Annotated in this window: 47 protein-coding genes (2 of these 47 cut by a window edge); 5 read left to right on the top strand and 42 right to left on the bottom strand. The window is 54.8% G+C overall.

The genetic code is table 11. The annotated features are described in order from the left end of the window. Window positions 1-1,008, top strand: partial view of a hypothetical protein gene (locus NUH87_RS31100; RefSeq protein WP_338524092.1) — the 3' portion only. 132 nt of this gene lie to the left of the window's left edge; only the last 1,008 of its 1,140 coding nucleotides appear in the window; its start codon lies beyond the left edge, outside the window; the stop codon is at window positions 1,006-1,008. Window positions 1,009-1,112: 104 nt separating this feature from the next. On the opposite strand, the gene NUH87_RS31095 is transcribed toward NUH87_RS31100, so the two are convergent. From NUH87_RS31095 to NUH87_RS30945, 31 genes are all read right to left on the bottom strand, one after another. Next, on the bottom strand, window positions 1,113-1,730 hold the full coding sequence (locus NUH87_RS31095) for a hypothetical protein (RefSeq protein ID WP_338524091.1): 618 nt from the start codon (window positions 1,728-1,730) through the stop codon (window positions 1,113-1,115). A 111-nt stretch (window positions 1,731-1,841) separates the two neighbouring features. Then, window positions 1,842-2,912: an EscU/YscU/HrcU family type III secretion system export apparatus switch protein gene (locus NUH87_RS31090; protein ID WP_338524090.1), complete on the bottom strand. Its 1,071-nt coding sequence runs from the start codon at window positions 2,910-2,912 to the stop codon at window positions 1,842-1,844. 4 nt (window positions 2,913-2,916) lie between these two features. Continuing rightward, entirely contained in the window at window positions 2,917-3,675 is a 759-nt protein-coding gene (sctT, locus tag NUH87_RS31085) for a type III secretion system export apparatus subunit SctT (protein WP_338524089.1), read from the bottom strand. Between the two features lie 54 nt (window positions 3,676-3,729). Further along, window positions 3,730-3,987: a type III secretion system export apparatus subunit SctS gene (gene sctS / locus NUH87_RS31080; protein WP_338524088.1), complete on the bottom strand. Its 258-nt coding sequence runs from the start codon at window positions 3,985-3,987 to the stop codon at window positions 3,730-3,732. A 19-nt stretch (window positions 3,988-4,006) separates the two neighbouring features. Beyond that, window positions 4,007-4,687 carry an EscR/YscR/HrcR family type III secretion system export apparatus protein gene (locus NUH87_RS31075; RefSeq protein ID WP_338524087.1) on the bottom strand — a complete coding sequence of 227 codons (681 nt, stop codon included), beginning with the start codon at window positions 4,685-4,687 and terminating at the stop codon, window positions 4,007-4,009. Window positions 4,688-4,773: 86 nt separating this feature from the next. Then, window positions 4,774-5,685 (bottom strand): FliM/FliN family flagellar motor switch protein, encoded by a 912-nt coding sequence (locus tag NUH87_RS31070; protein WP_338524086.1) that lies wholly within the window; start codon window positions 5,683-5,685, stop codon window positions 4,774-4,776. Window positions 5,686-6,084: 399 nt separating this feature from the next. Beyond that, window positions 6,085-10,788 (bottom strand): hypothetical protein, encoded by a 4,704-nt coding sequence (locus NUH87_RS31065; RefSeq protein ID WP_338524085.1) that lies wholly within the window; start codon window positions 10,786-10,788, stop codon window positions 6,085-6,087. Further along, window positions 10,785-11,252: a hypothetical protein gene (locus tag NUH87_RS31060; protein ID WP_338524084.1), complete on the bottom strand. Its 468-nt coding sequence runs from the start codon at window positions 11,250-11,252 to the stop codon at window positions 10,785-10,787. The genes NUH87_RS31065 and NUH87_RS31060 overlap by 4 nt, the downstream gene beginning before the upstream one ends. Beyond that, window positions 11,230-12,537, bottom strand: a complete 1,308-nt coding sequence (sctN, locus tag NUH87_RS31055) for a type III secretion system ATPase SctN (RefSeq protein WP_338524083.1) — start codon at window positions 12,535-12,537, stop codon at window positions 11,230-11,232. Before sctN ends, NUH87_RS31060 begins: the two co-directional genes overlap by 23 nt. Next, window positions 12,534-12,959 (bottom strand): hypothetical protein, encoded by a 426-nt coding sequence (locus NUH87_RS31050; RefSeq protein WP_338524082.1) that lies wholly within the window; start codon window positions 12,957-12,959, stop codon window positions 12,534-12,536. Before NUH87_RS31050 ends, sctN begins: the two co-directional genes overlap by 4 nt. A gap of 19 nt (window positions 12,960-12,978) precedes the next feature. Continuing rightward, on the bottom strand, window positions 12,979-14,997 hold the full coding sequence (locus NUH87_RS31045) for an EscV/YscV/HrcV family type III secretion system export apparatus protein (protein WP_338524081.1): 2,019 nt from the start codon (window positions 14,995-14,997) through the stop codon (window positions 12,979-12,981). 3 nt (window positions 14,998-15,000) lie between these two features. Beyond that, on the bottom strand, window positions 15,001-15,330 hold the full coding sequence (locus NUH87_RS31040; RefSeq protein ID WP_338524080.1) for a hypothetical protein: 330 nt from the start codon (window positions 15,328-15,330) through the stop codon (window positions 15,001-15,003). Then, window positions 15,317-16,420: a type III secretion system gatekeeper subunit SctW gene (gene sctW, locus NUH87_RS31035; RefSeq protein WP_338524079.1), complete on the bottom strand. Its 1,104-nt coding sequence runs from the start codon at window positions 16,418-16,420 to the stop codon at window positions 15,317-15,319. Before sctW ends, NUH87_RS31040 begins: the two co-directional genes overlap by 14 nt. Then, window positions 16,410-18,110 (bottom strand): type III secretion system outer membrane ring subunit SctC, encoded by a 1,701-nt coding sequence (gene sctC / locus NUH87_RS31030; protein ID WP_338524078.1) that lies wholly within the window; start codon window positions 18,108-18,110, stop codon window positions 16,410-16,412. The genes sctW and sctC overlap by 11 nt, the downstream gene beginning before the upstream one ends. Further along, the gene (locus NUH87_RS31025) at window positions 18,107-18,409 is read right to left on the bottom strand and encodes a hypothetical protein (RefSeq protein ID WP_338524077.1); all 303 of its coding nucleotides are present in this window, start codon (window positions 18,407-18,409) and stop codon (window positions 18,107-18,109) included. The genes sctC and NUH87_RS31025 overlap by 4 nt, the downstream gene beginning before the upstream one ends. A gap of 2 nt (window positions 18,410-18,411) precedes the next feature. Next, on the bottom strand, window positions 18,412-19,128 hold the full coding sequence (locus NUH87_RS31020) for a helix-turn-helix domain-containing protein (RefSeq protein WP_338524076.1): 717 nt from the start codon (window positions 19,126-19,128) through the stop codon (window positions 18,412-18,414). 31 nt (window positions 19,129-19,159) lie between these two features. After that, on the bottom strand, window positions 19,160-19,558 hold the full coding sequence (locus NUH87_RS31015) for a hypothetical protein (protein WP_338524075.1): 399 nt from the start codon (window positions 19,556-19,558) through the stop codon (window positions 19,160-19,162). A gap of 147 nt (window positions 19,559-19,705) precedes the next feature. Next, window positions 19,706-20,209: a hypothetical protein gene (locus tag NUH87_RS31010; RefSeq protein ID WP_338524074.1), complete on the bottom strand. Its 504-nt coding sequence runs from the start codon at window positions 20,207-20,209 to the stop codon at window positions 19,706-19,708. Between the two features lie 38 nt (window positions 20,210-20,247). Continuing rightward, window positions 20,248-20,934 carry a hypothetical protein gene (locus tag NUH87_RS31005; RefSeq protein ID WP_338524073.1) on the bottom strand — a complete coding sequence of 229 codons (687 nt, stop codon included), beginning with the start codon at window positions 20,932-20,934 and terminating at the stop codon, window positions 20,248-20,250. After that, window positions 20,879-21,463, bottom strand: a complete 585-nt coding sequence (locus NUH87_RS31000; RefSeq protein WP_338524072.1) for a hypothetical protein — start codon at window positions 21,461-21,463, stop codon at window positions 20,879-20,881. The genes NUH87_RS31005 and NUH87_RS31000 overlap by 56 nt, the downstream gene beginning before the upstream one ends. Window positions 21,464-21,505: 42 nt before the next feature. Next, entirely contained in the window at window positions 21,506-22,276 is a 771-nt protein-coding gene (gene sctJ, locus NUH87_RS30995; RefSeq protein ID WP_338524071.1) for a type III secretion system inner membrane ring lipoprotein SctJ, read from the bottom strand. Continuing rightward, window positions 22,273-22,566 (bottom strand): type III secretion system inner rod subunit SctI, encoded by a 294-nt coding sequence (sctI, locus tag NUH87_RS30990; RefSeq protein WP_338524070.1) that lies wholly within the window; start codon window positions 22,564-22,566, stop codon window positions 22,273-22,275. Before sctI ends, sctJ begins: the two co-directional genes overlap by 4 nt. Window positions 22,567-22,714: 148 nt before the next feature. Beyond that, window positions 22,715-23,722, bottom strand: coding sequence for a hypothetical protein (locus NUH87_RS30985; RefSeq protein ID WP_338524069.1), 1,008 nt, complete (start codon window positions 23,720-23,722; stop codon window positions 22,715-22,717). A 67-nt stretch (window positions 23,723-23,789) separates the two neighbouring features. Beyond that, a complete protein-coding gene (locus tag NUH87_RS30980) occupies window positions 23,790-24,032 on the bottom strand; it encodes a hypothetical protein (protein ID WP_338524068.1) in 243 nt (80 codons plus the stop codon). 74 nt (window positions 24,033-24,106) lie between these two features. Then, complete coding sequence (locus tag NUH87_RS30975; RefSeq protein ID WP_338524067.1) at window positions 24,107-25,339, bottom strand: PrgH/EprH family type III secretion apparatus protein; 1,233 nt, start codon at window positions 25,337-25,339, stop codon at window positions 24,107-24,109. A gap of 47 nt (window positions 25,340-25,386) precedes the next feature. After that, complete coding sequence (locus NUH87_RS30970) at window positions 25,387-25,944, bottom strand: lytic transglycosylase domain-containing protein (protein ID WP_338524066.1); 558 nt, start codon at window positions 25,942-25,944, stop codon at window positions 25,387-25,389. A 210-nt stretch (window positions 25,945-26,154) separates the two neighbouring features. After that, window positions 26,155-28,119 carry a S8 family serine peptidase gene (locus tag NUH87_RS30965; protein WP_338524065.1) on the bottom strand — a complete coding sequence of 655 codons (1,965 nt, stop codon included), beginning with the start codon at window positions 28,117-28,119 and terminating at the stop codon, window positions 26,155-26,157. After that, window positions 28,119-30,089 carry a S8 family serine peptidase gene (locus NUH87_RS30960; RefSeq protein WP_338524064.1) on the bottom strand — a complete coding sequence of 657 codons (1,971 nt, stop codon included), beginning with the start codon at window positions 30,087-30,089 and terminating at the stop codon, window positions 28,119-28,121. The genes NUH87_RS30965 and NUH87_RS30960 overlap by 1 nt, the downstream gene beginning before the upstream one ends. Before the next feature lie 449 nt (window positions 30,090-30,538). Continuing rightward, on the bottom strand, window positions 30,539-32,884 hold the full coding sequence (locus NUH87_RS30955; protein WP_338524063.1) for an autotransporter outer membrane beta-barrel domain-containing protein: 2,346 nt from the start codon (window positions 32,882-32,884) through the stop codon (window positions 30,539-30,541). A gap of 175 nt (window positions 32,885-33,059) precedes the next feature. Then, entirely contained in the window at window positions 33,060-35,228 is a 2,169-nt protein-coding gene (locus NUH87_RS30950) for an autotransporter outer membrane beta-barrel domain-containing protein (RefSeq protein WP_338524062.1), read from the bottom strand. A gap of 152 nt (window positions 35,229-35,380) precedes the next feature. Then, on the bottom strand, window positions 35,381-37,231 hold the full coding sequence (locus NUH87_RS30945) for an ABC transporter ATP-binding protein (RefSeq protein WP_338524061.1): 1,851 nt from the start codon (window positions 37,229-37,231) through the stop codon (window positions 35,381-35,383). Window positions 37,232-37,411: 180 nt separating this feature from the next. Here NUH87_RS30945 and NUH87_RS30940 point away from each other — a divergent pair, with 180 nt between their 5' ends. Then, complete coding sequence (locus tag NUH87_RS30940) at window positions 37,412-38,344, top strand: hypothetical protein (RefSeq protein WP_338524060.1); 933 nt, start codon at window positions 37,412-37,414, stop codon at window positions 38,342-38,344. 64 nt (window positions 38,345-38,408) lie between these two features. On the opposite strand, the gene NUH87_RS30935 is transcribed toward NUH87_RS30940, so the two are convergent. From NUH87_RS30935 to NUH87_RS30900, 8 genes are all read right to left on the bottom strand, one after another. Further along, window positions 38,409-39,692, bottom strand: a complete 1,284-nt coding sequence (locus NUH87_RS30935; protein WP_338524059.1) for an NAD(P)/FAD-dependent oxidoreductase — start codon at window positions 39,690-39,692, stop codon at window positions 38,409-38,411. Between the two features lie 94 nt (window positions 39,693-39,786). Continuing rightward, window positions 39,787-41,004, bottom strand: coding sequence for a hypothetical protein (locus NUH87_RS30930; RefSeq protein ID WP_338524058.1), 1,218 nt, complete (start codon window positions 41,002-41,004; stop codon window positions 39,787-39,789). Window positions 41,005-41,018: 14 nt separating this feature from the next. Next, window positions 41,019-41,702 (bottom strand): hypothetical protein, encoded by a 684-nt coding sequence (locus NUH87_RS30925; protein WP_338524057.1) that lies wholly within the window; start codon window positions 41,700-41,702, stop codon window positions 41,019-41,021. Window positions 41,703-41,816: 114 nt separating this feature from the next. Further along, window positions 41,817-42,773, bottom strand: coding sequence for a hypothetical protein (locus NUH87_RS30920; protein ID WP_338524056.1), 957 nt, complete (start codon window positions 42,771-42,773; stop codon window positions 41,817-41,819). 98 nt (window positions 42,774-42,871) lie between these two features. Beyond that, on the bottom strand, window positions 42,872-44,149 hold the full coding sequence (gene sctE / locus NUH87_RS30915; protein WP_338524055.1) for a type III secretion system translocon subunit SctE: 1,278 nt from the start codon (window positions 44,147-44,149) through the stop codon (window positions 42,872-42,874). An 11-nt stretch (window positions 44,150-44,160) separates the two neighbouring features. Then, entirely contained in the window at window positions 44,161-44,655 is a 495-nt protein-coding gene (sicA, locus tag NUH87_RS30910) for a type III secretion system translocator chaperone SicA (protein WP_338524054.1), read from the bottom strand. A gap of 246 nt (window positions 44,656-44,901) precedes the next feature. Beyond that, window positions 44,902-45,903, bottom strand: a complete 1,002-nt coding sequence (locus tag NUH87_RS30905; RefSeq protein ID WP_338524053.1) for a hypothetical protein — start codon at window positions 45,901-45,903, stop codon at window positions 44,902-44,904. 388 nt (window positions 45,904-46,291) lie between these two features. Then, window positions 46,292-49,294 (bottom strand): hypothetical protein, encoded by a 3,003-nt coding sequence (locus NUH87_RS30900; protein ID WP_338524052.1) that lies wholly within the window; start codon window positions 49,292-49,294, stop codon window positions 46,292-46,294. A 411-nt stretch (window positions 49,295-49,705) separates the two neighbouring features. Between NUH87_RS30900 and NUH87_RS30895 the strand changes: the two genes are divergently transcribed. Further along, window positions 49,706-50,374: a hypothetical protein gene (locus NUH87_RS30895; RefSeq protein ID WP_338524051.1), complete on the top strand. Its 669-nt coding sequence runs from the start codon at window positions 49,706-49,708 to the stop codon at window positions 50,372-50,374. A gap of 659 nt (window positions 50,375-51,033) precedes the next feature. On the opposite strand, the gene NUH87_RS30890 is transcribed toward NUH87_RS30895, so the two are convergent. Beyond that, a complete protein-coding gene (locus tag NUH87_RS30890) occupies window positions 51,034-52,158 on the bottom strand; it encodes a hypothetical protein (RefSeq protein WP_338524050.1) in 1,125 nt (374 codons plus the stop codon). A 238-nt stretch (window positions 52,159-52,396) separates the two neighbouring features. On the opposite strand from NUH87_RS30890, the gene NUH87_RS30885 reads away from it, so the two are divergent. Next, window positions 52,397-53,044 carry a response regulator transcription factor gene (locus NUH87_RS30885; protein WP_338524049.1) on the top strand — a complete coding sequence of 216 codons (648 nt, stop codon included), beginning with the start codon at window positions 52,397-52,399 and terminating at the stop codon, window positions 53,042-53,044. Window positions 53,045-53,134: 90 nt separating this feature from the next. Here the strand turns inward: NUH87_RS30885 and NUH87_RS30880 are convergent, their stop codons facing one another. Beyond that, window positions 53,135-56,371, bottom strand: coding sequence for a transporter substrate-binding domain-containing protein (locus tag NUH87_RS30880; protein WP_338524048.1), 3,237 nt, complete (start codon window positions 56,369-56,371; stop codon window positions 53,135-53,137). A gap of 505 nt (window positions 56,372-56,876) precedes the next feature. On the opposite strand from NUH87_RS30880, the gene NUH87_RS30875 reads away from it, so the two are divergent. Beyond that, window positions 56,877-57,077 (top strand): DUF1127 domain-containing protein, encoded by a 201-nt coding sequence (locus NUH87_RS30875; protein WP_338524047.1) that lies wholly within the window; start codon window positions 56,877-56,879, stop codon window positions 57,075-57,077. A gap of 147 nt (window positions 57,078-57,224) precedes the next feature. Here NUH87_RS30875 and NUH87_RS30870 read toward each other — a convergent pair whose 3' ends face one another. Next, window positions 57,225-57,671 carry the 3' portion of a hypothetical protein gene (locus NUH87_RS30870; RefSeq protein ID WP_338524046.1) on the bottom strand. The gene runs 600 nt beyond the window's last position, so the window shows 447 of its 1,047 coding nt (coding positions 601-1,047); the start codon falls outside the window, past its right edge; it ends in the stop codon at window positions 57,225-57,227.

The raw sequence follows: 57,671 nt of genomic DNA, 5'->3' as shown, positions 1-57,671 counted from the left end.
GAAGAGCCCTACATCTCGCCCACCGTCATGATGGCGCTAGGGGTCGGTGGCCTATTCGCTGCGGGGTTTGCCGCCTATCGCTATTTAAGCCCCTTGCCTCCCGTAAGGCCTAGGGGAAACCGCCATTATGCAGCGAGCAGCGGCGCAAAGAAGAAGACTCCCAAAACAACCCAGCCCCTCACCCCTAGTAAAAAAAACCGCTTAGTAACATCAGAGGATCAACTTATTAAGCGGACGCATGTTCAATGGAAAGTAATACCTTTGAGTGACAAAAAATATATCATCCAACATGTAACAGATCGATACCTGAGCTTGGAAGTCACACCTTGGAGCAAGGACAGACTTTCCCAACTGTATGAATTTAACCGCCTGCTAAAAATGAATACACCAGGAGAAACGCTTGAGCAATTCATATCCAATCACACCATAGATTTTGAGACTGTAAAGAAAGCAACGGAAGACTCGAATCCAGAGCCGAAACTGCTGCTTAATCTAACGCCTCTATGGACTCCTGAACAAGTCGAAATTGCCGAGCAGGACATCACAGCCATACAACTACCGAATACACCTTCTGCTACTACAGAAAATACGCCCTCGACCCAGGGGACTACTTCCAAGAGAAAGCATCAATCCACCGTGCCAACGAGCAGCCCTGCCCGTACCTCTGCGCGCCCAGAGAAACCACAACGTAAAATATTCATGACGCCTCTTTTTAATGAGCAATACAAACTGTTTACCCGTGGTGATCAAGCGCGCTCTGATCGTCTCGACAAGTTCTTAGCTGATGCGCGATTTCGCTCTATGCCGGGAGGGCACGCCCATCGTGTCGGGGAGTGGTTGAGCGTAGACTTTAATCCTGAAAAGGAAAAAGGAAGAGGAAAGTGGCGTATTCTCTACAAGCTTGACTCAGGGAAAGTTTCTATTTATGGAGTTGTAGATTACCACGACAACAAAATGGTTTACTGGGGCGCAAGAATGAGGGCGTCGCAAAGGCCCTTAGCAACATGAACAATAAGTCTTTCACCTAAGCACTCTAATATCTACAACTCAAGCAAGCGCCAGAATAAATCCTGACGCTTGCCTACGACTAGGAGTAACAAACAACAGCTTAACTATTTTACTTTACTCTCCAAAGCTATAAATTGCTTATGCCTTTTGATATGACCTTCGTACCCGCCATATGTTTTTTGCTGTGACTCAAACCACTTAAGTTCTTCTTTCAGCCTATTTATCGAATCTTCCTTTCTATTTTTCTCCTGTTCGGAAGTGGTTTTTTTTGCAACAGTAGCTCTAGGGTTTCGGTTATTACTTATTTCAGCACTCATGGAGCCAGTGGGTTTCCTTGCTACCTCAGTCTTGATTCCCATCCAATTCTCACCCTCTGCCATTTGCACAGAGGTTTTTACTCCCGTAGCGATGGTAGTATTTCCTTTTTTGCCTATAGCCCCGGCTGCGGGCCTCGCTGTTACCGCAGTGCTGATCTGCAGCTCATTTTTTTTAGTATTTCCCCGACTCCCCACAAGGCTAGTATTAAACGTTCTGCTCGCATGGTAGTATGCCTGAGCTTTTCTCACATTTCTCGGTGTCCTACAGCAAAAAAGGTTAAGAATCCCCTTGAAAGCACTCCTGAAAATATTACTTCCGGACTTCTTACTTCCGACCTTCTCAGCAGAAGAGGATTCAATATAACCAACCTGACCAACATCACATCTATTGCCAATTGTAGTCATTACGCCTCGCCACCTGATCACAGATAAACAAAATCCCCTATATTTTAGATATATCAGAGAAATTTTTCTTATAAAAAATGCTGTTTGCGAGTAGCTTTTACTTTGTCAATCTTAACTATCACCCCTGATCGTTTGATCCTCCAACGCTTCAGCCTGCCCAGCCCGTTCGACCTCTGCCAGCCAGGCCAAAATGCGCAATACCTCCTCGATCCATTGCGGGTTAACAAAGTCATAACGGCGCACGTGTTTGTACATCGCCCGGGCCAGAGGAATATCGCGTACCACGGGCGTACCGACTTTTTCCGCATAGGCGACCACGGCCTTGGCCACGGCGTTGGTCGCCACCAGTGAAACAAAGGGGCATTCGTTGATATCCGGTGCATAGAAGATCCCAATCGCAATATGGGTGGGGTTCGCCAGGACGAAGTTGGAGTTGGCCACATCGGACTTTTGCTGTGCGCTCAGTAACTCGCGGGCCAGTTTTTGGCGCTGCGATTTGATCTCGGGCTTGCCTTCGGTGTCCTTGCGTTCGCGCTTGACCTCTTGCTTGGTCATCTTCAAGTCGCGGTTGACCAGAAAAAACTCAACCAGTGCGTCGAGCAATACCACGACGATGCTGAACAACAGGTAGAACAGCACCAGGTAGAGCACCAAGCTGCTGAAGGTCTGGATAAAACCTGGAATATCCGCCCGCACCAGCGAGAACAAGCGCTGTTTGAAGACCTGCCAAAAGGTCCACCCGCCCATGGCGAAGGTCGTGAAATAAAGCAACGCCTTAAACGCATCCTTGAGGGTGCGCAGGGAAAACAGCTTTTTGAAACCCTGAATAGGATTGAGTGGGGAAAGGCTGGGTTTGAGTACTTCGCTCGCCAGCGAGAAGCGGGTTTGCAATAAGGTCGCCAGCGGGACGATCAGTAGCGTGACCCCGACCAGGCAGGCCGCAATCCCTGCGAAACTGATAAACACGCGCTTGACGACTTCATTCAACGGAACATCGTAGGCATGGCTGGAGAGGTAATCGAGCAAGCCAAAGATCGCCAACAGATCGACCGAAAGGTAAACGAAGCCCGCCACCACGAAGGTACTGACCAGGGTGGTGAGGTCCGCGCTCTTGTAGATCTGACCTTTTTTCGCTGAATCACGTTTCTTTTTATCGGTGGGCTGTTCCGTTTTCGCTTCCATGGCTTCAGCTCCCGACCAAGCGCAAGCTTGAGTCGAAGTCGACCAGGCGCATGAGTTCGCCGGGCAGGACCGGGCCGAAATACACCAGCATGACCAGGATCGCGATCAGGCTCTTGATCGTCAGCGAAATCGAGAAGGCATTCAATTGCGGGGCAAAACGCGACAATACCCCCAGGCTGACTTCGGCGAGAAACATCGAAACGATCGCCGGCCCGGCAAGAATGACGCCCTTCGCTACAGCCTGTTGCATCACCCCCACCAGGCTGAGGATCGCCTCACGACTGAGCACAAACACCTGCCCCACCGCCAATATCCGATAGCTCTCGGCCAGTAGCTGCATCAGCCCGAGCATCCCACCGCCCAGCAGGAATGCCGCGCACCAGAAGAAGGTGATGAAGCTCGAGAGCGGCGACGCTTCGGAACCCACTGCCGGGTTCAGCGTGTCGCCCATGGTCGCGCCGCGCTGGTTATCGATCAGTTCGCCAATGATATAGGCGACCCAAAACGGGAATGCCAGGGGAATGCCGATGGTCAGGCCGATCAGGAACTCATTGAAGATCAGCATCGCAATCCCCATCCGCGGAGCATCAGGTATCGCCGGCATGATCAAAGGCGCCAGGCCGATGACGATCAGCAGGATCAGGGTATTTTTCGTGAACATGCCGCCGAGCATGTCGCGACTGAAAAACGGCAGGAGGTACACCGCCGCACTGACCCGCGCGACACCGATCGCCAGCACCAATATGAAGTTGTCGAGTTGCACGTCAGCGCCCGCTCGCCAGTGGGCGCCATCGCCCCATGTCGCTACGGCGCGGTTTCATGACACAAACGCCATGCGCAGCAGTTCGTTGGTAAACACCAACAGATGCGCGGCCAGCCAGCCACGCATCAAATAGAGCACCAGGCAGACGGCCAGTAATTTGATGCCGAATGGCAGTGTCTGCTCTTGCATGTGGGTCACGGCCTGGACAATCGCCACCAACAGGCCGACAACAGTCGCCACCAGGATCGGTCCGGCGGAAAGAATCAGGATCAGGTACAGGGCCTGGTTACCCGCGAACACAAGGTTTTCCATGTCGACTCCCGACCTGCCGCTACGTCCAAAGATCCACGTATTGCAGAATCAAACCTTGTGAAAGCTTGGTCCAACCATCCACGGCCACGAATAGGATCAACTTGATGGGCAGTGACACCGTGACCGGACTCATCATCATCATGCCGAGTGAAAGCAGGATGTTGGAAATGACCATGTCGACCACGATAAAAGGCAGATAGACATAGAAGCCGATTTCGAAAGCGCTTTTGATTTCACTCAAGGCATAAGCGGGCAACAGGGCGAAAATCGACACCTCGCCCTCCACTTCCGCATCACCGATACCCGCGCTGCCCGGTTGGCGATGCTCGATTTGCTTGAGGTAGACGTCGTTGAAGAAGCCTGCCAGTTCTGGATCGGTATGTTTGCTCAGGTAGGTCTTGTAGCTGCCCAGGCCATGATTCAGGAAATTGTTGATCGACTCTGCATTGTTGAAGTCGGTTTGCTGCTCCTGACTGTAGGAGTAAGCCTCATTGACAATGGGCATCATGATAAACGCGGTCATCATCAAGGCCACGGCCTGAATCGTCAGGTTCGACGGAACCTGTTGCAGGCCGATGGCATTACGCACCAGCGAGAACACGATCGAGAACTTGATGAAACAGGTTCCCGCCGCGATCAGAAAAGGTAACAGGGTGGCGAACGCCAACGTAGCGATCAGGCCAATATCGTTCTGCAGCATGTGACTCAACTACTCCTGCCCAAGGGGCAAACATTCCTAAACATCAATGCAGCACGTCGATATAGCCGCTCGCTCATTGGGGGGTATCAGTCGCGACTGCGAAAATGCACGCGGGTCAGCTCGACACCGATGTGCTCACCGAGCGCGACCAGCTCACCCTCGGCCAGTGGCTGTTTACCGGCACGGATGCGTATGCGCTTCGCGGTGTCGGGGGGCAGCTCGAGGACATCGCCCTCATGCAGTGCGCAGAGTTCGGAAAGGGAGTACTCACGCTCGGCGAGGATGAACTCGATTTCGACGGGCAACTGGTCCGGTGCGAGGGAAACGAACTCGTCCAGTGGCGATTCAAGGTCGTACTCGGAGTCGAATGGGCGGGTCATGACAAATGCATCTCCATTGAAGTGGGCATGAAAAATGGGACGTCCAGGAATGCCGGCAGTACTTTGCCGCTGGGTAATCAACAGCACATCGCCTACGGCCAGGGCCACCAGCTCAGTTGAAGTCAAGGTCGATCGCCCCAGACAAAATGCTAACGGCCAGTGCACTCGCGTGCCCAAGGCTGTCAGCGCCTGCGGATCGGGCTCAGGGGGGGAGACTACGGAAAACAGGTCCGGCACGAAAAAATCCGAGTCCCCCATCGGTAAACGGTAAACCGGTGCAGTGAGCACACTTCCCAGCTGTAGACCCTCCACGTTGGCGTTATGCAAATAGGGATTGTCCGAGGCGTGTGAGCAGTATTCCGTTATGAGTTGGCGTAGCAGATCCGCATCGAAAAGATCAGCCGGCAAGCCGGCGTCCACGTCCAGCAGGGCATCGACCACTTGCTGCGTATCCAGATAGCCATGCTGCGACTGTGCACCGTCGATCCAGCGCAACACCGCGTATTGACGTTCCGGGCGCAAATGACTGACCGCGACCTGGGCACGCCATTGCACGGGAATGTTGCGAGCCATTCTGGCAATGAGCGGATCAACCCGCTTCAACGGTAATGTATTCAACACTCATCCTCCGCACGTTCCTCATAGGATCCTTGTTGCTGCTGGCGACCCTGCCCGCTGCGCTCGTCGCTGCTACGGGGTTGCTCAGGAGTAAAAGCCAACCCGGCAAGACTCTCTGTCAATTGTTGTTGCACTCGGCTGCTGGAGGGCGTCAAAACAGGCTGAATGCCCTCCTGAACGGAGGCCAGGCTGACTTGCACGCAATGCCCCTCCCCCAGCTGTTAAAGCGATAAGTCAGCACGCTCTTGCTGCTCGCCCCGCCTATGGGCGGTGTTTGGGAGGCCCCTGTGGCCTCCGTCGATTCGCGCACAGGCAAGTGGGCAGTCATCGGCATGCGTGCAGGCTTGGGTTCCCGATACTGCACTTGGGGCGTGCCTGGGCTTGCCCATTGCTCGCGTACTACTTGAGGGGGCTGTGTATCAGTGTCTCCGCATCCGCTGGGATCGGTTTTTTTTCGCTCGGTATCCACGGGCTGACGGGTAACAGCAAGGGGGCTTTCACCTTCGTGGCCAGCAGCAAGTCAAGTGAACCATGCTGCTCTGGCCAGTGCGTAGCAGACTTGACTGAATAATCAAGCTGTCCCTCGGCACCTGTGCTGGGCAGGGCGACCTTGCGCGTGTTTTCTGGAGGCGACGGCAGCCAATCAGCGGTTGAGAGGGGCTTGTCCGGCAGGGGGTTATTGCTCTGAGCCTGCTCAGTGCCATGCATCAATTGCGGATTTCGAGTTTTAAATTCCGGAGCAGGCCGGACCGATGGCCCAGGAAGCGTCACGGTCCGCAACCACGCATCGCTGAAACGCCGCCATATCGAGGACGGCCTTGAGTCGGGTGATTCGACTGCCCCCTGCTCCGCGCCCTCAGGTGCCGCTACCCACTCGCGCCGAGGCTGAACCGTTCTGCTGGATTGCACGGTAGGAGGTGCAATTGCCACGTCAACGACGGTGTGCACAACCAAGTCCTTCTGCTCAGTCTGTAACTGTTGCGAGCTCTGCCCCGGCACTTCACCAGTAGGGCTCGCCGTCGCGTTGGTCGACGCCCTAGGTACGAGGGACGACACCCCCACAATGGCGTCAATGGCTGGCTCGCCACGCGGCCGCACCTCAAGACTGACGGCTGGCTTCAATCTTTCGGGCGTTACCCGCTCATCGTCGCCAGCTCGAACATCGACCTGCTTCACGGACGGCAAGATTGCCTCGGGCCGTTCCCGGGTACCGGCATCATAGGACTGCACGGCAGGTGGCAGAATCGGACGCTCACCAGGAGCCGTTCTCAACGGAAAAACAGCGCTTTGTGGTTGCGTCTTGACAATGACCTCGTCAACGACGGTATGCACAATCGGACCCGCCTGCCGAGGCTTGTGCCGCTCACCGCTCGGCGGTGCGTTGAGCTGAGTTCGCGGCAGGGGCTCTTTATCCGATCCGGGTTCACTTGAACTCTCACCCCTGACAGAGGGTGTTTCAAACACAGACTTCGTCATTCGGCCAGGCTGTAACTGTTGCAAGCTCTGCCTCGGCACCGCATCACTGGGGCCCTCCGGCGCTTTGGCCGACGCCCTCGGGACGAGAGATGACATCCCCACGATGGGCTTGAGGGGAGCAAGCGACATCGTCTCGGCAACATTGATGGCGGCCGGCTCGCCTCGCTGCGGCCGCTCAAGACTGACAGCCGGCTTCAATCTTTCGGGCGTTACCCACTCACCTTCGCCAGCTCGACCATCGACCCGCTCTACGGATGGTAAGGTTGCCTTGGCCCCTCCCCGGGTACCTGCATCATAGGACTGCACGACAGGTGGCAGGATCGGACGCTTACCAGCAACAAGAAGTTGAGGCTGAGATGTCGAAGACTCCAGCGGTCGTTCCATTGTCACGGGCTCGATATCGAGTGATCGCGCCCGTGGTTTCGGCTCCTCTGTATCCGCTTGTTCAGGGCTCACAGCCATGATTGCTGCTTGCTCACCAAGAGCCGGTCTCAACGGAAAGGCAGCGTTTTGCACAATCGGACCCGCCTGCCGAGGCTTGTGCCGCTCACTGCTCGGCGGTGCGTTGAGCTGAGTTCGCGGCAGGGGCTCTTTTTCCAATCCAGGTTCACTTGACCTCTCACCCGTGACAGAGGGCGTTTCAAACACTGACTTCGTCATTCGGCCAGGCTGTAACTGTTGCAAGCGCTGCCTCGGCGCCGCACCAGTGGGGTCCTCCGGAGCTTTGGTCGCGAGAGATGACATCCCCACGATGGTTTTTTTGGGGGGAGCGAGCAACATCGTTTCGGCAACGTCGATAGCCGGCTCGCCGCGCTGCGGCCGCTCAAGACTGACGGCTGGATTCAATCTTTCGGGCGTTACCCACTCATCGTCGCCAGTTGGAGCATCGACCTGCTTCACGGACGGCAAGATTGCCTTGGGCCGTTCCCGGGTACCCGCATCATAGGACTGCATGGCAGGAAGCAGAATCGGACGCTCACCAGCAACAAGAGGAGGTACTGAGGCAGGCCTGGCCTCACTGTGCCGTGGCCCAGTGTTGTGGTCATTCCCATCCCCCTGTTCATCCAACCCTTGGGGGACCGCATTGATTGCTGCTCGCTCACCAGGAGCCGTTCTCAACGGAAAGGCAGCGTTTTGCACAATCGGACCCGACTGCCGAGGTTTGTGCCGCTCACTGCTCGGAGGTGCGTTGAGCTGAGTTCGCGGCAGGGGCTCTTTATTCAATCCGGGTTCACGTGGCCTCTCTCCGGTGACAGATGGCGTTTCAAACACAGACTTCGTGATTCGGCCAGGCTGTAACTGTTGCAAGCGCTGCCCCGGCACAGCACCAGTTCGGCCCTCCGGCGCTTTGGCCGCGAGAGATGCCCCCCCCACGATGGGCTTGAGGGGAGTGAGCAACATCGTCTCGGCAACATCGATGGCCGGCTCGCCACGCTGCGGCAGCTCAAGACTGACAGCCGAACTCAATCTTTCAGGCGTTCCCCGCTCACCTTCGCCAGCTCGAGCATCGACCTGCTTCACGGACGGCAAGATTGCCTTGGGTCGTTCCCGGGTACCCGCATCATAAGACTGCACGACAGGTGGCAGAATCGGACGCTTACCAGCAACAAGAGGTTGAGATGCCGAAGACTCCAACGGTCGTTCCATTGTCACCGGCTCGATATCGAGTGATCGCGCCCGTGGCTTCGCTTGCCGGCTCGAATCGATCGGCACTGTCTTCGGCTCGTCTGTATCCGCTTGTTCAGTGCTCACAGCCATGATTGCTGCTTGCTCACCAAGAGCCGGTCTCAACGGAAAAACAGCGCTTTGTGGTTGCGTCTTGACAATGACCTCGTCAACGACGGTATGCACAATCGGACCCGCCTGCCGAGGCTTGTGCCGCTCACTGCTCGGCGGTGCGTTGAGCTGAGTTCGCGGCAGGGGCTCTTTTTCCAATCCGGGTTCACTTGACCTCTCACCCGTGACAGAGGGTGTTTCAAACACAGACTTCGTCATTCGGCCAGGCTGTAACTGCTGCAAGCTCCGCCTCGGCACCGCATCACTGGGGCCCTCCGGCGCTTTGGCCGACGCCCTCGGGACGAGAGATGACATCCCCACAATGGGCTTGAGGGGAGCAAGCAACATCGTCTCGGCAACATTGATGGCGGCCGGCTCGCCTCGCTGCGGCCGCTCAAGACTGACAGCCGAACTCAATCTTTCAGGCGTTCCCCGCTCACCTTCGCCAGCTCGACCATCGACCGGCTCTACGGACGGCAAGGTTGCCTTGGGCCGTTCCCGGGTACCCGCATCATAGGACTGCACGACAGGTGGCAGAATCGGACGCTTACCAGCATCAAGAGACTGAAACAGAGATGTCGAAGACTCCAGCAGCCGCTCCATTGGAGTCGCGTTTTTAGCCGGTGCCACGAACAGGGGGCGAGAAGACACATCCACGACCGGTTTCCCGCCCTTCGGTCTAGCGGGTAGCATCGCCTCGGCTGTGTTAGTCGAAACCTCAGGCTCTTGCGGCGGTACTGCAGAAGGGGTTAGCAGTGCCAATCGCTCAGGCGTTGCCAACACGCCACTGAGTGGGTCCTCCTGCCGGTCCGGATCATCGATTACCCTTGCCTGCTGTTCAGCCACGACAACCGAAGCACACGGTTTCGAGGTGATTTCTACTCTGCGACCAGTCGCCTCCGGCAGTGGATCTCGAGAAAGCTCGATCTCCACGGGCCCAATCGCGTTTATCGATACGGTAGGCACCGCTGATGTATAGGGGAAATCCTCAGGCAAAAAAGATGGTTCCGACGAGGAGAGGCCGCTGTCGACGTCTTGCGTTACGTGCTCGACATCATGCTTGGGTTGCACGAGCGCGACGCAGGCAGGCTCCGAGGATGTCGCCGGCAATAGCCTGTCAGGAGCCGGTCGCGCCGACGGTCTATCCGGCAAAATGCCCCTAAAGCCCTCGACAAGCGGAGCCCGAGCCAGCGTCTGCAACGTGTTGAAAAGTTCAGCTGGGAATGCATCCGCGTCAGAAGCCGGCTCAGGCTGACGACGCTGCCGAGGAAGTACGGCCGATACCTGCTCTTCAGCCACCACAACCGGTGCACGCGGCCTCGAGATCGCTTGCTCCCCGCTGGGGCTTTCCACCCTGCGACCAGTCGCCTCCGAGCGTGGACCTTGATAAGAATCGATCTCCATGGGGCCAATCGCGTTTATCGATACGGAAGGCAGCGCTGATGTATGGGGGAGTGTCGGTGGCACCGACTCGGATAGACCGCTGTCGACATCTTCCGTTACGTGCTCGACATCATGCTGGGGTTGTGCGAGCACCACGCAGGCGCGCTCATACGATGGAGCAAAGCCGACAGAAGCAGCCAGAACCCCTTCCACAACGGGTCCGTGGTCATCCTCGTCCCAAGCGCTTTTTGATACGCCCTCCTCCCCATCATCGCGCTTGGGCAAGCCGCCGAGGGCTGCGCTCAACGTCCAGTCGGAACGGTACGCTACCGGCTCTTGCTGCACCCCAGGCACAACGAAGGGGCAGTTATCGCGAGGTTCGTCCCGATACATCTCAAAACGTTCGTGTAAAGGCTCGCCTTCCACGAACAGCGGTTTCTCGACAGCGCTTGAAAAATCAATATTCATGAGTGCAATTGTTTGCATGCCACACTGTTCTCGATAGCCTTGCGCGTCAGGCGCAACCGGTGGGTTTTCTGTTGCCGACGCAAGTGCTGCTCAACCTTTTCCCACTTCTGTTCCTTTGCCTGTAAAGCGTCCAGCACTTGCTGCAACTCGTGCGCGTGCCGTTGTACGTCGCTCTCCTGCTCCTCCAAGCCCTCGCGTTCCATACGTTGTGCGGCGAGCTTGCTCAGGAGCACGGCCTCTTTTCGCTTGCGCTCAAAAAACGCGGCGCGATCGAGTGTCAACCCGACCTCGGCATGCATGCGCGCAATCGCTTCGCGGTACTCGCCCATTCGCTCATCGCAAGCGGCCAGGGCGGCCTGCAGTTCCTCAATCTGCCCCTGCGCCTGACGCAGCTCGCGCTCGGTACGAGCCTGCCGTTGCTCACCCAACAGGCGCAGCTGTTTAATCAGTGGCAGATAATTCACTGAGTGCTCCTTGCGTCTCGGCGAAAAGGCTGCACTCACGCATGTCCTGGCGAAGGAAGTCTTCGATCTCGTCCTTCTGCTCGATCAGTCGGTCGGTATCCGTGCTCTCGCCAAACCGGTACTCACCCAGATCGAGCACCAGGCGCAGCTCTTCGAGCCGCCCCAATTTGCCGCGCAAGGATTGCGCGGCCCCCAGATGATCGTCATCGACGACTTGCCGGAATACCCGGCTGGCACTGCCCAGCACATCGATCGCGGGGAAATGTCCACGGCCCGCCAACGCGCGTGACAGGTAGATATGCCCATCCAGAATCGAGCGAATCTCATCGCCAATGGGATCACTGTCTTCTTCATCCTCCAGCAGCACGGTGTAAAAGGCACTGATACAACCGGTACGAGTACGACCCGAACGCTCGAGAATTTTCGGCAATTCTTCAAATACCGAAGCCGGATAACCGCGCGTCGCGGGGAACTCTCCGGCGGCCAGGGCAACGTCGCGCAAGGCACGCGCATAACGCGTCATGGAGTCGATCAACAACATGACGTGCTTGCCTTGATCGCGGAAGTACTCCGCCAACGTGGTGGCGATCAGCGCGGCGTTACGCCGCTCCACCGAGGGCCGGTCCGACGTGGCACAGACAACCACCGTGGCATGCCGCTTATGTTCGGGAATACCGTTGCGAATGAACTCCGCGGCTTCACGACCACGCTCCCCGACGAGCCCGACGATATAAACATCGGCCTCGGAGTGGGCGATCAGCATGGATAACAACGAGGTTTTTCCGCCACCCGCCGGCGCGAAAATACCGACTCGCTGCCCCTGCCCACAGGTCAACAGTGCATCGATACTGCGCACACCGGTCACCAGCACCTGGTCGATGGGCTCGCGCTCGCCGAAATCCGGCGGCGCTCGGTCAATCGTCATTGTCCGAGCTCGGGTGCGCTCCCGAGCCTCGGCAAAACGCTCGCGTAACTCACCATCGCTCCCCACGACGCTGCCTAACAGCAGCTCGGAAGCCTCGATGGAGAACCCCTGCCCGTTCGGCACCACCAGGCAATCGCGTGACAAGCCAACCGAGTCGCCCAGTAGACTGAGGATCGCTCCGTTAGCGCCAAAGCCGATCGTCTGGGCACTGCACAGTATCTGGTCATCCCAGATACTGCGCTTGATGTCGCAACGTTCACCAATAAAGGTGTGCTGCAAGGGCGCTTCGATGATCGGACCCTGCAAGCGGCTGGGTTTTGCCGCATGCTTTAGCAGATGTCGCGCCCCATGCCCGATCATTCCTGGATCATGCCGCACAACTCTTTGGCGGCCTCGTGGACATCTTCCAGGACGGATGCAAAAAGCTCCTTGTTTTCCAGGTGCGTCGCCTTGACGGGGGCACTCAAGGTGAACTCGCCACTTTCTTCGTTACGCACGCCAGTCAGCACACTCACCAATGACCAGTCACGCGGAGTGGAAATGATTCGAAGCGTGTCTTCCGCTCGAGCATCAAGCACCGAATGGTTCTTTAATTTTATATGACAGTAAATCCACACGTGAGTCTCTTCCACCGCAAGAAAGATACTCGCCGCATCGTTGAATTCCAACATGATGGGAGAATGTTGATCGACATTGCCAACGATCTCTTTATCACAGCCCAAATGCTCAAGGCTTTCTCGCAAGAGCGTTGGAAGATGAAATACATTCATTTTCATGGTCATATTCTGTTAACTCCTGTTATCACACTGTTTTGAGGACATCGATTTTCGTCATGTCCGTGACCTCGCCATACGACAAGACTTCCATCTCGGGAAAACGCTGCTCGATCAAGCGCTTGAAGAAGCGACGGACATCGACGGCCGTCAGAAAGACCGCGTCGCGTAATGGTATCGACGTACTACCGATCTCCGCCGCCAGTAAATCCAGAATACCCTCGCTCTCTTCGGGCTCCAGATTGAGAAAAGTACCGGCAGAACTTTGTCGAATACCTTTGCGAACACTTTCCTCCAGGTCAGACGACGTGACAATCGCCCGCAAGCGCTCGCCGCGAGCGAACTTGCTGGTGATATAACGACCCAGCGCACCGCGGACATGCTCAACCAACATAATGGTATCGCGCTCCTTGCCCGCCCAATGGGTAATGGCCTCCAGCACCACTTTCATGTTGCGGATCGAGATCTGCTCTTTGAGCAAGCGCTGCAGTATCTCGGTAATCCGTTGCACCGGCGCATTGCGATAGGCCTCCTTCAACAGTTCCGGATACTTGCGCTCCATCTCGTCCAGCAGGTTCTTGGTTTCCTGGATACCAAAGAGTTCACCGACATTGCGCGACACCGCGGCAATAAAACCGCTGCGAAGATCATCCTCTACGGCACTCACCACAATACCCATCTCCCTGGCCCCGGATGGCAGTGCCTGCGGGTCGACCCAGCAGGTCGACTGCCCGTTGCTGTCCTGGGTCAACTGTGTCGGGATACCTAAAGCCTCCAGGGTTTCCATGCCGCTCACGACGCGGCTCTGGCCAAACACAAGGTTGAGTTCGCCGGCACGCACTTCGTTAATCAGCAGCACCCCCTGGTTGGCAGCGATCGTCGGCGATTCACGAACCTCGATCGCCGGCAGCTTCAGGCCCAGCTCCAGGAAAGTGCTCTTAGCCAGGCTTTCGGCCAGATCCAACGGCAGATGCTCACGCTGCCCCTCGGGGATAAGCAACATCAGCGGAAGCGTATCGGTGAGCATCTGGTCGATACTCATCGTGCTCTTCTCGGAGGCGCCACCACCCTCTCCCCCCAGCTCTCCGTCCTCGGTGTTTTTCCCACGGGTTCGCGCGAAATACAGCAGCCCGACGCCCGCGGCCAGTCCTATGAAAACCAGGCTGGGGAAACCCGGAACAAGGCCCATTGCCAGACAGAGCACGGCGACCACCAGCAAGACAAAAGGGTTCGAGGTGAGCTGGTTGACAATATTCACCCCCAGATTCTGGCCCTCGCCGGCCACCTTGGTCACGATGAAACCGGCCGAGATCGAAATCAGCAACGCCGGAATCTGCGCGACCAAGCCGTCGCCGATGGTCAACAGGGTGTAGGTATTCAAGGCCTCGTTAAAGCTGAAGTCGTGCCGCGACATACCGACGGCGATACCCCCGATGAAATTGACCAGGATGATGACGATGCCGGCAATCGCGTCACCCTTGATGAACTTCATCGCCCCATCGAGCGAGCCATAGAGCTGGCTCTCCTTCTCCAAGACGCTGCGTCGCTGCTTGGCGGCCTCGCCATCGATCACCCCGGCGCGAAGGTCGGCATCGATGCTCATCTGCTTGCCCGGCAAACCGTCCAATGAGAAGCGCGCGCACACTTCCGCCACCCGCTCGGAACCCTTGGTTATCACGATGAACTGGACAATGGTCACGATCGCGAAGATGGTCAGCCCGATCACCAGGTCGCCACCAATTACAAAATCACCAAATGACTCGATAATCTGCCCGCCATCGGCCTGCTGCAGAATCAGCCGACTCGTGCTGATCGACAGGGCCAGGCGGAACAGCGTGGTAATCAACAGGATGGAAGGGAATGCCGACAGATCGAGAACCCGTCCGATATAGAACGACCCCACGAAAATCAGGATCGACAGGGTGATGTTCAAGCCAAGGAGCAAATCGACCAGATAGGTCGGCAGAGGAATGATCAACATAGCGATGATCATCACCATCAGGAAAACAATCGCCAGCTCCGGATGCATGGCCAGTTTTTTCAACATGGCTTATTTCTCCTGGCTATTGGCGCTGATCAACGCCTGGCCCTGGGCACAATAGCGCTGTACGAAAGCGTACAGGTCGGCCAGCTCCGAGCGTTCGAAAGTGCGACACACCACCAGCCGCCCGTTCCATAACAAGACCTGCTCTTGCTCGGCGACCTGCTCGAGTAGTTGAATCAATTGCGCAGGCGGTACTGAAGTTTCGGTAAAGATCGCGAAACGCAGGGGGCCAACGCGCTCTACCCAGCCGGTCACCCTGGGCCATACCAGCGGCAAGCGCTGCCCGGGTTGCAAGGCTTCGATCCGCCAGGTGAGTTCTTGCTCAAAAGCCTGCATGCAAGACCTCCAGTACATCGTCCTCATCACCGCGGATCTCATCGGCGAGGGCCAACAAGCCGTTCAGGACCGTATCGCGCGATAGCGAATCGGTATGGACCTGTTCGGGAATCTCAGTGAAACCACGGATCAATTGTTGGATAAAGCGTGCGAGCACCGCACGCCTGGAAAAACGCAGCAAACGCTCGAACAATTCGGCGACTCCCGCTCGAATGGCCTCGGGGTTTTGCAGCACCTTGAGCATGAAATTCAATAGCTGCTGGTTTTGCGCCGGCTCCCAGGCCGGCCCCTCATAGCGCGCCATGCACCTGAGGAACGTCAGATCCGCCGAGCGAATCAGGCGCAGGGCAAACAACCGATCGAGCAACAGTCCAAATTCCTCTTGAGAACAGCTGGGGTCCGTTGCACTGATGTCCAGCGCCAGGGCTTCCTGGAGGAAATCGATAGCCCGATAACGCTCGTCGAAGCCAAAGGCCTCGAGCAGGTACTCATATTGCGCGACCTCGCAATAGTCGCCGGTCACGAAAGCCCGATAAGCCTCACGCAGACTTTGTGGCGTAAGCCCAAGTTGCTTCCCGAAGTGACGACTTTTCGACGCGGCATTGATCCCCGCGTGAATCCGTTGTTCGCCTTCCTCGGCGAGCAGCCGCTCGCGGGCTTTCTCGATACGCTTACGCGTCGCATCGGATAAACGCCAATGACGTAACAACTCGGCCAACGCCAAAGCCAAATCGCTCGGGTCGCCAAACAGACCACGGGCCAAGCTCAAAAAGCCTTGCGTGGTCTGATAAGGATCGTTGGCGGCCTCGTGCAGTTTGCCGATACGCTCTACGGCCGCCGGCTCCAGAATGCCCTGGAGCACTTTGCTCAGGGCTCTTCGCGCGTCCTGTTCGCGGTTCTCGGTGACGCGCTTGCCACCGAACTTGCTCATCAGCATCGACAGTTCTTCTTTCATGTCATGCATCAGCGACAAGTGATCCGGCGTGGCCAGCTTCATCAGCAGGTCAAGCTCTTCATTGATCCCGGCATTGCCCAAGGGATCGACGCTGGCCGGATTGATCGCCTGGAAGCGATGAGCATCAACTTCCATTATTTTTTTCCAGATAGTGCTTGAGCTGATCCACCGCGTTATCCAGCGGCAGGCCCGGCCTTTTGATCGACGGGGAGAGCGCAAGGGAACGATCGGCGAGCAACAATCGCGGCTGGATCAGAAACATCCGCACCTGCTGGTTTTGACGCTGCCTGTCGAAACGGAACAATCCACCGATAAAGGGCAAGTTGCTCAAACCGGGGACCCTACGGTCGTCTTCCTGCAACTCATCGCGGGTATAACCGCCGATCAGCAGACTCTGTTCGCGCTCGACTCGGGCCACCGTGTTGATCTGGGTACGGTTGACCACCGGCAGTCCGGCAACATCGCTGCCCGCACCTTGTGTCGCCGCGCCGTCCTCGATATTGAGGTCCATCTCGATTTGCCGGTCATCCTGGGAGACCCGTGGCAGCACATTGATCGAGGTGCCGTAGGTAATGGTCTGCAACTCGGCAACACGCTCACCGGTCAGTTGCACGTAAAAACTGCGATTGTTGTCGAACAGCGCCTCGGTGTTTTCCTGCGTCAGCAGCAGCGGTCGCGCGACCACATGGGCCTTTCCTGCACGACTCATGGCGGATACCTCGCCGAGGAATCTCGCCGTCTGCTCATTGCCCATGGCCGTCTCGAAACGATTGAGGTTGATTCCGACCGCCCCGGTGTTGCTCAGCTGTCCACTCCAATCGACCCCGAGTTCATCGAGGTCGGCTTTCGAGACATCGATAATCCAAAGCGATAACTCAAGCTGCCGACGTGGCACATCCAATGCCCCGACCAGGTCCTTGACCAATCGAACTTGCTGGCGCGGCCCACGTACCACCAGGCTATTGGTATTGTTGTAGGCCACCACCTTGACCGACCCCGTCGACCTGACCGGCTCCGGCGTTTTTTCCGATGGCGCCGGCCGTACCGAGACCTCGGCATCCTCGAGGGAAGCATCACGCTCATGGATCACCGGAAGCGGGGTTGCCTGCACCTGGATATCAGTAGCGATGCCCTGATCGGCTAACAGCTCCTTGATCAGCGAGGCCATACCCGGATTGATGACTTTTTTGCTGCGCTGTTCGTACTCGCGATCCGAGACGAAGGAATGGCTGAGCTTGATCGCCTCGATCACCTCCTCATGCTTGTACTTTTCTTCGCTCCCATTCTCTTCCTCGCTGATGGCGACCTCATCCAGAAAGGACGCGCTGGAGGTAATGATGTCGATATATTTAGGCGGACCGGAGATATAGAAGGTTCTGGACGTATCGTCGCCCCTGAGTGGATAACGCTCGTCATACAAGGCCGCGGAGCGTAGAAACCCCGTCAGTGATTTCAATGAGGTACGTGATACGGATACCACCGAACTTTTGATTTCCGTCGCATCGTAGATATAAATAACCTGGCCATCGAAATACCAGATCAACCCCAACTTGTTGGAGAGTGTGGTGAGTTCCTTGAACGGTGCCTCCAGGAGGAAGTTACCACTGACGCGGTAACGCTTGGCCTTTGCACTCAGGACCACCGATAGATTGGTGTCAGCGAAAAAGGCCTTGAACACCTGCTCGACACCTTGTTCATTGGCCACAAAGGCCTTTTCTTCAGCCTCGGATGAGCCGTTCTGTGATGGGATATCTACGGTAATATCTTTCGCTTGGGCAGCCCCCATCAGTGCCAGTAGACACATGGCGATAACGTACGTCTTCATGAAAAAAGTTCTTCGAAAATTTTCAGCTCTTCAGTGATCCAGGCCGATAGATCATCGTCAGCCATCGACACGTTGAAAACCAGATAGAGGTAATGATCAAGTAATGCAAAGCGACAATCGACACGGGTAATCCAATCCGCCCATTTACAGGACAGCAGCGCGTAGGCTTCCTCGAAACGGGGGTGATTGACTGGCAGTAACGGATAACTTCCATAGCATTCCCCCGTCCAGGGGTAGATCAGCAGTTCATATCGAAGCCCCGCGGCCTCGGCCGCCCTTTTCAGTTCATCAACGCCCATGCTCACCGATCACTCAGCTTCAAGAGTTTTTCCGAGTGAGCAAACATCGAGGGGGTGATACCCAGTTCACGTTTAATCTCGTTGGAAATATGCGATGCCGAGGCGTAGCCGTTTTGCATGGCCACCTCGAGAATGCTGCCGCGGCCTTCGACGATATCCAAGACCGCGCGCGCGACCCGCCACTCCTTGAGTTTGACTTTGGCCGCTTTACCCAGCGTGTTGCGACAGATTTTCCGGAAGTGCGAATAAGACAACCCGTACGCATGGCACATTTCGTTCAGATGAGCCGAGTCGCTGTTGTGCAATAAGTAGCTGATCAACGAATAGGCTTCTTTTGTGCGCAGCCAACGCCGTAGATCTTCACGGGTGCCTTCCAGCTTTTGCCAGAGAAACCAGCTTTCCGTTGCCTTGCGCGAATCAAATGAGCCCTCGGGAACAGGCATCAGCAGTTGCCGGCCGCCCACCGCGCCAGAGGCGCAATGAGCGTCAGCCGGTGTTGCCGCGTCGATAAACGCCAGCAGCGAACAGAAGTCGACGATCAGCAGGTATTTGCACTCGACCTCATACTGAAAGCGCAGGCTGTGCCTGGCATTGAGTGCCACCAGCCAGGTTCCCGGGTCGAGCCGCTGCTCACTGATCCCGCTGCGCGGATCACTCAGGTTGACCATCGTCGATTGTTTGACTCGCAACGCCAGCAAGGTATCGTCAAGCGCCAGCAACGCCTCGTCTGCCTGGGGTTGCCAAGGCGCTTCACAACCGTACATGGGAACCACCTTGCGCCACGCTATCGATCACCACTTCGCCGGCGATGGGAACTCGTGGAACAAGATCGACACACTGCAGCAAATGCTGCTCCAGACCTCGATCCCGGGTACGAATCTGCAGGGTCTTGTCCGCGTTGGCGGTATAACTGATCTCGGCACGATTCAGCGCATGGGAGCTCAGATACCCGACCGCGCACATGACAATCCGATTGCGAGCGTAGGTATCCGCCCATTCAACCTGCTGAGGGTCATGCGGCTGCGGTGCTGGCGACGCACAACCGCCCAGCGAGACCAACACGCCGAGCAATATCGCCACGACCGCATGACCGGGAACCTGCCACTGCATGCCCATCGACATTCGCGGGGATCTCGTGGTGGATGTCACTTCGCTCTCCTTTCGCAACGCCATTGACGCTCGCGACCTGCATGCCCGCACATCACGGGCTAACGAAGTGACATTTTCCCACTCAATCCCGAGCGTCTATGTAAGACGAGTACGAAAGGACTTTTGTGCCTGACAGGCCAGGCTGCGTTAGAACTCGATGGGCTTGAAGATGCTCTGGCTCTCGTCCACCGGGTAGAAAATCCGCTGTATGAACCACTGCATGACGATGTCATTGATCAGTTCATCGGCGCGGTCGTTTTCCTCCTTCAGTCGGGCCAATGCGCCCTCAGGCGCCATCTCCATCGCCAAGGTGAAATCCTCCTTGGCCTTGGCGATCTCAGCCTCGCTATAACTGCTGATCGAGCGCATCACGTTGGCCATCCGCTCTGCCGCTGCCGAAATGAAGTCGGTTTTGGCGGGGTTCGGCAGCGGGCGCGGGTACTCCGGAAATGTCGCGGCTTTATCCAGTTGCTCAACCAATGAATTCATCCACGGATCGTCGTACCGGTTCGGACGATACGCCTGAGCCCCAGGCTGGCCAGGGGTCCTGCTTTGCAGGCGATCCGTGAGCGATGTGAGCGCCTCCGGACCTTGCCTGTCACCCAGTACAGAGCCCCCTGACAAAACGGTCTTCAAGAGTGGGAATGACATCAACGCTCTCCTTCACCACATTCAAATTAAAAGGTGGTCTACTCATCCACCGAAACGACACAAGCCGATAATTGCGCGGCCAACTCTTCAAACACCTGGGCGCGCAACCGTCCGCAACCCGCCTCCAAATCCATGTGCTCATGCAGCGAGGCGATAGAGCTGCTCACAACCTTATCAAGCGCTGCCGGGGCTTCGAATGACCACACATGCTCGCCCCATTCAATAACGAAGCGCTGCCCGTCCGGAGCCTCGGCAACTTTCACGCTGAGGCCGGCAGCCACCAGCCTGGCTTCAATCCGCGCACTTTCACCCTTCGCGAAAGCCGGCAGGAAAACCCGCAGTTGCTTGACCGCAGGCAGCGGCTCGGACTGCAAGAGCTGCTCGACTACCGCCAACAACATATCGTTGGAAGCAAATGACGGGAGTAACAACTCTTTAATGCGCAACGCCAGAGACTGCTCCAGATATTCGCGAACATCGGCAATGGCGATCATTTCATTCACCAGGGCCACCACCGAAGCGTTCAACCCTTCGGCATAGCCCTCGAGATAACCGTTGCCCCGGATCGCCGATGCTTCTCGTTGCGCCTCGTCGCATAGTTTGCGTGCCCGCTTTCTTGCCTCGACCAGCACATCCTCGGCCGCCCGCAAACGCAGAATATCGCGGCGCTTAACCAGCACACCCGACAGCTTGGCACCCGGTTTCAACTCGATGGTTTTCGACATGATCAATCGCCAACTGAAAAGCAAACTGCGCGCTGGCCGGTACCGACCAGCGAGCCTGATTCGACATCGGCGCAAACAGCAAGCGCAGACGTTGGTACAAGGGCAGCGGCAGGCCCTGCCCCAACGCCATGACATAACGCGCCCCGTACCCCGTGATCGTCTCCCGGGTGATGTCCACCGGCCGCTCCGTGGCCGCCGGCAGAGACAAGGGCAGCGCCAACAAGGCGGTGGTCTGGGAGCACAACCGGTTGATGTAGCCGCTGCTCATCAGCTCGGAGCGCAACGCCAACAGGCCGCACACATAAGCGACCGCCGGCAACCTGGCCCACAGCCGCAGGAACTCGGCCACCGGCGCCTGTTCCAGGATGATCGGGGCGCAGGCCGTTTCCAGGGCCAGGTGCCGGATCAACAGGCGATTGCGCATCGTCAATGACAAGCGCTCGGCACCTTCGAACCGGCCCAGCCAAACCGCATCGGCATAACTGGCCGGGGCATACAGCACCCGTATAAGGGTGCCTTGTAGAGACATGAGGTTTCTCCTTTGCCGAGATCCTTGCCACCGCGTTCAACGTCATGTCTCCCCCTTGCCGTCACGCAACAACAAGCGTTTGCCAAGGGCTACAAGACCTTTCTGGGGAGAACGTTGTACTACCAGCCAGGCACCGCCCAGCAGCATGACCACCATGAGCAATGCCCCCATGCCCAGCGCTTGCAAGGAGAATGACGATGTCGACGGCGCGGTAATCGATAACAGCGGCGGTGTGTGCTTGAACAGCGTTACCGCAATGTCCGCATAGTGAATATCGTTGAAGCTGTTCTTGATAAAGCGTTTAACTTTCTCGATAAACAACCCTTCCTCGATCTCGCCTTCATAGGTCACCAGCACGGAGAGTCGAGTGGGTCGATGGGTCTTGCGCCGGTCGGCGCTTTCCAGATCGTAACTGGCATGCACGCGCGCGGTGATCACCTGGTCGATCTGCATCAACGATCGTTCCAGACGCTGCTCTATACCTGAAAGCAGCCGGGCGCGCTCCGCGGTCGGCGTGCTGACCAGCGCATCGGCTGGAAACATATCGGCAATATCCACATCCGCCCGCGAAGGCAATCCATGCACGTTGAGCAAGTCCACTGACGCCGCGAAATCAGCGGTTTCCACCACCACCTTGAACTGGCTTTTCTCAGCGTGAACCTTGGACGCCACGATGTTGTACTTTTGCAGCAACGCTACGGCTTCATTCGCTTGCCGTTCATTGATATTGCTCAGCAGATCCTCACGACAACCGCCCAACAGCAGCAGGATCGCGACGAACAGAATAGGCCTCAGCCGGCTCAGAGCATTCACGATTTAAGCAGGGTTTCAACTGCCGAAACCATTTTTCGGGTACAGACAGCAATCGTCTCCACCTGTAGATGATGGTCTTGTGCCATCGAAAAGGCTCTTAGCATCTCTGCGGGATTGCCCGTTTCCGCCGCTGACAGCGCGGTCTCCAGCATGCCCAGCTTTTGCGCCTCGGAGGCGCTTGCGGCTCTCGCGGTCAGACTGATAAGCCCTTGTTCCGGCATGCTGCTATCGTCGACCGACAGGTCCATGGCGTTTCCGCCAGCCCCCGGCAGCGCATCGATTCTGATCATGATCAACCTTCCCCCGACACGGACGTTCGGGTGTTTGAAATAACCGGGCCATTTTTGCTTTCTGTCATCAAAAAGCAAAAAACAGCCGTCCACTTCAAGGCTGTCGCTGCACCGACGTAGAGCACGGCGAAGCAACAGCCTCTCAGGATTAAAGTTTCGAAATTATTTTCTCGGCATTTTCCGAAATCTTGTTGATCGCGGCAGTGTGGATGCCATTGAATTGGGTGTAATGCTGCATGGTTACGTTAAAGCTGGCCAATTTGGTGACGTTACCTGGGTCGCCTTGCATCATGACACTCGAAAAATCGCTATGGTTTTTCAGTTCACTCTCCTTGATTACTGCGCCAGTTTTCTGGTCCGTGTAGCCCCCATCCTTATTCCTTCTGAAAACCACTTCTTCATCCACATTGACCAAGTCACCCACACTATTCTCACGGTAACCACCCGCCAGTTCATTCAGGCGCCGTTGCATGCCATACTGAACGTCGGCAGAGCCCAGTTGGAACTTGTCATTCAGTTTATCCAACACGCGCCGGCCATCGTGACGGTTATCGAGAATACCAATCATCGCCCGCTCTTCGTCTTCGAATTTCTCACGAGCATGATTGATAAAAGCATCCCGCAACTCTCGTCGTGAGTTATCGGCACTGGAGGATGCCGGCATAAGGCTTTGCAGTTCGGCGAACTCCTTCTCCACGTCCTTTAACTCGGCAGCTACATCACCGGCAGCGGCGGCAGCCACGTTTTCATCCGAGCTTGCAACCAGCGCTTCAACATCGCCCTGCGCCTTTGCAAGTTTATTTTTGAGGCTCTCTGCCAACTCCTCCGCACGCTCAGCCAACGCTACAGCGGCACCGACCGCACTCAGTGCCGAGCGGCCATCAGACGGCTTGCCTTTAGCACGACTCTCAGCGTCGTTCGCTTTCGCCCGAAGCTCCTCAGCCATTTTTTTGGCGTTTTTAGCCTTTTCTGTGATCATTGCGAAATCATCAAAGGCCGCATCCTTGGTCTCCTGTTTTACCGGCGCATGCATGACCGCCGGAGCCGACTTGCGCTGAAGACTCTCCCGCAGTCCAGAAGGCGCTGCAAAGCGCTCCCCCGACAGCATTTCCCCATCGATTCCTGCAGCACCCAGTCCCCTGATATCATTTGACATCACATAACCTTCCTATAATTCTCAATAAAACAGCGATATTCAGCCATCTGGCTGGGACGATAAAATCTTAAAACTTCGAAAGAATGCCTTTACTCGTTTCAACCACCGATTTGATCGATGAACTGGCCGCGCCGACAATCATGCTCATATGTGAATGTGCCGTCAGGCCATTCAGCAGCACACCAGGATGACCCGGATCTTTCATCATTTCCGCCATGCGCTGGTCCAGGTCGACCATGGCCTCTTCAGTTGCGTCCAAATAGGCATCTGAAATATTTTGAATCGTCCGCGTTGCTTCAGCGTTTGCCATGCTGACCTCTTAATTTTAGATAAAACCACTGTTTGATCGTTGATGGGGCGCGGCCGCCATGCACAAAACAGCCGTCAGATATCCGACTTCACTTCACGCGGTCCGCTATTTGAATCCTGAGGGTGTCGCTCTTTTACCGCAGTCTCTTCACTTAATACCCAATGCTGCTCATCCTGCAGCAGATAGCCACCCTTGCCGCTGCGAAAGGATTTTCCTCGTTGCTGAGGTTCATTCAGTTGCATCAGCAAACGAACATAACGCTCGCCCCACACTTTGCGAAACGATTGGAAGGCGCCGTTCAAATCACTGATCTGGCGGTCATCCAATACACCCGAAACGACAAATACGGAGGAGTCGGCTTCGTGGTATTCCTCGTAGTCCACCGCTGCTTGAGCCAACAATGCACGGGCCTGCTGGCGCAGTTCCGCATCATTGACCAGGTTGAAGCTGATTTTCTGCGCATAAGGCATTGCCTCGAGCAAGCGCTCTCGCAGCTTCTCCTGCGACGCACTATCCGCAGCGCTACGCTCGCGACTCAACACCAGCACCGGCTGGAGGGGGTCCTCGAGGCGCAGTGTCAGAAACACCACTGCCGACTCATCCAGCAACCGTCCGAGTCGGGTCTGCTCATGCTGCAGATCAATGATCCGCACATCTTGTCCCACCTTGCGTCGGGTCACCGCGCGCTGGGCCCATTCAGCTTCGCGAGACGTGCCGACCAACACGTAACGCTGCTCATCCTCGCCCAGCGTGACTTGCGCCTTGAGGGGGTATAACGCCTTTTCCAGGGTTTGCACCTGGGCCGAGCCGAACCCCCTGGCCACTCCCCAGGCCCCCCCAGCGACCACCAATAGCGAAAGCAGCGCTATCAATGAAGCCCACCACCAATGACGGTCCGCGCGCCGGGGCGGATGCTCGTGCAGGGCAAGGGGTTTCGCAGCGCCAGGCGCCCCGCCCATGAACCCCAATACACTCCCTGACCAGCGTTCCGTGCGCCGTTTGACCGCCACCCAGACCGCGCCGAATTGAACGGGTTCGTTCAATGGCAAGGCTCTGTGCTCGACCTGCGCCTCGAGATACACACAGGCTTGGGGTTCATCGGGGTTGGCCAAGGCCAACATGAAGTTCGGCGCATCCTCGTTAAACGGAATAAACAGAACACTCATCGCCCGCGTCGCGACATGTTCGGCCCGCCCATCCGGATCTTCGCTCGGAGGGCCGACGAGAAAAAACACATCCTCGGCCGGCAAGTTGACATCGATCCCATACATCGGACCGGAAAGGATTTTTACATTGAACGGATGCACAACGGCCTACCTCGATGAAAGTGACGTAAACGCTCCATGGAAGGGCCTCAGATCTCTCTGAACTTCACGCCAATGCCTGTTCGGTAGCCACCGAGTGAATCTCCCTCTCCACTGCGCAAAGCGCGATAGCGCGTCATTACCGCCGCGACGTACTTGCGTGTTTCCGGATAAGGTGGGATTTGGTGCTGATATTTACGGACCGCGCCCTCCCCGGCGTTATAGGCCGCGAGCACCAGATCCGGACGGCGCGGAAAAAGCTCCGCCAAATAACCGAGATAACGCGTGCCGGCATTGATATTGGTGCGCGGATCGGTCAGTTTTCGACTCACCGCCCTCCTGGAGCCGCCCTCTACCCCAAAGCGTTTTGCCGTTTCCGGCATGATCTGCATCAATCCGACAGCGCCTTTGGCCGAAACCACCGCAGAACGGAACGAGGACTCCTTTGCAATCACCGCTTTCACTAAATGCGGATCGACACCGTGTTCACGTGCTGCCGCATGGATAATGGGATCGAGCCCATCCTCATATCGATAAGGTTCTGCATGGGCCGCACCCAACCAACTGCCGGCTAAACAGAACAATAATCCGAGCGTTATCTTTTTCATCACTGCGTGACACCATGGAGCATCCGAATCGGGGAGAAACGAAGCCTTGGAAACGCATTGGCGCCGTCTTTCTATACGCCCGTATTCTTCCAAAATGTCCAACAGAGCACTGTAGGACACGTCAGAAAGGATTTTCGGCCTGAAAAAGACAAGCCCGGCAAGCGTCAACCTGTCGGGCTTATCGGTAAGACCTGAAAGAGTGGTTCGGCCTTAATGGCTTTCCTTCCCATCAAGGGTTTCGGCAGCCTTGAACGCATCCAGAATGCCGTAGCCCCAGATAGGATTGGCATTCGCCGGGTCGAGCACACCACGCTGATACAGCGGCAGCTTGCCGGTAAAGCTGTTATGTCCCGCCGAGGAGAACAGGGCCTGCTTGACCTGCTCCGGTGTCAACGTCGGGTTTGTCTGCAGAAGCAGCGCCACGGCACCCGCCACATGCGGGGCGGCCATACTGGTGCCAGACGAGCCGATGTGCATGCCATCTGCCGTTTTCGAGTCTTCTTCCTCGCCCGCATCGATCACCTCCTGGGGCGTCGCACTACGGGAAGAAATAATGATCTGTCCAGGCGCGACGATTTCCGGCTTCATGATCATCGGGCAGAGTGCCTTGTCACTGCACTCGCGCCGCGGACCACGACTGCTGCTCGCAGAAATATTGCCGACCTCACTGTTACTTCGCTCCACCTCTCCTTTAACCGGCTTCCAGCTCTCGCGGGTCGTGTAGCTGCCGACAGCGATCGTCCGCTCTGCGGACGCCGGGGTGATAAGGGTCGTCAAAAAGCTCGTATGGTCGCGGAAAGACCCTTCGTACTGGTCGTGAGACAGGATACCGAAAGAGGCCGCATGCCCCTCCTCGTTACGCAAAACCATCTCCCAGCCGACCGTATTCACTTCTTCAGGCGTCTCACTGAGCGTCACCAATAGCTGTCGATCGCCATTGGTCGGGTTGACGTTATTGGAAACGATCTCGATCCGCCCACACGCCGTACTGAATGCCTTGACCACAGGCTCAGGGCCGGCAAGCACCTCGCCGGTATCGCACGGCTCTTTAGAACGCATGTTCCTGATCGACACACCCAAACGATTCGCCCCCGGATACCAGGCCTCCATCCTCAACTTCGCGTCACCGTTTTCATCATTCGTATACCACCGGCTGAACTGCACAACCTCGGTCTGTCCTGGAGCGAGCGTTACCGCCGCGCGCATAGGAGCATTGCCTTCGTTACCGGCAGCGGCCACCAGAATGACCCCGGGGCCCGCCAGATTATTCAACGCGCGCTCGAAGTTCGAAGTCCCATCAAGCGGCCCGGCATGCGTGCCAAAGCTCATATTGACCACCAGAGGCTTGTTCGCCGCCTTGGCATAGTCTTTCATCCAGGCGATGGACTCCAATACGTTCATCTCATCGAGTTGCCCGGCGTTCGGCGGCTTGGCCTCCCGCAGCTCAGAGACCATCAAATCGGCCTCAGGGGCCATCCCGACGTATTCGTAGGCCGTAAAACCGGTGTTCGCCGCACTACCATTACCCGCAGCAATACCGGCGACATGGGTGCCATGCCCATGAGGGTCGCGGAGTCCGGCACATTCCCCCTGAGCATCATGCAGCAACGCATTGCTGATCTGCTCTTGCGTGCACTTCACGCCGTCATTGGAACCATCGCCTCTCGTCCAATAGGCCAGAACGCGGCTACTGCCATCAAGCTTGCGAAAGGAGGGATGAGTCGTGTCCAGTCCGGAATCGATAATACCGATGATGACATTACGTCCAGTCTTACCGGTCCAGTGTGGCGCCTCCCCTCCTCGCAGTTTATCCGCCCTGGTCGCCAGCACGCTGGCCGACAACATGGGCTGTAGGGTACGTACTGCTTCGATGCGCTCGACACCGGGTTGGCGGGAGACATTTTCCAGCTGGCTGAGCGGAATCTCCACCGTCGCCACATCGCCCATGACGCGTCGGATGATTGCCCCCTGCGCTTCGGCTTTTTTCAGGCCTTCGCCGGAATAGCGCAGCGTTGCCTTGATATGCGTCCGGTCATTGGGGGTTGGGGCTTGCGCCTGCCCCGGCTTCGCCTGGGGCGATGCGGCAAGGCCTGCAAGTACGGCATCCATGGAACCCGCGTACACATGACCACTCAACGCAAAAGTAACCGCAATAAATAGCGTTTTGAGTTTCATCAGTGGCTTTCCTTCCCATCAAGGGTCTCGGCAGCCTTGAACGCATCCAGAATGCCGTAGCCCCAGATAGGGTTGGCATTCGCCGGGTTGAGCACACCACGCTGATACAGCGGCAGCTTGCCGGTGAAGCTGTTATGTCCCGCCGAGGAGAACAGGGCCTGCTTGACCTGATCCGGCGTCAACTTCGGGTTTGTCTGCAGCAGCAGCGCCACCGCACCCGCCACATGCGGGGCGGCCATACTGGTGCCGGACCAGCCGATGTGCATGCCATCCGCCGTTTTCGGAGCTTCTTCCTCGCCCGCATCGATCAACTCCTGAGGTGTCGCATTACGGGAGGAAATAATGATCTGTCCAGGCGCCGTGATTTCCGGCTTCATGATCATCGGGCAGAGTGCCTTGTCACTGCACTCGCGCCGTGGACCACGACTGCTGTCCGCGGCAATATTGCCGAGTTCACTGTTACTTCGCTTCTCCTCCCCTTTGACCGGCTTCCAACTCTCGCGGGTCGTGTAGCTGGCGACAGTGATCGCCTGTTCCGCGGACGCCGGGGCGTTAAGGGTGGTGGAAAAGCTCGTATGATCGAGGAAATACCCTTCGAACTCATTTTGAGACAGGATGCCGAAAGAGGCCGCGAGCCCCTCCTCGTTACGCAAAACCATCTCCCATCCCTCCTCTTTCACGTCGGCGTATCCAGGCGTCTCGCTGAGCGTCACCAATAGCTGACGATCGCCATTGGTCGGGTTGATGTTGTTGGAAACGATCTCGATCCGCCCACACGCCGTACTGAAGTCCTTGACCACAGGCTCAGCGCCGGCAAGGACCTCGCCAGTATCGCACGGCTTTTTAGAGCCTGTGTTCTTGATCGACACACCCAAACGATTTGCCCCCGGATACCAGGCTTCCAGCGTCAACTTCGCTTCGGGGTTGTCTTCATGCCCTTCAAAGCGCTTGAACTTCACGACCTCGGTCTTTCCTGGAGCGAGCGTTACCGCCGCGCGCATAGGTACATTGCCTTCGTTACCGGCAGCGGCCACCAGAATGACCCCGGGGCCCGCCAGATTATTCAACGCGCGCTCGAAGTTCGAAGTCCCATCAAGCGGCCCGGCATGCGTGCCAAAGCTCATATTGACCACCAGGGGCTTGTTCGCCGCCTTGGCATAGTCCTTCATCCAGGCGATGGACTCCAATACGTTCATGTCATCGAATACTCCGGTTTTCGGCGGCTTGGGCTCTCGAAGCTCAGAGACCATCAAATCGGCCTCAGGGGCCATCCCGACGTATTCGTAGGCCGTATAACCGGCGCTCGCCGCACTACCATTACCCGCAGCAATACCGGCGACATGGGTGCCGTGCCCAATAGGGTCGCGCAATCCGGCACATTCCCCCTGAGCATCATGCAGCAACGCATTGCTGATCTGCTCTTGCGTACACTTCACGCCGTCATCGGAACCGTCGCCTCTCGCCCAATAGGCCAGAACACGGCTACTGCCATCAAGCTTGCGAAAGGAGGGGTGAGTCGTATCCAGTCCGGTATCGATAATACCGATGATGACATTACGCCCGGTCTTACCGGTCCAGTGTGGCGCCTTCCCTCCCCGCAGCTTATCCGCGTGGGTCGCCAGCACGCTGGCCGACAACATGGGCTGCAGGGTGCGCACCGCTTCGATGCGCTCGACACCGGATTGGCGGGAGACATTTTCCAGCTGGCTGAGCGGAATCTCCACCGTCGCCACATCGCCTATGACGCGTCGGATGATTGCCCCCTGCGCTTCGGCTTTTTTCAGGCCTTCGCCGGAATAGCGCAGCGTTGCCTTGATATGCGTCCGGTCATTGGGGGTTGGGGCTTGCGCCTGCTCCGGCTTCGCCTGGGGCGATGCGGCAAGGCCTGCAAGTGCGGCATCCATCGATCCCGCATATACATGACCACTCAACGCAAAAGTAACAGCAATAAATAGAGTTTTGAGTTTCATCGGCTGGCATCGTGTTGAATTGAACATCGGGAGCGTGCTGCAACGACCGATGCAAGATTCAGATAATCCCCGCCTTACCGATCCTTACAACTCAAAGCCCCCACCCGGATACCCTAGGCTTATGTTTTATAGCATCCGCCTAACTGAACACGATTCAGACTCGTCCCGTTTTCTAGGGTTAGCACACAAACCATGCTTGTCAAACCGCAGAGCTCGACAAACTGCGGTGTTTGCGGTTGGGTAGTCATTTGCCGTCCTTTATGGACGGCTTTTCTTTGGCTTCATAAGATGTCTAAAATAATATAAAGAGAGATGGCGCTGGACCAGGAAGCGCACAACGTCATGCATCAGAGACTCGAACTGCGACGTTCATCTTCAAATAAAGGCACCCTGTCGCAGACGCAAAAAAAAGCCCGCCGAAGCGGGCCCACACCTGGGGAGATGTTTGGTTAGAAGTCGTAGCGCGCCTTGAGTTGGACGCTGTCGGCATCAAAATCTTTCTTGCTCAGGTAGTCGTAGCTGACCCCGAAGGTGCTTGCACCCGTGCGGTAGTTCAGCCCGACCCCGGCTTCGATACTGTTGCTCGTCGGCTTGGCGCCATCGGTGACGAACGGCGTGCCGCCCTGAACGAAGGCCGAGGTGCTGGAGGCCCGATCCGCCTTGAAGTCATGATACGCCATCAGCTTCACTTCAGGTTCCAGGGTGCCTTGCTTCAGCGGGAACTGACCCGCTACACGAACACCCGCACCCAGCTCCATCACTTCGACCGTCTGGCCTTTTACCGAGAGTGCCGCGGAAGAACCCTTCTCCTGGTAACCATTGATGGACACATGGCTGTAACGACCCGCGACCCGCGGTTCTACCAGCACACCGTTGTCCAGCTGGAAGCCATAACCGGCCAGCACATTGGCACCGAACAGACGGCTGTCGTAGTTGGCCTTGGCGCGGTCGTCCAGAATCTGGCGAGTGCTCTCGTTGGCGTTCTGACCAAAGGTCAGGCTACCGTCGACAAAATAGCCGTCCTGCTCGTAGCTGCCATAAGCGGTCAGCGCATGGCCCGTCACGTCGGTCTTGTTACCCTGGTCGCTCTTCACCTCGGTGCCCAGGTGGCTGTATGCCACACCCAGGGTAACTTGTTCATTCAGCTTGCCGTCGGCACCCACGGCGATACCTTGGCTGTTGGCCTTGTAGCCGGCCACACCCTGGCGTGCTCCCTGGTTGGCATCGCTGTTCAGCACCTGCACCCAGGCACCGGTTTCCATCGGCGTTTCGCCCGAGGAGATACCGCTACGCAGCGTACTGGTCCGACTGCCCGTCGCCTGGGCGATAAGGCTGTGGCCGGTTTGTGCCGCCTGGGCCACACCACCGTTGACCTCCGGCGCCAGTTGCCCGGCCAGACGAGCTACCTGCTCGGCACTGCCGTCGGTGAAGACCTGGTAGATCTCATCGTTACGGTCGATCTGGCCACTTTGTACCGCAGCGACGAAGGCTTGGCCGGCTGCGCGGGCATTACCGGTCAGTTGGGCAACGTTGGCGCTTGCCTGCTGATCGTCAGCGGCAATTTTTGCAGCGACTTCAGCAGCCTTTTTCTCGGCCAGGGCCTGCTGCAACATAAGCTCCAATTGAGCAACAATCTTTCCGAGTTCGGCATTGATTTCAGCAGACTCATCGTTGATGGTCTCGACGACGGCCTCTCCAGTCTCATTCAGCGTAACAACCCCAGCTTTCTCCGCGTCCTCATGCTGCTTGAGTGCAGCCGCCAGTATTTCTTTTTCTCGCAGTGTCAATTCATCAAGATCCCCCTTCAGCAGCTGATTGAGCGCCTTAGCGGCATCCAGTTCTGCCTTGGCTCTGGCCCCCGTCTGAGTACGGGAAGTCAGCCAGGTTTCCATATCCATGCCAGCGAGTTCTGCGAGATTATCTTCCGAAAAATCAGAATTAACCTTGGCAATCTGCTGACCGACCTCTTTGACAACCAGGTCTTCACGAATATCTGCTTCGATGGCGTCAGCAACTTTCTTGGCCCAGAGCTCCTCTACTCTTTTTCGCTCATCGATTTCTGCTTTCGCAATAGCCTCAGAAATACCAATCATCTTGCTATGGCTAACTACACGCGCCGCATCATCGAGTTGTTCGCGAAGACTCTTCAAGGTCGTGCTGGCCGCAATATCTTCTTCAATATTCTTCTTGACTTTCGCCGCCTCCTCATCACTTAGCCACTTAGCTTTAGCCCGCTGTTCAGCATCAGCTCTGGCAGCGGCATCTGCTTGACGCAATCCCAGCTCATCAAGCTTCTGATTTTTTAGCTCCGCCTTTGCCTGAGTCAATTGCTCAAAAGCTTGCAGAAGCTGCGGATTACTAAGAGGATCAGCAAGTTTGGATGCACCGGTTACAGCTAAAACATCCTTAATTTTCGAAGCTACTTTAGCCTGCGCATTGACTTGAGTGACTGTCTCGAGAAACTTTTTTTCCGCCTGCAGCCCAGGGTCCGCACTGATTTCGGCAACTAAATCATTCGCAAATTTCTTCTTCTTGGCCTCGAAATCGGCCAGATCTTTAAACCATTTTGTACCTTTATCGATCACACGGCTTTCACTCAGCTTATCAGCCCTTTCACGAGCCATACGCTCTTGCTTTTGGGCCTCGACAGCCCGATCGTGAAGAGCCTTATGAACTTGAGCACTTCCATTCGATGGATTCACATCCGCAAAACTAGTACCTACCTGCAATGATACGACAACTGCCGCAATAGAAAGGACCAGCAACTTTTTACGAAAACTCGCTTTCACAAACATCACAACACCTGACTTGTTTAATAAGTTGTGTAAAGGTTACTGAAAATGTCCAACTGGATATTTAGGACACGTCAGAAATGTCCACGAGCGCTAAGTTCGCCCGCCAGATAAAGGCGCCTTGTAGCAGACGTAAAAAAGCCCGCCGAAGCGGGCCTACACCTGGGGAGATGTCTGGTTAGAAGTCGTAGCGCGCCTTGAGTTGGACGCTGTCGGCATCAAAATCTTTCTTGCTCAGGTAGTCGTAGCTGACCCCGAAGGTGCTTGCACCCGTGCGGTAGTTCAGCCCGACCCCGGCTTCGATACTGTTGCTCGTCGGCTTGGCGCCATCGGTGACGAACGGCGTGCCGCCCTGAACGAAGGCCGAGGTGCTGGAGGCCCGATCCGCCTTGAAGTCATGATACGCCATCAGCTTCACTTCAGGTTCCAGGGTGCCTTGCTTCAGCGGGAACTGACCCGCTACACGAACACCCGCACCCAGCTCCATCACTTCGACCGTCTGGCCTTTTACCGAGAGTGCCGCGGAAGAACCCTTCTCCTGGTAACCATTGATGGACACATGGCTGTAACGACCCGCGACCCGCGGTTCTACCAGCACACCGTTGTCCAGCTGGAAGCCATAACCGGCCAGCACATTGGCACCGAACAGACGGCTGTCGTAGTTGGCCTTGGCGCGGTCGTCCAGAATCTGGCGAGTGCTCTCGTTGGCGTTCTGACCAAAGGTCAGGCTACCGTCGACAAAATAGCCGTCCTGCTCGTAGCTGCCATAAGCGGTCAGCGCATGGCCCGTCACGTCGGTCTTGTTACCCTGGTCGCTCTTCACCTCGGTGCCCAGGTGGCTGTATGCCACACCCAGGGTAACTTGTTCATTCAGCTTGCCGTCGGCACCCACGGCGATACCTTGGCTGTTGGCCTTGTAGCCGGCCACGCCCTGGCGTGCTCCCTGGTTGGCATCGCTGTTCAGCACCTGCACCCAGGCACCGGTTTCCATCGGCGTTTCGCCCCAGGAGATACCGCTACGCAGCGTACTGGTTCGATCGCTCGTCGCCTGGGCGATAAGGCTGTGGCCGGTTTGTGCCGCCTGGGCCACACCACCGTTGACCTCCGGCGCCAATTGCCCGGCCAGACGAGCTACCTGCTCGGCACTGCCGTCGGTGAAGACCTGGTAGATCTCATCGTTACGGTCGATCTGGCCACTTTGTACCGCTGCGACGAAGGCTTGGCTGGCGGCGCCGGCATTACCGGTCAGCCGGGCAGCGTTGGCGCTCGCCTGCTGGTCGTCAGCGGCAATTTTTGCAGCGGCTTCGTCAGCCTTTTTCTTGGCCAGAGCCTGTTGCAACTCAAGCTCCAATTGGGCGATGAGCTTTTCTAGTTCGGCATTGATTTCAGCAGACTCATCGTTGATGGCCTCTCCAGTTTCCTCCGTCGTGACAATCCCGGTTTTCTCCGCATCCTCAAGTTGCTTGAGTGCCGCCAACAGCTCTGCTTCGTGCTGTTTCAACTCATCAAGATCCCCCTCCAGCAGCTGATTGCGCGCATTAGCGGCATCCAGTTCTGCCTTGGCTTTGGCCCCCGTCTTAGTACGGGAAGTCAGCCAGGTTTTCATATCCATGCTAGCGAGCTCTGCGAGATTATCTTCTGAAAGATCAGAATGAGCCTTGGCAATCTGTTGAGCGATTTCTTTAACTACCTGATCTTCACGAATATCTGAGTCGATAGCATCGGCAAGCCTCTTGGCCATTATGCTCGTAGCTCTCTCCTTGGCAATGGCTATTGCATTTTTATGGGCGTTCATGAGACGATCCAAAGGTTTAGCTTTATCCTGAAAATCTTTAGTTGCCTTTATAACTCCAAGGTCTGCACTGACAATATTTTCAATTTCCTTTTCAATATCTACAAAATATTCTGAGCCTGGATCTTGCCATTTTTTTACGGCCCGCTCTCTGGCCTCAGCTTTAGCGACAACTTCAGCCTGCCGCAGCTTCTCGAATTCTGCGGTTTTCGCCTGAAACAACTGATCAACGATGCTCTGCACGCTCTGCCCATGTGAATAACGTACGGGAGTCACAGTAGCAACTTTAGCGGATTTAGCAGCTTGAGCAATCCTCTCGATAAACTCTTTTTCCGCCTTGAGCCCAGGATTTTTATTGATCTCATCCAACAAGTCATCCGCAAATTCCTGCTTCTTGGCATCGAAAGCAATCAGATCGTGGAGGTTCTTACGAACTTGAACACTTTCATTCGAAGAACTTATTTCAGAGAAACTAGCACTCGCCTGCAACGGCACGACAACTGCCGCAATAGAAAGGGCCAGCAACTTTTTACGAAAATTCGCTTTTACAAACATCACAACACCTGACTTGTGGAATAAGTTGTATAAAGGTTACCGAGAATGTCCAACTGGACATTTAGGACAAGTCAGAAATGCCCACGCACGCTGAATCCGGAGAACTTCGAGTCCCCCGGCTCATTTGACGAACATCATGGTTGTGGTAACAGTCACGCTTCCTGCAGGTGTGCCGCCTCGCTGACAAAACCACCGGTTTGGTGCCGCCATAAACGCGCATACAACCCGCCCCGCGCCAGGAGCTGGCCATGGCTCCCGCTTTCGACGATGCGGCCGCCGTCCAGCACCACCAAACGATCCATCTGGGCGATCGTCGACAGGCGATGGGCGATCGCGATGACGGTTTTCCCCTCCATCAGGACCTCCAGGGTGTCCTGAATCGCGGCTTCCACTTCAGAGTCCAGCGCCGAGGTGGCCTCGTCGAGCACGAGAATCGGTGCGTTCTTCAACAACACACGGGCAATGGCGATACGTTGACGCTGTCCGCCGGACAGCTTCACACCACGCTCACCGACATGCGCGTCGAGCCCTCGTCGCCCATCGGTATCGGATAACGACGGGATGAATTCGTCGGCGCGCGCCTTGCGCAGGGCCTCCCATAGCTCCTCGTCAGTGGCCTGCGGCTTACCGTAGAGCAGGTTGTCGCGAATCGAGCGATGCAGCAGCGAAATATCCTGGGTGACCACGCCGACCTGCCCACGCAGGCTGTCCTGGGCGACAGTGCTGATATCCTGCCCGTCGATCAGAATGCGCCCGCCTTTCAAGTCATAGAGGCGTAGCAGTAGATTGACCAGGGTCGATTTTCCCGCCCCCGAAGGCCCGACCAAACCGATTTTTTCGCCAGGGTTTATGACCAGGTTCAGCCCGTCGATCACACCCTGGTCCTTGTCATAGTGGAAGCCGACCCGCTCGAAGCGCACTTCTCCACGCGACACCGCAATCGCCGGGGCGCCCTCGCGATCGACCACACCACGTGGCTGGGCGATGGTGCGCATGCCATCTTGCACCTTGCCGATATTTTCAAAGACATCGCTGACCACCCAGGTGATCCATTCGGACATGCTGTTGATCCGCATCACCAACCCCACAACCAGGGCGATGGCTCCCACCGAGATCAGCCCCTGACTCCACAGCCAGAGCGCCAGGCTCGCGCTACCGACAATCAACAAGCTGTTCAGGCTGGCAATAGCAACATCCATGGTGCTGAACAGCCGGTTGGCCCATCGGGTTCGCCGGGTTTCTTCAATCAGCGCCTCGCGAACGTAGTCCTCCTCAAAACGACTGTGGGCGAACAACTTCAGCGTGGCGATATTGGTGTAGCCATCGATGATCCGCCCCATCAACTCCGAACTCGCCTCGGCCGCCTGCTCCGAACGCTGGGTGAGGCGCGGCACGAAATAGCGCAACGCACCGATATAGCAGGCCATCCAAACCAGCAAGGGGATCGTCAATCGCCAATCCGCCTCAGCAAATAGAAGCAGGACACTGGCGGCATAAATGCACACATACCAGAGCGCCGCCACCGTCGACAGAACCGAGTCACTCAGGGAGTCACCGGTTTGCATGATGCGGTTGGCAATTCGGCCGGCGAAGTCGTTGTGGAAAAAACCAAGACTTTGCCTGAACACATAACGATGGCTTTGCCAGCGAATCAGGCTGGTCAAGCCAGGACTGATCGCCTGCTTCACCATCAGGTTCTGCAAGCCGATGAACAGGGGATACAGGATCAGTGCAACCAGCGCCATCCACAACAACTGGCCGCTGTGCCGCTGGAAAAATTCGGCACTGGGCGTGGCCTGTACCAGGTCGACAATTTTTCCGAGAAAGTTGAACAGCGCCACTTCGGTCAGCGCCACGGCAAATCCGGTTCCCAGCAAGACAATCAGCAGCGGCCAGACCTGGCGCAGATAGTGCGCATAAAAGCGCCGCATGTCGTTTGGCGGAGCCGTATCGGGAGCCGGCTTGAAAATATCCACCAGGGCTTCGAATCGGCGAAAAAACATAAAATGACGCCTCCTCGGCTGAACAGGTACATAGTGTTCATCGAGCAACCGGCCGGCCCTATGGGACTGGTCCTATACCCAGCAGCACGCACCGCAATAGAAGCTTAATTTGCAAGCTTCTCTGGTTTTCAACACTCATCATCGCGGCTCACAACAATTAACTGACGAGTGAATAATGTCATGCCGGGAATAAGCGAAATAACACTAAATCCCTCATTTTTTGACCAGCTAGCTACATATCACCCTCTATTGGAGTCTGAAAAATATAAGGCGGCCAAGGCGGTTGTTTGCGATGGACCGCAGAAATATCATAAAGACCCATTTTTCCATCGTAGATCCGTCGCAGAACTAATATTCAACCTCACAAACAACGACAAAAAAATCTTAAATTTATTTGAAAAAAAAGTAATCGACGCAGTCAATTTTTCAGCACCCAATCAAACTTTCTTAACTGATGATGAATTATTATCTAAAGCCTTTCCTATCTGTACAGTCGGTTTTGCTGGTCAAGGGTATGAAGACACCGGCCCGATCGAGGAAAGACTGCGACAACAAGTCGTTGACGCAAGATTGCGGGGGACTATCCCTGTCTTTGTAACTGGCGCCGACAAGAATGGTATCGGTGGCTGCGTGCAGCGCGTTGCAGAAAGTGAGGGTGTTAAAACCATTTCTTTGTTGAGCGAGTTTGGCCTAGCTGATAAGCAAAGGAACGACCCCACGGGCCGCGGCCTTATTACCGAGATAGAGAATATTATACCCGTACCCTCCGAGCAGGATTCATGGAGTACCAGCACGGAAGAACGAGGCATTGAGTTCTTGCCGCTGATTGCATTGATATATAGCGGCGTGCTCCATGTCGAAAACTGTGGGAGCGTGGGTGCGGATGAGTGCTTGCAGGGGATTCTCCTCAGAGCAAAAACTGAGTTATATACACCGCCAAACGCAAATGGAGGCAAGGGATACTTGGAGAAGGAAGATCCAGACAAAGAACCCGCTTCAATTTTGAAGTTATTGGAAAAATATAATATATTAAAGCGCAAGGGCGACGGCCGTAGCTATGGCTGGACTAATATGCCCCGCGAACCCTCGAGTCTCGAGAGCGTTGGTAGATAACCCCCTCCAATCGTCAGCCATTTAGTTAGGAAGCAGAGCCGCTTGGCAGTGCTTCCTATCCTTTTCAAACGCCGAGTAACACCAACGCAGCATGAGCAGCACGGCGCCCGCTTTCCAGGGCGCCGTGAATGGACGCAGGATGATCGCTGCTCGTCGCCTCACCGGCAAAATGCAACACGCCCTCGACAGGCACGGAAAGTCGATGGGCAGCTTCCTCCGCACCCGGAGGGATAAAGGAATAGGCACCCCGGGCGTAGGGGTCGTCGCTCCAGTGATGAAGAATCCGTTGGACTGGCTCAAGATGCGCTTTGCCGCTCATGCGCCGTAGCGTCTCAAGGCCGACCTCGAAGCGCTCGTCCTCCGGCATTGCCAGGAGTTGCCGCGCTTTATCCCCCACCACCCAGGCCACGACCACCTCTTGTCGAGCCTGCTCATAACCCAGTGAGCCGTTCCAGAAATACGGCGGGGTGGCGTCATAATCCAGCAGATAGGCCGTCTCCTTGCCCAGGACCGGCTCGTCGAAAATGTAGATGATCTTGGCGACATCGCAGACGCCCAAACCCTCGATAGCCTGTCGGTAATCGGCAGGTAACGCCGGGGTAAAATCCACGCTATCGCCCTGCAGGACACCGAGCGGCAGCGTCACAATGCATTGCTTTGCGTCGAGGGTATAAAGCCCCGTATCGGCACTCGATACACTCAGGCGCACGCCATGCTCTGCGTAAGCAATGCCATGAACGACAGTCTCCAGCACCAGCGGCACCCCTTCGAGCAACGGTTGCAAGATCTGATCGTAGCCGCCAATTACCCGATAGTCCTCTTCCTCGCAAGGGTCCAGGGCATCGCTCAGCACCTCCGACGCCACGAGATCCAGCGCGCTGCAGCGCGACAATGGCTCCAGGTCGAGTTCAAGCGCATACACCCCATGACGAATATCCGCGCGGGACACACCGATCCTCGAGAGGTAAGCCGCGGCATTTTCGCCTGGCTGCGGCGGACACTGGGCAACCCGATCCGGACACACCGCGTCGACCACCGTGTCGGCGTGACGGGTCAGATCCTGCCCCCCACTCATATGGGCCGTGGCGAGCCTTTGCTGGTGAACCAGTGTCCAGGTGACCGCGTCAGTGCCATGAATCAGTTCGGCGCCCATCTCGATGGGAATATCGCCGCAGTCCCTACGGGTATACAGCCGTCCACCGACACGCTCACGCGCCTCGACGACACGCACACTGCGACCCTGTTTGAGCAGTTCATGGGCGGCGGCCAGGCCCGCGACTCCGGCGCCAACCACCAGAACATCCACCGGGCCACGGCAAAGCGCCTGCGCTTCATCAGGCTTCAGCATTTCTTCATCCTCATTGCATATGAAGCGTCAGGCTAAACCAAAAACATACGCACGGAATCAGGACTTATCCTAAATCATGCTGAAGGACCGTTCGTCAGTCAACCGGCTCACCATATTTCGCTTTAGGCCGTATGTTTTCCAATTCAACATGTCGATCATTAAGAAACTTATTATTTAATCTAAACTCTTTAGCTCCGTTAAAAAACGCAACTCTATTTGCAATCCCGATCCCACCAGGCTCTATATCAGCTATTTCCTGTATAGCCCTGACGTCTGTCGCTTCGATAGAGTTCCGCGCATCTGAGTGTTCCAATACAGGTGCCACGCCATAAAAGCTCTGAGCACTACCAGGCGACAGAATCACCCTCCTCGCCCCCGATGCAGGAGCTCCAAACGTACTCTTCCGCATCCAATCTGCCACTTTCTCTAGGGATTCTTTTTTGCGACGATCTATTTCTGAGGCCTTATCGTCTGAGTGCCGAGCATCTTCGCCACCTATAAACATATGAACTGCGTAGATTTTGGTTCCAAGTGTATCTTTCGAAACCTCAACTTTGCCAACTGAGATATCTGCCTCAGCCCTTGGAAGATTATCTGACAACTTAAAATTAATATCCTCCGGAGAATTGCCTTGAGCGCCATTATCAAGCTTAAAGTCCTGATTTTTTATCGTGGTTTTTGGCCTCCTTTTCTTCTTTGTGTAAGAGCTTGAGCTTTTATTGTCATCGTCAGATTCTTGCACATCAAGATCAGTTGCCCTCAGACCATTAACCACAATAGTAAAACTAGGGCTGCAGATGACTGTGTTTTTCCCCTTTACTTCCTCTGAATCTGCGGGCAGTTGCAGTGTTGAGGGGGGCGTTGGCCCAGGGTCCGTATGCTTTGGGTGAATGGGGTGAGTCCCATCATCGGCTGGAGGAATTGGCAGCAAAGGAGTTACAGTGGCCGCTGGAGGCTGCTGCGCACTCTGGTCAGCAGCCCCCTCCAACGGCTGCGATGGTTCTGCGGGCCGCGGCGAACGCTTTGGCGGTATCAAGCAACTGGGGGTAAATGCCAAGTGCTCAAGCTCTTCTCCTAGTATGCTCAGGGCTATAGGCTCATCACCAAAAGCCTTGGCTATCTCCTCCTTACTATTCTCAACCAGCCCCAATGTGGGTTCGTTGAAACAGCGGCTATCAAACCCAGCGATCTCGTCATCAGACGTTTCAGGGAACTGCGTCTTATACTCTTCTTGACATCTCTTAAGGGACTGATCAGCGCAGTACTTAGCGAAGCGCTTCCCCCCTCCTGCAAATTCGATGCTCCTCTTCATCAGGTTCGTCAGTTCTAAATGCAGCTTAACATCTGGTTTTTCACTACTACTTGAGAAGCCGACTTTTTGTACGGCCTCCGTGCCCCCCCCACCGAACACATTCTTTCTGCGGCAAGGCATATCTTGTTCTCAAGCACTGAGCCATTATTGGCACCAGTCACTTTCGATCGCACGCCTTTCAATATAGCTTTGGCGACATCTCCACGTGTCAAATTAACTCTAGTAATTTCATTATCAACCTTATCTACTAGCTCTTTGAGTATTTGATGTGCCATGGTCAAGTCGCGCATGGAGGTATTACCGCCAGATTGATTTTTTCTACATACTTCAAGCTGACTTTCAATAAATTTAGACTGATGAGCTACGACAATAGCCAGATGACGCAACCAAAGGTATTTTACTTTCTTTGTCGTTTCCAGACGTTCAGCGAACGAGCTAGCCAAAGGTCCGAGTTTACCAAGTCCCTGCTTGATTAATTTGTCGGTATAGATATTTCCGGCTTCTTTAAAAACATTCGCGGCTTGTGTGTCAGCGCTCCCAGAAACCGGTAAGTCGGATCCAGAGGGGCAACCGCTATTCGTTATCTTCCTAAGCGTTTGCGCAACAGGACTGAGATTCGGCGCATCACCAGAGAAATTATCTGTTGCATTTGTATTTGTAACGAGTGGTGTAATGCTATCACCATTAACACTAGGCACCGGAACACCTCATCAGTATTGCGTTTGCTTGAAATATACAAAACATCTGTACGTATTTCATTGCAGCTTCAGATGCAAAACCCTCCAAGCTTCCCTGGAGGGTTTTGCAATCTATTAAACGGACCTGGTCAGATCTGCATTGCCCTTGTTTCTCTCTGCCGCCATTGTCAGCAGAGCATTGAACTGCACCTGATAGGCCTGGATCCTCTCGGCAAAAGCCTCCGTATCCCGCTCAAAAAGCGCGGCCAATGCCTTCTCTAGTTCTTCCTTGCTGCGCTCCGCCGCGACGTCGATTTCGAAACCAGCCTCGGTAACCGCTGAAACCGGCGCGGAGAAGCTTCGGATAAGCTCTCCAACAGCCTTTTGCTTATCACCCTCGCGAAGCGATTGTTCATGCTTAAGCTGGGCAGTGTCACGCTCGAGCTCTTGCGCTCCCGCCTTCCTCTCCAATTGCTTGATTTGCGGTGCGGGAGCACTGCCAGGTGCCGCAGCCCCTCTCAAGCTCAGCAACTGCTGATTAGTCTGCTTCAGACGATTGCCGATCAACCGCGCAACTTGCTCGTTGACGTCGATGGACTCTTGCTGCCTGGTTATCCCCTTCCAGGATTGTGTCGCGCCAGCAAGATTAGCCGCCGCGCCGCCCACCGCTCCAGAGACCGTCTTCTCAAAGCTCTTGTTTGCGATGTCTTTATGAGTCTCAGCGGCGCGCAGCTTCGTCTCATAGCTCTGGAGCCCGCTCTTGCTTTTTGCTTCACGCGCTCGCTCAAGCAATTCGCTCAAGGCTTGATAAAACTGCGGAAGGAATGCATCCATCAGCGTCAGTGTGAAGAAAACAGCTCGTTGAAGTTCTTCAGCCTCCACCGGTTGTGGAGGTAACGACAGGTGTGGGATGTTTGGATCGTTTTCCGTGAGTCCATTTTTCTGTTGCGCTGCATACTGCACCACTTCAGTCGAGACCACCTCTAGCTCTAGTATTGTCGAGCTTTTAGCGGGGGCAATCCCCCCCTCGCCCGTTGAGGAATAAACACTCGTATAGTACTCATTGACAGAAACTGACATAAAATCAGCCATGGATACTCTCCTGTATAATATATTCAGAGGCCATCAGAAAAATTCAATACTGAAATAACAGTACTTTGTCGCGTTGCTGAAATAATTTGGACCTTATTTCAGGCCCGGCCTCGATGCCTGATACCCGAGATCATGTCGATCATTTTCAGCGCACCTTCCGACTCCCGATTGAAGCTTTCAAACGCATTTCGCAGCCCCGCCATCTCTGCTTCCATCCGTCTGCTGATCTCTTGCCAGAGATGCTCGATGGTCTTGCTCAAAAAGTCGTTATCGGCAAAAATTCGTTGCAGGTTGGCTTCCAGCATCTGCACTTCTTTTTCGGTCAAGGCGATATCGATATTCATACCAGGGCGTACACCGGCTTTATCGGCGACCCCCGCGACCAACGCGACTTTTTCCATTCGCGCTGTCAGTATTTGTGCTAGCTCCTTACCACCGAGAAAACTTCTAATGCTTTTGGTCAGCGTTTTCGAACCGTTCTTGAGAATATCCGGCACTGCTTTCGCCGCAAATTTGCTGATCTGTTTGGTCAGCAGTTCCGTCGGGAGTTTTTTCGCTCCCGCCGCGGCCAGCAGCGTGACGGCTACAACAGCAATTGCCGCAGTGATCTGCCCCATGATGGCGGCCGCCTCATCCGCCATGCCCAAGTTTTTCAGCTCATCGGTAATGACCTTGGCGATGGCTTCAATCGCCGGCAAAATCGCCTCATTGATGAGCGGCTCAAGGATTTTGCCAATAACCGAAAACTTGGTCTCTTCGCTCTGAGCCATATCGACAGCGCAGAACACGGCGAGCGCCAGGCTGGCACCACCGGTAGGCGCAGCCAGCACCACCGAAACGACCGACATGACCCAGCCAAACACCTTCTCCCAAATGCTGGCATTCTTGCGCTTTTCTTCAAGCTCTTTTTCGGCCGCCTCCGCCAGGCGCGCATTCTCCTGCGCCTCGTGCGATTTCGCCGATTGCTGAGCGAACGCCTCCTGCATTCGGCCTTGCTTTTTTTCCTCGGTAATTCTGCCGGACGAATCCAGATTGGAAATTTTCAGAAACAACTGTAAGGCCGACGAATTCAACTCCCCTGCGACGGGCTTGCTAAGTTGTGGAATACCCGCTGGCAATTCGTCATCTTTTGCCTGCCCTTGCTCTTTTTCCAGCTCATTACGAACCTGCTCTTTGGCCAACTCATTGGCCAGTTCATTGGCCAGCTCATAGAAAAACACCTGCCATTGCCCGGTCGGCTGTTTAACGTCCGCAAAGGTTAAAGCCGGGCCAGGAGTTTTTTCCTCAACGTGCTGCTTGCCAGCGCCCCGCCCCTCGCCAAGCGATGAGCTAGAGAGATTATTATTAATGACCTCAAAAGGACGACCTATATCCACAATCAAACCTCCTATTCGCTAATATTGAACATCCCCTCCAGAAACAGCTGCGCGCGCTTTTGCAAGGATACGTCCGTACTATTTTCCAGCACCGCGTTAAAGCATTCCTTTGCCTTGCCCTTACGCTTGAGCAACATATTGCATTGACCCGCGTAAAGCATGGCGCGGTAGTCTTCCTTTGCCAGTGCATGGGCCAATGCATAAACATCAAGCGCTTTTTGATAGTTTTTCTTCAGTTGATAGACCGCTGCCAAACCCAATACATAGTCGGCGTTATAAAAGTCGTAGATACACAGGAAGCGGAAAAACACTTCCGCGTCATCCAGGCGCCCCTGCCGATAGAACTCGTAAGCATGCACATACAAGCCATTCATGACCTCATCAGGTACGCCATGAACGTCTTTTATCGCCACGCCATTCAGCATGGCCTCCAATAAACGTTCGACCGCGAGCGCCTCGTCATCTGTAACGGGTGCTTCGGGTGCTTCAGTTCCAAACCTGCTCATTTCATTGCTCCGATTAAAAGGTTAAAGCATTTTTCCTGAGCGATCTTGCACAAAGTGAGTCGATTCAACAGCAATACTCACGACCTGCAGAGCGCCGGCTTCAGCCGAAAAACGCTAACCCTCACTCGGCCCAGGCGCTACTTGACGGGTCTGAAAGCAAAAAATGTCGACGGGCAAAGGTGCGGGCCTTGGCGCCCTTGGACGTGTCGCCAAGCCTGTTGCCCTCCCGTGCTGCCATGGAGTCAATCACCCGAACGACTGCCCGTGGTCTTGTAACGCAGATAAAACCGATTCCCTGATAGAATTTGCAACATCTTGATGGTTTCGTTCGAACTCATCTATTTTCTCAAGTCCACCGCATTGCAGAATAAGCGCCTCGATGCGCGCATTCATAACGTCAATCAGCGATTCTTTTGTCTTTAGTCCTGCAATAGATCCCGGTTCATCGATTAAATTTCGCCGAATAATATCCGCAATAATATTTTTATCCGCTTGCCTCAGCAGGACACAGCGGTAAGCGATCTTGAGGCGCGTGAACTCTGCCCATTCAGGGTTCCCTGAAATGGATTTTGCATAGTCTGCATAGGGAAGGTTATCAAACGCTTCGCCTAGCTTTGGTAACACCTCTGAAAATGGAGCATTCTCTTCCTTGAAAATATGTTTGAGCTCTGGAAAAACTGCGGGGCGCTGGTTAACCGCCATGTGGTAGCCATGCTCCTTGGCTTGCCCCCGAAAACCCACATCCAGGCAACTGCCAAAATCGAGGCGCATGATATGCAGCTCACCCCATTCGTCTTCCACCACGCCCATATTCTTGTAAAACGGATTGATGGGGTCCCAGTCGCCCAGAAGCTGTGATATGACGAGATGTTCTTGTATTTCTTTCTGAAGCACCTCTGGCAGCAAGAAAAACTGCTTTTGCATCACCTTATCCAGCTCTTCAGCCAGAGGTCTATATTTCTCGATGAGGTCGAGATTTGGATTCCCACCTTTTTCTTCCCACCAAGGTTGTCTCGAGGGATCACGGTGCTGCTCACGCAAGACTGCCAACTCAAGAGTCAGTGCGCTCGCGGCGGCTGCATTTTCTTTGAATGCTGCAATATTTTCCGTTGTAAACTCTGAAAATTGCATTTCCAGTTTATCGGCTGAGGTCTCCTTGATCATCCAATCGCCGAAGTCCTGATAGTCCACCCATCTGGATGCGATATAAATTTTATCATTGTCTGTGCCCCCCCATAACAAGGCCACAGTGGTTCACCATAATCGTTTCTGGAGCACGACCGAACAACCTGTATATCTCGGCACTGACAGCCTCTCGTGAGGCTATAGCGTTGGCGAGCTCTTGCGAAATGGGAAGAAAGCTTGTTGTATCTTTCACATAAAAAATCTTCCCTTCAAAAAATAAGGCCTTCCCGAGGTTAGCACTGACTATCAGACTCCTTTCCGGTACATGCAGCTCTGCACCCGTAAAATCGATAATCTGTGGTGTTAATCTCTCACTCATCAGAAAAGATAAAGGCCCCACTGATTGACCCGGAGATGGATAAGTGTATGACGCGAATGATGCCGGTGATATAAGCATATTAACTCCACTCTAACGACCGATGAAATTTTCGACCAAAATCTAGAAATAGAACTAGGGCTTTTTTGGCTTTTTCCTGAAGAGCTTTAAAACAGCCATACCTTTTCCATTGCTTGTAGGTGGCTCAGCAGGCGTAGTATTAGGTGTTTCCTTGAGCGTCAGCAAAACTTCTTTCAGCTTATCTGGGGGAACAAATAATTTATCCGAAAGCATTGACTTTTTATGTTCCGCTCCAGCCAATTTTGACTGAGCTGACTCCAAGCTTATAAGCTCAAGCCTGCCGAACCTTATAAGGCTCTGCCCTGCATCAGCTGGGGGATTAAGACCTGCACCCTGATAAGTTTCAGAATTATTTGATTTCGGTATAACTGGCTCATAGACCTCATCGTACATCTCTTCTTCATCACGTATCGAATGCGATCCGCCTATCGGCTCACATATATGGTCTGGCGCCGCCGCTCCACAGACTTCATCTGGCGCACTGCTTTCTTCGCTTCTTACAGCACCATTTACATATATATTTTCTTTCGATGGCGTTTCTGGAGCATTGTATATCACTTCCGCATATATAGGCTCCACGGCAATCAAATCATTGCTCATGCCTGGCGCGCTGCTCTTTTCGTGTATCACACTACTATTTGGATGTACATGTTCTTTCGGGGGCACTATCGGCGCTTCACGATTGTACCTGCCGACCCAGTGCCTATTCGCCGCCTCCCACTCTTGCATAGCTCTTTGATGACGCTCTGTCATGGCTTCTTTAGAAAGTTTTCCGGCCACATAAATCCTATCAGCTGTCTCTTTCCCCCCGGTATTTTCAGATATCGAATACGATCCACTACCTGTCGGATTAGATGTAGAGGGGGCCTCAAATACCTTGTCGTAGATGTTGCCTGACGCACTGGCTTTTGTGCTTTCTTCATATATATTTTTTCCCGGGGACGCTATCGGCTGCTCGGATATTGGTGTTTCGTGTATATTGTCACTGACCTCATGTACATTCACAGGCGATTTTTTGCTTCTCTTTTGAAGTTCGGCCATAGCCTCTTTAGCAATCCTTCCAGCGATTGTTTCCTTGAGTAGGGTATCGCTCCCCAAATATTTGGAACTCTGCTCCGCCATCTTTTCCACCTGATAGGCAATATAATATTGCATCGCGCTTGCCGCATTTTTTTCTCGGCGTGTATACAACTCACCGCAGGTCAGCGCAAAAAAACCGAAGAAAGCGTCTCCCTGATCGCCTAGATTACCGAGTGCGCTCTCCTCTGCCTCATGCTTTCTTTGTCTATTGGTTTCGTCCCAGTCTCTTCGACAGCCTTCTATCAGATATCGTAAATAGGCTGGATCATTCAAGCCCGTTTCATACAGGCGATGAAAATAGATGCGATGATCGGATGAGTACGGAACGTGACCATCGTACTTTTTGTGAACACCACTCGGATAAGGCCGAACATGACCGCCGAAAATTCTACCCTTTTGACTTGACAGTGTAGGCTCTTCATCCAGGGATATTTCGCGCGTTTCCAGATTTAAAATAGTGGCCAGTGTTTTTTTTATCGAGGCAGGCGTCTCTCCGTGATTCACCACCAGCCAATATAATAATTTTTCTGCGACAATTGCGCTCGTAGAGTTTTTTGGTTTTCTGCGCTCCAAAAACTTCAGCTTCCGTTTTGAGTAGTCACTCAGCCTTGCATACTCGGCACTATGTACCTCCTTGGTGCCGAGCGCCGGTGTGAAGCTTGATTTGAAATCCAAAATAACGCGGGCTTCTTCCTTAGAATAGCTCAACCAGTTATGTTTAAAGAAATGCTTCAACTCATCAACCGACGGCAAATACTCGTCCGAGACTTTATCTTTGTAGACTTCCGCTATTCCAGCTCGTAACCCTGTAAAGAAATCCGTATCCTCCGCCCCTTGTAAGTTGAACACCTTTGCCTGCAAATCCTGGAAAAACACCTCTTTCCAAGGCACAACCTTTCCTTGTTTCTCCGAATACTCGTAGCCACATTTCCAAAGCAATTGTTGGCATTCTTCGCTCGAAAGAATAAGCGGATAGCCTTGATCGGCCAGGTAAAAATTCACTCGATCAAGAAAAACCGCCAAATTTCCTCCCTCTGGGGCCGTGATCTGAGAGAAAAAGAAGTCATAAAACGCCTCAGGGGAACGCCCAGAGTCCGTGATCTGCCGAGTAGGGGCATAATCTTTACTGACCAGACTCTGCTCTGCTGGTGCTGGTGCTGATATTGATTCGCGAGTTGGTGGTGTCACCGGGACACCTGTATTGGCCTCAATGGGTGGGTTTTCTACTGGCCTCAGCCCGGAGGATGTCGCTTGCACCTCTGATGTTGTAGGTCCAGTTGCGGGCTTAAGGTAATCGAATAACCTATCACGCAACGCAACCACTCTATCTAGGCTCTCCTTCAGCTGTTTGTGTTCATAGGTTGCCAGGGAGTACAAAACAGCACTTGCCGTCGGACCATTGTCCAGCCCGGCAGTCGCCTCATTGAAAAATCTCTGTTTCCTGGGGTCGATCGTTTCGTTAACGGTATTCAACCACTTGAGGATACTCTCGTCGAACTTTCTCGATACTTCTGGCGGGACGCCGCCTCTCTCTTGGTGAGGAAGTACCATCAGATCCATCACCTGGGTCGCAGCGCGTATGGTCAGACTCCGCCGCACTTTGTTTTCTTCCTCTATTTTCCTGGCCAGATCAAGAGCATTCCATTTGCACGTGGTGACTTTTCTTTTGTCGGCCTGCTCATGCAAAGTGCCATGCTGAGCTTTGATCAATTTCGATAGCGCCGTTTCTCCTTGATCATTCAACTCCGCTGAGGCGGCGATGACTATTTCCAGTAAAGAACCGGCCGCAGTCATCACGTCTGAATATGAAAAATATCCAGGCTGGATCTCTATGTTTTCTTGCGAGGTATGAGCAACTCTCCCAACATTCGAATTCTGTAGAGTTTCAACGCTGCCTGAAAATTTCGTAGTGCAATTCTGCATTTGTGCCTTGGTAAGGCAAGGCTCACTGGAGGACAAAGACTTAACATAAGGCATAAGGTACTCCCTTTCCGGTTAGCGCTCTTGCTTGTAGCGCCCATGAGCTTGAGCGCAAAAAAGCACTTTATGAAAGACGGGCAGGTCGTTAAACAGTAAACATTCCAGCCAAGTGAGCCCCGTTTAGCACCTGAGAACAGGGCTTACTCTAGTCGTAAAAATGGCACATACAGCAATGTCTAAAAGGAATTTCCCATGTACGACCCCAGTAGCCCCACCTCTCCGAGTTCTCCGAGCTCTCCGAGCTCTCCGCTCCAACCAATGGATTTGAGCATAAATCGGACGTCTCCTCCCACCCCCGTTAGTTTGACGATTAGGAGCATAACAAACAGCGGTCCGCCTTTCTCCAATCCGGCTCCAGGAGGTAGTCAATCCCGAACTTCCAATACTAGATACAATCACGGCGACTATATGAGCAAAGCCATGGTTACCACAATTCTGCCTGACGAAATAGAAAGACTTGAAAAAGAAAATAATGAATTAAGAAAAGAACGTTCCAGCAGCGAAAAACATCTTGGTGATTTACATAAGCTCTTGAGGGTACGGTACAATCCTGACGCCCCCTTGCCTGATTATTGCGCACCTAAACCAGCGGACACCAACCCCCTTAAAACCATTCAAGACGCTGAAGCAGCTGAAGCCGAATGGAGCACAACTGTCGAGGACAATTGGAGCAGAGTGAGAGCGCTGACTGATTTCGTTGAGGAGCACAAGGAAATAGTCGTGCGCCACCATTCTCTACCTGACACCTTGAGATCGGGAGCACAGATCCCTAGTGTACAGCCGAGCGACTCCCTACCCCCGTCACAAACAATAGGACCAATGCCGTCCTCCCAGCCTACCAGGGTAATTCCGGCGGCCCAAGGATCGGCCACCCAGCCTCCTTTTAACATAGTATCGCGCCCTGTTGAGACAAATAGGCCGATCGTTCCTCGAACTAACTCAGCTTGCTTAGTGTTTAATGGTCGTCACATTAATGTCAGCCATCTGACCGAAGCATCTCAAAAAGAGGTCAATACACTAGCAAACATACTGCAACCCCTTGCGACAGATAACCCGAACCTGCTTGTCTCCCCCTAGAACTACTCGAAGCGCTTATAAACAATGAACTTAACAGCGCTCAGAGACAGCATCTGATGGGTTACCTTCGTGCTGATTCTCTACCCAAGTTATTCATGCACACCCCCCCCTCTACAAAAACTGTTCTGGGGCTTACCCGTATGCCTACCCCATCTGAAAAAAGAAATTATCGCGGGTCGAATCCACTCCCTCCCTCGACACCACTTAATAATGTAAGCCTCTTTACAGCTCCTGCTCAAGGTCCTAGAAATTTTAAATTTCCTGACCCTCATGCACTACTTACGTCTCAACTCGTGCCTCCCACCGTTGCTTTTCCCGGACAGGAAGCCGTATCAAGTGCCGGCGCCAGTGACTTAGTACGGAAACATCCGACTTTAGTTGAGCTCCTTTCAACACAACCTATTTTCACGCACCATTCATCATCAGCACCAATGACAATTGAATACTCAACCAAGGAGCAGCCTGGCGGAGCGGGTCCCCAGAGGTATCATAACGCAGAGAATTACCCTCAAACAGGGCCATTTCACAATAAGAAATAAAACAACAACCGCCCATCCTCGCTAAAAGCGAGGATGGGCCTTATAACTTTTATCGCCAATGAATGCTAACATTAATAACCCAGCCAGCGCCTTAGCCTTAAACCCTCGATCACACCGCCCCTATCTGAACTGCATAAACTTGTCCGCTGCCTCATACATCTTTTGCAGCGCCTGCATCACCGTGCTGTACAAGGCTTCGAACTTCTGCGAGGCCGCATTATAGCGCTGCGCCGCCAAGTTTACCTGGGTGCTGATCTGCTGCTCATAACCATCGAAAACCGTGCGCCAGGATGTAACATCGGCCTGTTTGAACACGTGACCCTCTTCCCACCAAAAGTAATCTTCTAAAAAATTCGTCACCTCAGCGGGTGTCGCAAATTTCAAACTCGCGAAGCCTGGACCCTTGCCGAATTCTATTAGCCTTACAAGGGCACGTTCGGCGCTGCGCTTATGCTCATCCTTATTTCCCGTATGAAGCACCTTATCGTTTTTCAGCACCAGCTTGACGAAAGAGTCTCCAATTTTGTCTATGGTGGAAATATCCATCATGCCATCTTTGAACTTACAGCTAAACTCCACCTCCAGCTTCGCTATATCGGCAGCGGTGAGTCCAAGCATCTTGAGATCACCGACCCCTCCCGTCTGCTGCCACTTGAGTTTTATCTCAAGAATTCCTCTGGCAATGGCTGCATTGTAGATTTTCATATCGCCCTTATCACCATCAGAGCGAATATGGGTACTTAGCCGTGCGACCAGGTCCGCGACATCCTTGAGAAATTCGGTATTTTTCTGAGCGATTTGTCCTCGTATTTCCAGGTAATTCTTATTGCCCGACTCAACCAACCGAACGAAATCTTCTGCCCTGCGCCAGATTGAAAATCGATCGTGATCAAAAATGCGAGTCAATGGCTCTTCAGTACTACCCCCCGACGGGGCGTAGGCCATAAAAGCCGAGCGGGCATTGTCTCCCCACAGTTTGACCTGACGTCCCAAGGCGGCTTCTGCCTGACGTGCGGCAGAGAGCCGTGCGTCAAATTCGGCCGGCAAGGAATAAGGCTCGACACTGGCCAATCGATGAAAGACATCGCGTCCGCGCATGACTTCGACAAGGACGGCCTGTTTATTCAATACAGCGGAAAGTTCTGGAGGCGGAGAGCCTGGCAGAGCGGTTTCATTCATATCGAGGTCAGGCACTGATAGAACGGAAGAGAATACAGAAACATGCATCAGCACAGAGCCACTCATGGACACCTCGAAGTCATTTTAATATTCAATTGGAACGCTACTCTAAAGAGTACTTGAGCAACTTTTCAGGTGCTTTCAATAATCGCCGCGACTTCAATCCACGGGGTAACCACTCAAACGCCGGATATCCCTGGCCTGATCCAGGCTATGCCATAAAAAACAGTGCTTTACCCTCATCCTCAACCCCCCTAGAATCGAGCCGTTTCCCCCCGAACACAGCAAACACAAGGAAGCCCCAATGCCTGTGCGCATCGTGTTAGCGGACGATCACCCGATCTTCTTGATCGGGCTGAAGGCCGTAGTGAGCAAGCTTGACGCATTCAAGATTGTCGGAGAGGCGACCTCTCCCGACGAGCTAAACGCTGTGCTCAATAGCCAAGAGTGCGATGTGCTGGTGACCGATTTCATGATGCCGGCCGATGAGCAGAATGACGGCCTCAGGCTGATCGAGCGGGTCCGCCGCAATCACCCCGATCTGCCGGTGATTGTCGTGACCATGCTCAACAATCCCGCGCTCTTTACCTCGATCCTCAACCTCGGGGTCAAGGGTCTTCTCAGCAAGGCCAGCTTATCCCACGAACTGCCGGCGGCCATTCAGGCGGCCAGTCTCGGCAGACAGTACATTGCCCAGTCGGTGAAGAGCGCCATCGAAATGGTGGGCGGCCTGGGTACCAACCGCCTGGAACCGCTGGAGGCACTCTCGCCCCGCGAGGTCGAGGTGATGCGGCTTCTGGCCTCTGGCCTGACGGTGGGGGAAGTGGCGACACGCCTGAGTCGCAGCAAGCAAACCGTCAGCGCGCAGAAAGTCAGTGCGATGCGCAAGCTCGGCCTTGCCAACGATGCCGCCTTCTATGTTTATGTGCAGGAAAACGGCCTGGGGTCCTAGCTCGCCCCGCTCACTACTGTTGGCCACCAAGCCCCAGTCTGGATAGCATGAAACCCAGTGGCCAGCAGCCCTCTCCCCACAGCACCGATCTCACTCCTCTTTCTGCAAGTGTTGGCCAATGCTGATATCCAGCTCATGCAACGCGCTTTTGAGATCCTCCCAATGCGGCCAAAGATCCGCAGCGCCCGTCTTCGCCTCGCTATCCATGGCAATGCAGGAGCGCGCGACCGCTACCGCATTGATCAAAACGGCAGCCCCCTTGAGGCGGTGCAAGGAGGCCTCGATAGCCGCCCTGTCGTCTTGACTGACCGCGCGGGTAATACGTTCGACTTCGTCCTGGATATTCTTGCGCAGCTCCGACAATAAACTCCTGGTGATCTGCGAGTCCGCGTCAGTAAGCGCTTGCAATTCGTTAATATCGAAGGCACTGGCGACATCGTCCTCCGAGATCGTCAACGCGAGGGTCTGTGCCAGTTGATTGAGGCTGACCGGCTTGACCAGCAGCAGGTCCATGCCCATCTCGAGGCAGCGGGCCTCCTCGTCCATCAAGGCATTCGCAGTAAAGCCGATGATCGGTTTGCGCTCGACATCCCTCTCGCGCTCGTCCTCACGGATGGCGCTGGCCAAGACATAGCCGTCCATACCCGGCATATTGCAATCGGTGATCAGCACATCGAATGCGCCGGCCCGCCATGCCTCGAGCGCCGCCACGCCATCCTCCACGGCCGTCACTTCATGCCCGAGGTACTTGAGCTGTTGAGCAAGAACCAGTCGGTTGGCCGGAAAATCATCCGCGATCAGGGCGCGCAGCGGCCGTGTGAGCGGACGCTGATCGGCCGGCGCAGCGAGGGGGTCAGCCTCGACAGCCGTGACACGTTGCAGATCCAGTTCGATCTGAATCCGGGTGCCTCGCTGAAGCTCGCTGCTGATATGAATCGAGCCGCCCATCAACTCGACCAACTGGCGGCAAATACTCAACCCCAGGCCCGAGCCTCCATACTGCCGAGCCGTCAACGAACTGGCTTGCATAAAGGGTTTGAAAATCTCCCCTTGCGCGGCCTCGGAAACGCCAATGCCGCTGTCTTCTACCTCTATCTGGAGTCGGCAGTGTGTCGAGTCTGCCTCCAGAACACGCAAGACCACTCGGACGAAACCTTCATCGGTAAACTTGATGGCATTACCCACCAGGTTATAGAGCACCTGGCGCAAGCGCATGGGATCGAACAGGTAGGCCCCCGCCGCCGCGGGATCAAAACGCAGACCCAGCTCAAGGGCCTTCTGCTTCGCTTGACCGGTAAACATATTGACCACACTCTCGACCAGCGGCTGCAGGGCGGTCGGGGTCGGGGTCAGCTCCAGGTTGCCTGCTTCGATCTTGGCAATATCCAGCGTATCGCCGATCAGGGCAATCAGTGACTGTGCGGCCTCATGGGCCATCCACAAGGATTCGGAGGCATTGGCCTGCTCTATCTCAAGCTCGAGCAAACCGATGATGGCGTTCATGGGCGTGCGTATTTCATGGCTCATCGTCGCCAGAAATTCGCTTTTCGCCCGATTGGCCCGCTCGGCCTGCTCCTCGGCTTTGCGCCGCTGACGGACCTGGTAATTGAGTCGGCTATTCCACGCCAACGAAAGCAGGATGATCACGATAGCCAGCACCGCGAGCTGGTAGACCCAGGTCGGCACCCTTTCCCAAACGGACAACTGCGCCGAGGCCTTGGTCAACCAGCGCGTTCGAATCGAGCGCAACTCCGCCACCGAGAGCGAATCCAGGACTTTATCGAGCACACCCAATAACTCGCTTTCGCCTTTCACCACCGCAAAACGCATCGGCGCGCGCCGGACATCGACACTGCGCCCGACTTTCAAAGCCCCCGGATAAAGCCGACTGACAAAATAATAGGCGGGGACCTGGGAGCTGATCGCCACATCCGCCTGTCCCTGGGCGACCAGCTTCAAGCCCTCGATCGTGGTCTGCACAGGCAGCAGGATGATCTGCGGGTAACGCTGACGAATATGCTCCTCGAGCGCATGCCCCGCCGACAGCGCAAGACGCCGTCCGGCAAGGCCGGCCAGGTTCTCCGGACTCTTGTCGCCGGCAGGCACGACAAACACCCAGCTTTGTGAACCGAATGCGCTGCTGAAGTCGAGATACTTTTTACGCTCGGCCGTGGCGGTAAAGGTCGTTATGATTTTGGCCTGCCCGGCCCGCAACAACGCCTCTCGCTCTTTGATCGAGCCGCCCTCGATGAAGGAAAAATTCAGTCCGGTTTTACGGGTGATCGCATTCAGCACCTCGATGTTCAAGCCGACCCACCGCCCCGACTCATTCTTATAGGTATAGGGCGGTTGCTCGGCCACGATCACCGGCACCGAGGGGTGATTGCCGATCCATTCAAGCTCCCGATCACTCAAGACAAAAGTGTTATCCAGAAGCCTCAGACCAAGACCCGAGGTCCACTGCTGCAGGATGTCCTTTTTGGTTCGCGTCGGAATTTGCGCAAGCGCATCATTGAGCAGCGATAGCAGGCGGGCATCCGATGCCTGCGTAGCAAAGGAAAAACCCGCCGCGGGCAGACTGGCATCCCATTTCACCTGGAGTTCAAGAAAGGGGTTATGAGCAATAAAGAAACTGGCGGAAATATCATCACCGATCAGCACATCGGCCTCGCCATCGGCAACGTGCTCGAAGGCCTGGTGAAGATCGTCCACATAGGATATTTGACTGTTTGGATAACGCGCTTTAAGCACCTTGGGATCGGCATAATCATCCAGCAAGACAATTTTCTTGCCGTCCAGGTCGGTGCTCAGCGTGGCGTCATTCTCCCGTCCGATGACGATGGGCTGGTTACGCACATAGGGTTGACTGAACAAAAGTCCCGACAGCCCGCGCTCAAAGCCAGTGGTGGTGGTAATGACATCTATTTTGCCACTTTGCAGATCCTTGAGGGCGTCGGCCTGGTAGGGATAGCCGATCACTTTGACCTCGCAGCCAAGCAGCGTACTGATGACCTTTAAAAAATCCGCGCCGATGCCCTCCCATTCATCAAGATCATTCACGATATCGACCGGAGAATAGTCAGACTCCGCCACACCGATACGCAAAACACCGCGCTGCTTGAGCCAGGCCGAATCGTCGGCACTGATCGAAACATTCTTAGGCATATCCGCGTAAGTATGAGCCTTCAAGATCAGGGATTTACTGTCTGCGGCATGGGTCGGCGACAAAAATAGTAACAAAACCAGCGGTAGACAATAGGCGAATAATCTGCAAACAAACCCCATTGCAAGGCTATCTGCACGTCCTTCTTTCACCTTATCACCCATACGGTTTCCATCAGTATGACGACTCGCTAAACCTTGGCAGGAACGTTAGCCCAAAAATGTAGAGGGGTCAAATGACACAAGGGTTCCGACTCGAGCACAGCTAAAACCCAGACAAGTCCTATTCGAAGCCGCCAAATATTCTGTCTTATTGAGGGCTCTCACTATCACAGAGGGCGAACCATGGAACGGTCAAAGCAATACATGGACGAATACCGCGCCGACAACAAGAGTTTCCCTACCGTGCATAATTACTCATTTTTGTTCGCAGGAAGTTTCATGGCACTACTTGTTTATATCAGTGTACGGCTCATGCTCGGTTTTGCCGTGTAACAGCCAGGTTGCCATGAATCAAGGCTGATTCGTGGCGACGGAAAAACCAGACGTGTCTCAATCAGTTTTTTCAAGGCCCAACGCAGACTCTTGAGAGGTCCGACCCGACAGGGTGATTTACGGACTGGACCTGGCATGAAACAGTCATTTTTATCTGAATAAAGGATATAAGCAGATGAATATAAAACCGACATTCATTCGACTCGTGGCTTCGTACCGGGCCTGGAAACGTCATGCGCAGGGACTGCGTGAACTGGAGGCGCTGACTGATAGGGAGCTTAGGGACATCGGCTGCAATCAGGTGGATGTCATCCTGGCGCGCAAAAAACTTTCTCAACTTCGGGCAATGTGTTCAAGAACCTTCTGCGTTCGATGATACTGCGCTAGGAACAGGCGGTCCGGCGTCCTGGCTTGCCCGCGAAGCTTTTAGCAGTCTCACGGGCCTCATCGCGAGCAAGCTCGGCTCCTACAGGTTGGGGGCATGTTCGGACTTAACTGAATGGCATTGGCCCCTATAGCAGATTTACAGCGCTGAAGACCTTTTAAGCTGATCGCATCTATGCCGCTTAACATCCAGTTCGTCCCGCCCTACCTTCCGCAGCTCGGAAAAAGTGATAGGCGCCTTATGTCGACCTTTATGCTTTCCACCTTCAACCGCCCACCATCGCTCATAGAGTTCTTCCTTGGTAAGTACCCCTCCTTCATAGGTCCCTGTCACAAAGTGAAGCTCATTGGCGGCAGCATCCGTTACAAACCACTCCAAACCTATTTTACTGGTTTGCCGAAAGAATGCAGTTATCACCGCATCTTCGAGCCACTCACGGGTCTTTGCATCGGGTAATGCCTGCACCAGTTCGGCGTAATTTTCAGCATGCGAGAATACCTTGAGCGCCTGCACAGCCACAGAGCTCTTCAGACCATAGCTGGCATCACCATTCTTTTTTACGAACATTTCCAGTTGTTTGTCCTG

Source organism: Pseudomonas batumici, from assembly GCF_036585405.1.
In the GTDB taxonomy this organism is placed as follows: domain Bacteria; phylum Pseudomonadota; class Gammaproteobacteria; order Pseudomonadales; family Pseudomonadaceae; genus Aquipseudomonas; species Aquipseudomonas batumici.
The sequence above is the reverse complement of the archived record's forward strand: the minus strand, read 5'-3'. Positions and strand labels throughout refer to the sequence as shown.

Bases quoted from the DNA above. Each gene is read 5' to 3' on its own strand.
- sctW (WP_338524079.1), bottom strand. From the start codon at position 16,420: ATGGAAGTTGATGCTCATCGCTTCCAGGCGATCAATCCGGCCAGCGTC.
- NUH87_RS30950 (WP_338524062.1), bottom strand. From the start codon at position 35,228: ATGTTTGTAAAAGCGAATTTTCGTAAAAAGTTGCTGGCCCTTTCTATT.
- NUH87_RS31050 (WP_338524082.1), bottom strand. From the start codon at position 12,959: ATGACCATGAAAATGAATGTATTTCATCTTCCAACGCTCTTGCGAGAA.
- NUH87_RS31010 (WP_338524074.1), bottom strand. From the start codon at position 20,209: ATGTCATTCCCACTCTTGAAGACCGTTTTGTCAGGGGGCTCTGTACTG.
- NUH87_RS31000 (WP_338524072.1), bottom strand. From the start codon at position 21,463: ATGTCTCTACAAGGCACCCTTATACGGGTGCTGTATGCCCCGGCCAGT.
- NUH87_RS30980 (WP_338524068.1), bottom strand. From the start codon at position 24,032: ATGGCAAACGCTGAAGCAACGCGGACGATTCAAAATATTTCAGATGCC.
- sctS (WP_338524088.1), bottom strand. From the start codon at position 3,987: ATGGAAAACCTTGTGTTCGCGGGTAACCAGGCCCTGTACCTGATCCTG.
- NUH87_RS30970 (WP_338524066.1), bottom strand. From the start codon at position 25,944: ATGAAAAAGATAACGCTCGGATTATTGTTCTGTTTAGCCGGCAGTTGG.
- NUH87_RS30940 (WP_338524060.1), top strand. From the start codon at position 37,412: ATGCCGGGAATAAGCGAAATAACACTAAATCCCTCATTTTTTGACCAG.
- NUH87_RS31095 (WP_338524091.1), bottom strand. From the start codon at position 1,730: ATGACTACAATTGGCAATAGATGTGATGTTGGTCAGGTTGGTTATATT.
- NUH87_RS30875 (WP_338524047.1), top strand. From the start codon at position 56,877: ATGAATATAAAACCGACATTCATTCGACTCGTGGCTTCGTACCGGGCC.
- NUH87_RS30960 (WP_338524064.1), bottom strand. From the start codon at position 30,089: ATGAAACTCAAAACTCTATTTATTGCTGTTACTTTTGCGTTGAGTGGT.
- NUH87_RS30945 (WP_338524061.1), bottom strand. From the start codon at position 37,231: ATGTTTTTTCGCCGATTCGAAGCCCTGGTGGATATTTTCAAGCCGGCT.
- NUH87_RS30965 (WP_338524065.1), bottom strand. From the start codon at position 28,119: ATGAAACTCAAAACGCTATTTATTGCGGTTACTTTTGCGTTGAGTGGT.
- NUH87_RS30895 (WP_338524051.1), top strand. From the start codon at position 49,706: ATGAGCAAAGCCATGGTTACCACAATTCTGCCTGACGAAATAGAAAGA.
- NUH87_RS31045 (WP_338524081.1), bottom strand. From the start codon at position 14,997: ATGTTGAAAAAACTGGCCATGCATCCGGAGCTGGCGATTGTTTTCCTG.
- sctI (WP_338524070.1), bottom strand. From the start codon at position 22,566: ATGATCAGAATCGATGCGCTGCCGGGGGCTGGCGGAAACGCCATGGAC.
- NUH87_RS30955 (WP_338524063.1), bottom strand. From the start codon at position 32,884: ATGTTTGTGAAAGCGAGTTTTCGTAAAAAGTTGCTGGTCCTTTCTATT.
- sctN (WP_338524083.1), bottom strand. From the start codon at position 12,537: ATGATCGGGCATGGGGCGCGACATCTGCTAAAGCATGCGGCAAAACCC.
- NUH87_RS30930 (WP_338524058.1), bottom strand. From the start codon at position 41,004: ATGAAGAGGAGCATCGAATTTGCAGGAGGGGGGAAGCGCTTCGCTAAG.
- NUH87_RS31025 (WP_338524077.1), bottom strand. From the start codon at position 18,409: ATGGGCGTTGATGAACTGAAAAGGGCGGCCGAGGCCGCGGGGCTTCGA.
- NUH87_RS31065 (WP_338524085.1), bottom strand. From the start codon at position 10,788: ATGAATATTGATTTTTCAAGCGCTGTCGAGAAACCGCTGTTCGTGGAA.
- NUH87_RS30890 (WP_338524050.1), bottom strand. From the start codon at position 52,158: ATGAGTGGCTCTGTGCTGATGCATGTTTCTGTATTCTCTTCCGTTCTA.
- NUH87_RS30935 (WP_338524059.1), bottom strand. From the start codon at position 39,692: ATGCTGAAGCCTGATGAAGCGCAGGCGCTTTGCCGTGGCCCGGTGGAT.
- NUH87_RS30985 (WP_338524069.1), bottom strand. From the start codon at position 23,722: ATGTCAAATGATATCAGGGGACTGGGTGCTGCAGGAATCGATGGGGAA.
- NUH87_RS31075 (WP_338524087.1), bottom strand. From the start codon at position 4,687: ATGCTGCAGAACGATATTGGCCTGATCGCTACGTTGGCGTTCGCCACC.
- NUH87_RS31040 (WP_338524080.1), bottom strand. From the start codon at position 15,330: ATGCAGGCTTTTGAGCAAGAACTCACCTGGCGGATCGAAGCCTTGCAA.
- sicA (WP_338524054.1), bottom strand. From the start codon at position 44,655: ATGAGCAGGTTTGGAACTGAAGCACCCGAAGCACCCGTTACAGATGAC.
- NUH87_RS30920 (WP_338524056.1), bottom strand. From the start codon at position 42,773: ATGGCTGATTTTATGTCAGTTTCTGTCAATGAGTACTATACGAGTGTT.
- NUH87_RS31005 (WP_338524073.1), bottom strand. From the start codon at position 20,934: ATGTCGAAAACCATCGAGTTGAAACCGGGTGCCAAGCTGTCGGGTGTG.
- NUH87_RS30880 (WP_338524048.1), bottom strand. From the start codon at position 56,371: ATGGGTGATAAGGTGAAAGAAGGACGTGCAGATAGCCTTGCAATGGGG.
- NUH87_RS31090 (WP_338524090.1), bottom strand. From the start codon at position 2,912: ATGGAAGCGAAAACGGAACAGCCCACCGATAAAAAGAAACGTGATTCA.
- sctC (WP_338524078.1), bottom strand. From the start codon at position 18,110: ATGAAGACGTACGTTATCGCCATGTGTCTACTGGCACTGATGGGGGCT.
- NUH87_RS30900 (WP_338524052.1), bottom strand. From the start codon at position 49,294: ATGCCTTATGTTAAGTCTTTGTCCTCCAGTGAGCCTTGCCTTACCAAG.
- NUH87_RS30885 (WP_338524049.1), top strand. From the start codon at position 52,397: ATGCCTGTGCGCATCGTGTTAGCGGACGATCACCCGATCTTCTTGATC.